Source organism: Intrasporangium mesophilum (assembly GCF_054783095.1).
On record NZ_BAAGRF010000004.1, the window covers coordinates 451,330 to 509,000 of the forward strand.

General features: G+C 68.7%; 50 protein-coding genes and 1 tRNA gene (2 of these 51 only partly in view). 29 read left to right on the top strand and 22 right to left on the bottom strand.

Features of this window, described 5'->3' with window-relative positions; genetic code table 11:
- Positions 1-663, top strand: partial view of an FAD-binding oxidoreductase gene (locus tag ACYVLP_RS05480; RefSeq protein ID WP_460626326.1) — the 3' end only. Its footprint begins 732 nt before the window's first position; only the last 663 of its 1,395 coding nucleotides appear in the window; its start codon lies off the left edge, out of view; its stop codon occupies positions 661-663.
- Positions 664-695: 32 nt separating this feature from the next.
- Here the strand turns inward: ACYVLP_RS05480 and ACYVLP_RS05485 are convergent, their stop codons facing one another.
- A complete protein-coding gene (locus tag ACYVLP_RS05485) occupies positions 696-2,090 on the bottom strand; it encodes an adenylate/guanylate cyclase domain-containing protein (RefSeq protein ID WP_460626327.1) in 1,395 nt (464 codons plus the stop codon).
- Between the two features lie 2 nt (positions 2,091-2,092).
- Entirely contained in the window at positions 2,093-3,829 is a 1,737-nt protein-coding gene (locus ACYVLP_RS05490; protein WP_460626328.1) for an NAD(P)/FAD-dependent oxidoreductase, read from the bottom strand.
- A 145-nt stretch (positions 3,830-3,974) separates the two neighbouring features.
- Between ACYVLP_RS05490 and ACYVLP_RS05495 the strand changes: the two genes are divergently transcribed.
- The 4 genes from ACYVLP_RS05495 to ACYVLP_RS05510 all read left to right on the top strand — a co-directional run bounded on the left by ACYVLP_RS05495 (position 3,975) and on the right by ACYVLP_RS05510 (position 8,556).
- Complete coding sequence (locus ACYVLP_RS05495; protein WP_460626329.1) at positions 3,975-5,195, top strand: cysteine desulfurase-like protein; 1,221 nt, start codon at positions 3,975-3,977, stop codon at positions 5,193-5,195.
- 27 nt (positions 5,196-5,222) lie between these two features.
- Positions 5,223-6,161: a 2-dehydropantoate 2-reductase gene (locus tag ACYVLP_RS05500; protein ID WP_460626330.1), complete on the top strand. Its 939-nt coding sequence runs from the start codon at positions 5,223-5,225 to the stop codon at positions 6,159-6,161.
- Between the two features lie 51 nt (positions 6,162-6,212).
- Complete coding sequence (locus ACYVLP_RS05505; RefSeq protein WP_460626331.1) at positions 6,213-6,920, top strand: M50 family metallopeptidase; 708 nt, start codon at positions 6,213-6,215, stop codon at positions 6,918-6,920.
- A gap of 100 nt (positions 6,921-7,020) precedes the next feature.
- A complete protein-coding gene (locus ACYVLP_RS05510; RefSeq protein ID WP_460626332.1) occupies positions 7,021-8,556 on the top strand; it encodes a hypothetical protein in 1,536 nt (511 codons plus the stop codon).
- Here ACYVLP_RS05510 and ACYVLP_RS05515 read toward each other — a convergent pair.
- Both ACYVLP_RS05515 and ACYVLP_RS05520 read right to left on the bottom strand, forming a co-directional pair.
- Entirely contained in the window at positions 8,549-9,199 is a 651-nt protein-coding gene (locus tag ACYVLP_RS05515; RefSeq protein WP_460626333.1) for an LON peptidase substrate-binding domain-containing protein, read from the bottom strand. The genes ACYVLP_RS05510 and ACYVLP_RS05515 overlap by 8 nt on opposite strands.
- 162 nt (positions 9,200-9,361) lie before the next feature.
- Positions 9,362-13,771 carry a carboxypeptidase regulatory-like domain-containing protein gene (locus ACYVLP_RS05520; protein WP_460626334.1) on the bottom strand — a complete coding sequence of 1,470 codons (4,410 nt, stop codon included), beginning with the start codon at positions 13,769-13,771 and terminating at the stop codon, positions 9,362-9,364.
- A gap of 273 nt (positions 13,772-14,044) precedes the next feature.
- On the opposite strand from ACYVLP_RS05520, the gene ACYVLP_RS05525 reads away from it, so the two are divergent.
- Positions 14,045-14,611, top strand: coding sequence for a winged helix-turn-helix domain-containing protein (locus tag ACYVLP_RS05525; protein ID WP_460626335.1), 567 nt, complete (start codon positions 14,045-14,047; stop codon positions 14,609-14,611).
- 27 nt (positions 14,612-14,638) lie between these two features.
- On the opposite strand, the gene ACYVLP_RS05530 is transcribed toward ACYVLP_RS05525, so the two are convergent.
- Together ACYVLP_RS05530 and ACYVLP_RS05535 are read right to left on the bottom strand one after the other, a co-directional pair.
- Positions 14,639-15,598 carry a serine/threonine-protein kinase gene (locus ACYVLP_RS05530; protein ID WP_460626336.1) on the bottom strand — a complete coding sequence of 320 codons (960 nt, stop codon included), beginning with the start codon at positions 15,596-15,598 and terminating at the stop codon, positions 14,639-14,641.
- A 198-nt stretch (positions 15,599-15,796) separates the two neighbouring features.
- Complete coding sequence (locus tag ACYVLP_RS05535; RefSeq protein WP_460626337.1) at positions 15,797-16,078, bottom strand: helix-turn-helix domain-containing protein; 282 nt, start codon at positions 16,076-16,078, stop codon at positions 15,797-15,799.
- A gap of 202 nt (positions 16,079-16,280) precedes the next feature.
- On the opposite strand from ACYVLP_RS05535, the gene ACYVLP_RS05540 reads away from it, so the two are divergent.
- The 4 genes from ACYVLP_RS05540 to ACYVLP_RS05555 all read left to right on the top strand — a co-directional run bounded on the left by ACYVLP_RS05540 (position 16,281) and on the right by ACYVLP_RS05555 (position 18,763).
- Entirely contained in the window at positions 16,281-16,724 is a 444-nt protein-coding gene (locus ACYVLP_RS05540; RefSeq protein ID WP_460626338.1) for a helix-turn-helix domain-containing protein, read from the top strand.
- Between the two features lie 217 nt (positions 16,725-16,941).
- Entirely contained in the window at positions 16,942-17,310 is a 369-nt protein-coding gene (locus ACYVLP_RS05545) for a helix-turn-helix domain-containing protein (protein ID WP_460626339.1), read from the top strand.
- A gap of 10 nt (positions 17,311-17,320) precedes the next feature.
- Positions 17,321-18,076 carry an ImmA/IrrE family metallo-endopeptidase gene (locus ACYVLP_RS05550; protein ID WP_460626340.1) on the top strand — a complete coding sequence of 252 codons (756 nt, stop codon included), beginning with the start codon at positions 17,321-17,323 and terminating at the stop codon, positions 18,074-18,076.
- Between the two features lie 195 nt (positions 18,077-18,271).
- Positions 18,272-18,763 carry a hypothetical protein gene (locus ACYVLP_RS05555; RefSeq protein WP_460626341.1) on the top strand — a complete coding sequence of 164 codons (492 nt, stop codon included), beginning with the start codon at positions 18,272-18,274 and terminating at the stop codon, positions 18,761-18,763.
- Between the two features lie 383 nt (positions 18,764-19,146).
- Here the strand turns inward: ACYVLP_RS05555 and ACYVLP_RS05560 are convergent.
- From ACYVLP_RS05560 to ACYVLP_RS05570, 3 genes are all read right to left on the bottom strand, one after another.
- Positions 19,147-19,229 (bottom strand) — tRNA-Leu (locus tag ACYVLP_RS05560).
- A 65-nt stretch (positions 19,230-19,294) separates the two neighbouring features.
- Positions 19,295-20,104: an NAD-dependent epimerase/dehydratase family protein gene (locus ACYVLP_RS05565; protein ID WP_460626342.1), complete on the bottom strand. Its 810-nt coding sequence runs from the start codon at positions 20,102-20,104 to the stop codon at positions 19,295-19,297.
- Positions 20,105-20,125: 21 nt separating this feature from the next.
- A complete protein-coding gene (locus ACYVLP_RS05570) occupies positions 20,126-21,823 on the bottom strand; it encodes a MinD/ParA family ATP-binding protein (RefSeq protein ID WP_460626343.1) in 1,698 nt (565 codons plus the stop codon).
- Positions 21,824-22,050: 227 nt separating this feature from the next.
- Here ACYVLP_RS05570 and ACYVLP_RS05575 point away from each other — a divergent pair, with 227 nt between their 5' ends.
- From ACYVLP_RS05575 to pknB, 7 genes are read left to right on the top strand one after another with little or no spacing between them, the layout of a single operon-like run.
- Complete coding sequence (locus ACYVLP_RS05575; protein ID WP_460626344.1) at positions 22,051-22,821, top strand: FhaA domain-containing protein; 771 nt, start codon at positions 22,051-22,053, stop codon at positions 22,819-22,821.
- A gap of 4 nt (positions 22,822-22,825) precedes the next feature.
- Positions 22,826-23,398: an FHA domain-containing protein FhaB/FipA gene (locus ACYVLP_RS05580; protein ID WP_460626345.1), complete on the top strand. Its 573-nt coding sequence runs from the start codon at positions 22,826-22,828 to the stop codon at positions 23,396-23,398.
- Positions 23,399-23,402: 4 nt separating this feature from the next.
- Complete coding sequence (locus ACYVLP_RS05585; RefSeq protein ID WP_460626346.1) at positions 23,403-24,857, top strand: PP2C family protein-serine/threonine phosphatase; 1,455 nt, start codon at positions 23,403-23,405, stop codon at positions 24,855-24,857.
- Complete coding sequence (locus ACYVLP_RS05590; RefSeq protein ID WP_460626347.1) at positions 24,854-26,251, top strand: FtsW/RodA/SpoVE family cell cycle protein; 1,398 nt, start codon at positions 24,854-24,856, stop codon at positions 26,249-26,251. Before ACYVLP_RS05585 ends, ACYVLP_RS05590 begins: the two co-directional genes overlap by 4 nt.
- Complete coding sequence (locus ACYVLP_RS05595; RefSeq protein WP_460626348.1) at positions 26,248-27,711, top strand: peptidoglycan D,D-transpeptidase FtsI family protein; 1,464 nt, start codon at positions 26,248-26,250, stop codon at positions 27,709-27,711. Before ACYVLP_RS05590 ends, ACYVLP_RS05595 begins: the two co-directional genes overlap by 4 nt.
- Entirely contained in the window at positions 27,708-28,967 is a 1,260-nt protein-coding gene (locus ACYVLP_RS05600; RefSeq protein ID WP_460626349.1) for a serine/threonine-protein kinase, read from the top strand. The genes ACYVLP_RS05595 and ACYVLP_RS05600 overlap by 4 nt, the downstream gene beginning before the upstream one ends.
- Position 28,968: 1 nt before the next feature.
- The gene (pknB, locus tag ACYVLP_RS05605) at positions 28,969-30,912 is read left to right on the top strand and encodes a Stk1 family PASTA domain-containing Ser/Thr kinase (protein ID WP_460626350.1); all 1,944 of its coding nucleotides are present in this window, start codon (positions 28,969-28,971) and stop codon (positions 30,910-30,912) included.
- Positions 30,913-30,966: 54 nt separating this feature from the next.
- On the opposite strand, the gene ACYVLP_RS05610 is transcribed toward pknB, so the two are convergent.
- Positions 30,967-31,599, bottom strand: coding sequence for an aminodeoxychorismate/anthranilate synthase component II (locus ACYVLP_RS05610; RefSeq protein WP_460626351.1), 633 nt, complete (start codon positions 31,597-31,599; stop codon positions 30,967-30,969).
- Positions 31,600-31,656: 57 nt separating this feature from the next.
- Positions 31,657-32,526 (bottom strand): DUF881 domain-containing protein, encoded by an 870-nt coding sequence (locus ACYVLP_RS05615; protein WP_460626352.1) that lies wholly within the window; start codon positions 32,524-32,526, stop codon positions 31,657-31,659.
- Between the two features lie 168 nt (positions 32,527-32,694).
- Between ACYVLP_RS05615 and ACYVLP_RS05620 the strand changes: the two genes are divergently transcribed.
- Entirely contained in the window at positions 32,695-32,946 is a 252-nt protein-coding gene (locus ACYVLP_RS05620) for a cell division protein CrgA (RefSeq protein ID WP_452268408.1), read from the top strand.
- A gap of 218 nt (positions 32,947-33,164) precedes the next feature.
- Here ACYVLP_RS05620 and ACYVLP_RS05625 read toward each other — a convergent pair whose 3' ends face one another.
- The 3 genes from ACYVLP_RS05625 to ACYVLP_RS05635 all read right to left on the bottom strand — a co-directional run bounded on the left by ACYVLP_RS05625 (position 33,165) and on the right by ACYVLP_RS05635 (position 35,316).
- Positions 33,165-33,752: a DEAD/DEAH box helicase family protein gene (locus tag ACYVLP_RS05625; RefSeq protein WP_460626353.1), complete on the bottom strand. Its 588-nt coding sequence runs from the start codon at positions 33,750-33,752 to the stop codon at positions 33,165-33,167.
- A gap of 51 nt (positions 33,753-33,803) precedes the next feature.
- The gene (locus ACYVLP_RS05630) at positions 33,804-34,724 is read right to left on the bottom strand and encodes a rhomboid family intramembrane serine protease (RefSeq protein WP_460626354.1); all 921 of its coding nucleotides are present in this window, start codon (positions 34,722-34,724) and stop codon (positions 33,804-33,806) included.
- 73 nt (positions 34,725-34,797) lie between these two features.
- Positions 34,798-35,316, bottom strand: coding sequence for a peptidylprolyl isomerase (locus ACYVLP_RS05635; protein ID WP_460626355.1), 519 nt, complete (start codon positions 35,314-35,316; stop codon positions 34,798-34,800).
- A gap of 140 nt (positions 35,317-35,456) precedes the next feature.
- Here ACYVLP_RS05635 and ACYVLP_RS05640 point away from each other — a divergent pair, with 140 nt between their 5' ends.
- The 6 genes from ACYVLP_RS05640 (at position 35,457) to ACYVLP_RS05665 (ending at position 43,390) form a co-directional block, all read left to right on the top strand.
- Positions 35,457-35,999 carry an antitoxin gene (locus tag ACYVLP_RS05640; protein ID WP_460626356.1) on the top strand — a complete coding sequence of 181 codons (543 nt, stop codon included), beginning with the start codon at positions 35,457-35,459 and terminating at the stop codon, positions 35,997-35,999.
- Between the two features lie 136 nt (positions 36,000-36,135).
- Positions 36,136-37,347 carry a hypothetical protein gene (locus tag ACYVLP_RS05645; RefSeq protein WP_460626357.1) on the top strand — a complete coding sequence of 404 codons (1,212 nt, stop codon included), beginning with the start codon at positions 36,136-36,138 and terminating at the stop codon, positions 37,345-37,347.
- Positions 37,348-37,984: 637 nt separating this feature from the next.
- A complete protein-coding gene (locus tag ACYVLP_RS05650; RefSeq protein ID WP_460626358.1) occupies positions 37,985-41,560 on the top strand; it encodes an RICIN domain-containing protein in 3,576 nt (1,191 codons plus the stop codon).
- A 115-nt stretch (positions 41,561-41,675) separates the two neighbouring features.
- A complete protein-coding gene (locus ACYVLP_RS05655; protein WP_460626359.1) occupies positions 41,676-42,272 on the top strand; it encodes a sulfite oxidase-like oxidoreductase in 597 nt (198 codons plus the stop codon).
- A gap of 52 nt (positions 42,273-42,324) precedes the next feature.
- Complete coding sequence (locus ACYVLP_RS05660; protein WP_460626360.1) at positions 42,325-43,059, top strand: ferredoxin reductase; 735 nt, start codon at positions 42,325-42,327, stop codon at positions 43,057-43,059.
- Between the two features lies 1 nt (position 43,060).
- The gene (locus ACYVLP_RS05665; RefSeq protein WP_460626361.1) at positions 43,061-43,390 is read left to right on the top strand and encodes a DUF6510 family protein; all 330 of its coding nucleotides are present in this window, start codon (positions 43,061-43,063) and stop codon (positions 43,388-43,390) included.
- Between the two features lie 93 nt (positions 43,391-43,483).
- Here the strand turns inward: ACYVLP_RS05665 and ACYVLP_RS05670 are convergent, their stop codons facing one another.
- A complete protein-coding gene (locus tag ACYVLP_RS05670; protein WP_460626362.1) occupies positions 43,484-44,089 on the bottom strand; it encodes a hypothetical protein in 606 nt (201 codons plus the stop codon).
- Between the two features lie 243 nt (positions 44,090-44,332).
- On the opposite strand from ACYVLP_RS05670, the gene ACYVLP_RS05675 reads away from it, so the two are divergent.
- Entirely contained in the window at positions 44,333-45,364 is a 1,032-nt protein-coding gene (locus ACYVLP_RS05675) for an NHL repeat-containing protein (RefSeq protein ID WP_460626363.1), read from the top strand.
- Positions 45,365-45,469: 105 nt separating this feature from the next.
- On the top strand, positions 45,470-46,465 hold the full coding sequence (locus tag ACYVLP_RS05680) for a class I SAM-dependent methyltransferase (protein WP_460626364.1): 996 nt from the start codon (positions 45,470-45,472) through the stop codon (positions 46,463-46,465).
- A 167-nt stretch (positions 46,466-46,632) separates the two neighbouring features.
- Here ACYVLP_RS05680 and ACYVLP_RS05685 read toward each other — a convergent pair whose 3' ends face one another.
- From ACYVLP_RS05685 to ACYVLP_RS05695, 3 genes are all read right to left on the bottom strand, one after another.
- The gene (locus ACYVLP_RS05685) at positions 46,633-47,205 is read right to left on the bottom strand and encodes a hypothetical protein (protein WP_460626365.1); all 573 of its coding nucleotides are present in this window, start codon (positions 47,203-47,205) and stop codon (positions 46,633-46,635) included.
- A gap of 57 nt (positions 47,206-47,262) precedes the next feature.
- The gene (locus ACYVLP_RS05690; RefSeq protein WP_460626366.1) at positions 47,263-47,748 is read right to left on the bottom strand and encodes a hypothetical protein; all 486 of its coding nucleotides are present in this window, start codon (positions 47,746-47,748) and stop codon (positions 47,263-47,265) included.
- Positions 47,749-47,919: 171 nt separating this feature from the next.
- Positions 47,920-48,102, bottom strand: coding sequence for a hypothetical protein (locus ACYVLP_RS05695; protein ID WP_460626367.1), 183 nt, complete (start codon positions 48,100-48,102; stop codon positions 47,920-47,922).
- 435 nt (positions 48,103-48,537) lie between these two features.
- On the opposite strand from ACYVLP_RS05695, the gene ACYVLP_RS05700 reads away from it, so the two are divergent.
- Complete coding sequence (locus tag ACYVLP_RS05700; RefSeq protein ID WP_460626368.1) at positions 48,538-48,945, top strand: very short patch repair endonuclease; 408 nt, start codon at positions 48,538-48,540, stop codon at positions 48,943-48,945.
- A gap of 126 nt (positions 48,946-49,071) precedes the next feature.
- Positions 49,072-50,571, top strand: coding sequence for a DNA (cytosine-5-)-methyltransferase (gene dcm, locus ACYVLP_RS05705; protein ID WP_460626369.1), 1,500 nt, complete (start codon positions 49,072-49,074; stop codon positions 50,569-50,571).
- 40 nt (positions 50,572-50,611) lie between these two features.
- Here dcm and ACYVLP_RS05710 read toward each other — a convergent pair whose 3' ends face one another.
- From ACYVLP_RS05710 to ACYVLP_RS05725, 4 genes are read right to left on the bottom strand one after another with little or no spacing between them, the layout of a single operon-like run.
- Positions 50,612-50,899, bottom strand: coding sequence for a hypothetical protein (locus ACYVLP_RS05710; protein ID WP_460626370.1), 288 nt, complete (start codon positions 50,897-50,899; stop codon positions 50,612-50,614).
- Positions 50,896-51,765, bottom strand: coding sequence for a hypothetical protein (locus ACYVLP_RS05715; protein ID WP_460626371.1), 870 nt, complete (start codon positions 51,763-51,765; stop codon positions 50,896-50,898). Before ACYVLP_RS05715 ends, ACYVLP_RS05710 begins: the two co-directional genes overlap by 4 nt.
- Positions 51,762-52,868 carry a hypothetical protein gene (locus ACYVLP_RS05720; protein WP_460626372.1) on the bottom strand — a complete coding sequence of 369 codons (1,107 nt, stop codon included), beginning with the start codon at positions 52,866-52,868 and terminating at the stop codon, positions 51,762-51,764. Before ACYVLP_RS05720 ends, ACYVLP_RS05715 begins: the two co-directional genes overlap by 4 nt.
- Positions 52,865-55,648: a Z1 domain-containing protein gene (locus ACYVLP_RS05725; protein ID WP_460626373.1), complete on the bottom strand. Its 2,784-nt coding sequence runs from the start codon at positions 55,646-55,648 to the stop codon at positions 52,865-52,867. The genes ACYVLP_RS05720 and ACYVLP_RS05725 overlap by 4 nt, the downstream gene beginning before the upstream one ends.
- Before the next feature lie 1,409 nt (positions 55,649-57,057).
- Between ACYVLP_RS05725 and ACYVLP_RS05730 the strand changes: the two genes are divergently transcribed.
- Positions 57,058-57,671 carry the start of a hypothetical protein gene (locus ACYVLP_RS05730; protein ID WP_460626374.1) on the top strand. It continues 985 nt past the right edge of the window, so the window shows 614 of its 1,599 coding nt (coding positions 1-614); its start codon is at positions 57,058-57,060; the stop codon falls past the right edge of the window.

The window sequence follows — 57,671 nt, forward strand, 5'->3', positions numbered from 1 at the left end:
ATCGCCGCGGTCATGCCTGCGCCGCCGATGCCGTTCATCCCGCAGGAGGCGCGCGGCCAGGTCATCATCCTCGCGCAGCTGGCGTATGCCGGACCCACCGAGGATGCCGACCACGTGCTGGCGCCGTTCCGAGCAGTCGCGGCCCCGATCGCCGACCTGCTCGCTCCGATGCCGTATGCCGGCCTGTTCCCACCGGACGAGGGGGGCTTCCGCCCGATCGCGACCTCGGTGACCGGCTTCGCCGGCAGCATCGACACCGACCTCGCGCAGACCGTGATCGACACCCTCTGCGCGGCGACCTCTCGACCCGGGCTTGCGATGGCCGCCGTCCAGCTGCGTCCGCTGGGCGGCGCGATCTCCCGGGTGCCGGCGGACGCCACCGCCTATGCGCACCGCGAACAGCCGATCATGTTCAACGTCGCCGCCATGGTCGGGGACGTCGCCGACCTCGAAACGCAGCACGACTGGGTGACTGAGCTGGCGTCGACGATCGCCGACGGCACGCCGGGCGCCTACGTCGGCTTCTCCGTCGCTGACGACCCCGAGCAGGTGCGCGCGATCTACCCCGGTGCGACCTATGACCGCCTGGCCGCCGTGAAGCGCACGTACGACCCGGACAACGTCTTCCACCGCAACCACAACGTGCCTCCCGCCGCCGGCTGAGAAGTGGCAGCGGCATACGAGCGTGCTTGGGGCTAGGGCGTGTCGAGCGAGGTGAGCACGAACGCCTCGATCGGCTCGTCCTTGCCTTTGAGCTCGAGCGGGCCGAGCGGCTCGGTCCTCGCTCCCGGGAGCAGCGCGAGCGTGTCGGCCGTGACCGCTACCCCTCCGACGGGGGCCTGCCCCTCGATCCGGGAGGCCACGTTGACGGCATCGCCGATGACCGTGCTCGTCCGGCCGCCCTCGCTGCCGAGCACGCTGACGAGCACCTCGCCGCTGTTGATCCCGACGCGGAACCGGGGCCAGCCCGGGTGCTCCGCGGCGATCCGGCCGGTCTCGGCCTGAAGGTCGAGCCCGGCCTTCGCCGCCCGCAGCGCATGGTCCGGCTGGTCGCCGAGCCGGTTGAAGGTGGCCATGAGCGCGTCGCCGATGATGCGGTCGATCGTGCCGCCATGGCGCTTGACCACCGCCGGGATGGCGACGGTGAAGAACGCGTTGAGCATCGCCGTGACCTCTGCGGGCTCGTGCGCCTCGGAGAAGCTGGTGAACCCATGGAGGTCGGCGAAGAGGACAGACATGTCGCGGTAACCCGCGAGGGTGTCGGCCGTGTAGATGTCGGCGTAGCGCTCCTCGTGCCACGACCTCTGGGCGCCCCAGGCGACGAGGACGAACGCAGCCAGCATGAGCAGGTGCCACTCCCACCAGGAGTAGAACCAGTTCGGCGCCACCGTGATCGCGACCATCGCCTCGGCGAGCAGGACGAAGGCGGAAGCCATCGCCGCCGCAAGCACACCTCCGCGGCGCACCCACAGGCGCACGTAGGCGACGGCCGAGATGGCGAACAGCACGACCGCGAGCACCGCCGAAGCCAGCATCGGCCACGACGTGTGGTCGAGCCCCGCCCCCGCGAAGGGACCGAGGCGCAGCAGTGACGCAACGCCCCACAGGACCATGAGCAGGATCAGCGCGACGCGAAGCGACCTGGCGCGCCGCATCTCCGCGGCGGCGTTCGACGCGTCGACCTCACGGATGGAGGCGACGGCGAAGAGCGAGCCGATCGCGATCCCGACCGGGGTCGAGATGTTGAAGCCGGCGGCTGCAGCCGGGAGCAGCATGTGCGGCGTCGCCAGGGCGTGCAGCCCGAGGAACCCTGCCGACGACAGGAACGCCAGCGACACATACATGACGCGCACGTCGCCGCGACGCACGGCCGCCGTGCCGGTGCCGTATGCCGTGATCGCGCTGAGCAGGGCCGCCAGGAACACGATCCAGAAGTGGGTCGTGTCGTGCTGGAACTTCTGGTCGTAGTGCGAGCCGAACCGGAGCAGAGCCAGGCCCCCCAGAGGGATCGCGAGGACGACCGCGCCGACGAGCAGCTGTGTGCGAGAACGGGTCCCGGGCTGCGAGGTCGGCGCGGTCTGCTGCGACATGACTACCTCCGGGGAGTCGGCGCGAGCGCGAGGTACTGGTGCACCTCGGACACGACGACGGAGCCCTCGCCCACAGCGGAGGCCACGCGCTTGACCGACCCGGCGCGGACGTCGCCCACGGCGAACAGCCCGGGCACGGACGTCTCATGCGCTGTCGCAGGCCGGTCCAGCGGCCAGGTCGTGACGGCTCGCATGTCCTCGCCGGTGAGCACGAAGCCCCACCGGTCCCGCGCGACCTCGTCCGGCAGCCAGTCGGTGTGCGGCTCCGCGCCGATCATGACGAACAGCCCGTCGGTCGGGAGGGACCGCTGCTCGCCGGTCGTGCGGTCCGCGACGACGACGTCCTTGAGCCAGCCGTCGCCCCCGCCGCCCACGACCTCGGCGTTGGGCACGACGGTGATCGTCGGGGCGGCGTCGATCTCGTCGATGAGGTACTGCGACATGCTCGAGGAGAGGTCGGGGGTGCGGATCACGATCGCGACGTCCGCGGCATAGCGGTGCAGGTGCAGTGCCGCCTGGCCCGCCGAGTTGCCGCCTCCGATGATGACGGCGTGCGCGCCCGTGAGCCCGTGGGCCTCTGACACGTTGGCGCCGTAGTAGACGCCCGAGCCGGTGAGCGCCTCGAGGCTCGCCACTCCCAGGCGCCGGTAGGCCACACCGGTGGACAGCACGACGGCGCGCGCACGCACCTGACCCACGTCGGACACGGTCGCGAGGAAGCCGCCGCCGTCCGCCTCCGGCACCAGCTCGGTGACGCGGCGCGTCAGCACGAAGCGGGCACCGAAGACCCAGGCCTGCTGGAACCCGCGCTGTGCGAGCTCGGCCCCGCTGAGCCCGCGGGAGAAGCCGAGGTAGTTGCGGATCAGCGAGCTCGTGCCCGCCTGCCCACCGAGCGCCTGCTCCTCGACGATGAGGACGGACAGACCCTCGGACGACGCATAGACCGCGGACGCCAGACCGGCCGGGCCGGCGCCCACGATGAGCAGGTCGACCTCACGTATGCCGTCATGCGGGTTCGGTGGGCCGTCGAAACCGCTCAGGTCGGTGCGGATGCCCCAGGCCTCGCAGATCTCCGCGTCGGTCGGGTCGACCAGCACGCGGCCGCCGATCGCCGCCAGCCACAGGATGAGCGGGCCGTCCGCGTCCTCGGGGCGGTCGGCTCCGATGGAGGTCAGCACCTCGGTCGCAGCCGCCGTCCCGCGGTCGAGGTAGGCGTGCGGGATCCCGTTGCGCGCCAGCAGGCTTCGCACGGAGTGGCCACGCGGGTCACGGACGGCGCCGACCACGACGACCTCGCGCGCGGCGCTGGCAACGGTCCGGGACCACGCCTGGACGAACTCGGAGACCGTGCGGCAGAAGAGCTCGTCGGGGGACGTCCACGGCTTGAGGACGTAGTAGTCGATATCGCCCAGCGACATCGCGCGCAGGATCGCGTCGGCGGTCTCCCGTTCGGCCCAGGATCCCCAGGGCACGAGCAGCGCCCGGCCGGCATCCGGGTGGAGCGACCGCACCGAGCGGAGCAGATCGGCTCCGCCGACACCGGGCAGCCACGGGTCGGCGAGGACGAGCGCCACCGGGTCTCCGCGCTCGGCGGCCACCTCGAGCTGGCCCATGGCGGCGGCGCTGTCGGACTCACTTCTGACCCGGAAGTCGGCGCCGAACCGGCGGGCCAGCTCGCCCTCGGTCCGGGCAAGGCTGTCCAGGTCGGGGTCCACAACGAGCAGCAGAGGTCGGGTCACGGCAGGCTCCGTCGGCGAGCAGGGATAGTGGGTTGGCGACCACCCCACGCCAAGAACGTACGCCGGGCAGGGCCGGTCTCGCTGCGGAATCGAGATCGTCGCGCCGCCCCCTCGGGGCTCGCTCGCGTCGGCGAGGATGGGGCGCATGGCTTACGACGTCGAGCGAATCCGATCGCACTTTCCCGCGCTGGCCGAGGGCGCCGCGCACTTCGACGGCCCCGGCGGCTCGCAGACGCCGGATGTCGTCGGCGAGGCGGTCGCGGCGACCCTGACGTCGGCGATCGCCAACCGCGGCACGGTGACGCCCGCCGAGCGGCGCGCCGAGTCGGTCGTCGCCGAGGCCCGCGCCGCGATGGCCGACCTCCTCGCCCTCGACCCCGCGGGCATCGTCTTCGGGCGCTCGGCGACCGAGCTGACCTTCCACCTGTCCCGCACGATCTCGGGAAGCTGGAGGCCCGGAGACGAGGTCGTGGTCTCACGGCTCGACCACGACGCGAACGTCCGCCCATGGGTGATCGCCGCGGAGTCTGCCGGGGCAACCGTCCGCTGGGCCGAGTTCGACCCGGCCACAGGCGAGCTCACGCCTGACGACATCGAGCGAGTCGTCTCCGACCGCACCCGGCTCGTGGCGGTGACCGCGGCGTCGAACCTCATCGGCACCCGTCCAGACCTGCCGGCGATCGCCGAGGTCGCTCACCGGGCGGGTGCCCTGCTCTACGTCGACGGCGTGCACGCCACGGCACACGTGTCGAGCGACGTCCCGGCGAGCGGGGCCGACTTCTGGGTCTGCTCGCCCTACAAGTTCCTCGGCCCTCATCTCGGCGTGCTCGGAGCCGCGCCCGACCTGCTCGGTTCCCTCCGGCCGGCCAAGCTCGTGCCGTCGACCGACGACGTGCCAGAACGCTTCGAGCTCGGCACGCTGCCCTACGAGCTGCTCGCGGGCACGACCGCCGCGGTCGACTTCCTCGCCGACCTGGTCCCGGCAGACGGGTCGCGCCGAGACCGGCTCGTCGCGTCGTTCGCGGCGCTCGAGGACCACGAGGACGGGCTCCTCGCCACGCTGGAACCGCGGCTGCGCGCGATCCCAGGGCTGACGGCATACAGCAACGCGAAGCGTCGGACGCCCACGCTGCTCGTCAACGTCGCGGGCAGGGACGCCCAGGAGCTTCGGGTCGGCCTTGCCGAGCGTGGCGTCAACGCGCCGGCGGGCAGCTTCTACGCATGGGAGTGCAGCCACCACCTCGGTCTCGGGGCGGCCGGCGGCCTGAGGGTGGGGCTTGCGCCGTACACGAACGCCGACGACATCGATCGTCTCGCCCGAGGTCTCGAGGAGATCTGCGATACGGCGCCCGGCGCGCGACGATAGACCCAGGACCTACGGGAGGAGCGACAGATGCGGATTGCGGTCATCGGCGCCGGTGGGATCGGCGGCTACTTCGGCGGGCGGCTCGCGGCGTCCGGCCACGACGTGACGTTCGTGGCCCGTGGTGACCACCTGAGAGCCCTTCGGGAGAACGGCCTTCGGGTAGCAAGCGTCGCCGGCGACTTCACGGTCGCCCCCGCGTCGGTCACCGACGACGCAGCGTCCATCGGCCCTGTCGACGTCGTGCTGGTCGCGGTCAAGACGTGGCAGCTCGACCCGGTGCTCGCCGCCCTCCCGTCGCTGGTGGGCAGCGGCACGGCCGTGGTGACCACGCAGAACGGTGTCGAGGCTCCGGGGCATGTGGCGGCAGTCGTCGGGCAGCGTGCGGTGCTGCCCGGCATCGCCAAGATCTTCGCGTTCATCGAGGAGGCGGGCGTGATCCGGCACGCGGGCGGGCCGGCATCCTTGGCCTTCGCGGAGTGGGACAACACCTCGTCCGAGCGGGTCCGACTGCTCCGTGAGGCCATCACCGACGCAGGCGCCGTGGCTCCCGTGCCGGAGGACATCTGGGCCGAGCTGTGGTCCAAGATGCTCTTCGTCGTGCCTTTCGGGGGCCTGGGCGCGGCCCTCGACGCGACGGTCGGCGAGCTGCGGAGCAGGCCGTCCTGGCGTGCTCTGCTCGAGGACGCGATGGGCGAGGTGGAGGCGCTGGCCAAGGCTCGTGGTGTGCGGCTACCGGCATCGGTCGTGAGCGGGACGATGGCCTTCGTCGATGACCAGCCAGACGGAGCGACGACATCTCTGCAGCGCGATGTGCTCGCGGACAAGCCGTCCGAGCTCGACGCGTGGACCGGCGCCGTCGTGCGGCTCGCCGCCGAGTCGGGAGTTCCGGTGCCCGTCCACCGGCTGCTGCTGGAGATCCTCATCCGACAGCACCCCGAGGCACTGCCGGGGCGCAGCGACACCTGAGGCGGACCGGCGGCCCCACCGCACATGAACGTCGGCTAGGTTCTGCTGTCCGTGGAGTGGTTCGAGGCGGTTCGTGACCGGTCGGTGCCGGCGGCCGGCGAGGTGGCGCTGACGACGCCAAGTCTCGTCGTGGTCCTGGCGATCGCGTGCGCCCTCGTCGTCGTCGGGCCGATCTGGAAGGTCGTGCGGCTCGCCGTCACCCTCGTCCATGAGCTCGGCCATGCCGTGGTCGGGGTGCTTGTCGGTCGGCAGTTCACCGGGTTCGTCCTGCGCGGCGACATGTCGGGGCACGCCGTCACGCGGGGCCCGGTGCGCGGCGCCGGACGGGTCGCGTCGACCTGGGCCGGCTACCCCGTCCCCGCGCTCCTCGGCGCCACCATGGTCTGGGCTGCGGTCCGCGGCTGGGCGGCCCCGGTGCTCACGGTGGTGCTCGCGGTGCTGCTCTTCGCGCTGATCCGGGTGCGGTCGATGCTGACCGTCGTCGTCATGGTGGTGGCGATCGCCGGCGCCGGGGCTCTGTGGTGGTGGCGCGACGACGTCCTGCAGGCACAGGTCCTCGTCGGTCTCGGTGTCGTGCTCGTGGTCGGTGCCTGGCGGCACCTGTCGGCCGTGCTGCGCGACCGCACGAGCGGCAGCGACCCCGGCGTCCTCGCGGGGCTCACCCCGCTGCCCAAGCTCTTCTGGAACCTGACCTTCGTGGTCGTGTGCGCGGCGTCGACGTGGCTCGTCGGCACCGAGGTGTGGGCGACGCTGCGCTGATCCGTTCGCCCCGTATGCCGTATGCCGCCAACCCGATCGAGCGAATGTTCACCTCGGGCGGGTGACGACACCCCTGGTGGCGCACCGCGACGCTGAGCGCATGTCCGAGCAAGGGTCCACGCCGGCGCCCGAGGCGAAGGAGCCCGCGCCGGAGCCGATCGACGCGGCCCCCGCGGCCGCAGCACCCGCGGCCACTGCACCCGCTGCCGCTGCAACGCCGACGGCCACGCCTGTCGCCGACTCCACGCCCGATGCCGAGCCAGCGGCGCCCGTGGCCGCGCCTCCCGCACCGCCTGACGAGACGGCGACCCAGCCGGTGCCCGTGGCGGCGCCGGCCGCGCCCACCCCGCCTGCACCGGTTGCTGTGGCGCCGCATCCCAGCCGGTGGCGGGCCGCCGCCGCGGCGGTGCTGATCGTGCTCGGCATCATCCTGGTGCCGCTCACGGCCGTCTCCTGGTGGGTGCGCGGCACGGTGACCGACACCGACAAGTGGGTCGCCGCCGTGGGTCCTCTCGCCTCGGATCCCAAGGTGCAGGCGGCCGTCACCGACCAGGTGACGGACCGGGTCATGGCCCGGATCCAGAGCCTGAACCTGTCCCAGCAGGCCACTGACGCGCTCGTCGCCCGGGGCATCCCGCCACAGATAGCCTCGGCCCTGAGCCTCATCGCCTCACCGATCCAGGACCGCACGCAGGCGCTCGTCCACCGGGTCGTCGGTGACGTGGTCGCGAGCGAGGCTTTCGCGCAGGTGTGGACCGGTGCGAACGAGACCGTGCACGCGCAGCTGATCAAGCTGCTGAACGGCGACCCCGGCGCGCTGACCCAGGCCGACAACGGCCAGCTCATGCTCAACCTGTCTGCCATCTCCGGACCACTGCGCACCGCGCTGGTCAACGCGGGAGTGCCGTTCGCCGACAAGATCCCCGACATCAACACCCAGGTCGTGGTCGGGGACGGCACACGGATCACGCAGGCCAAAGACGTCTACCGCCTGGTCAAGGGCATCCCGGTGCTCCTGCTGATCCTGACCATCCTTCTCCTGGCAGCCGGAATCTTCTTCTCGCACAGGCGAATGCGAGCCACGCTCTTCACCTTGGCCGGCATCGTCGTCGCCGTCCTCATCACCCTCGCGGCCGTGAAGGTCGGGCGGGAGTATGCCATCGACAACCTCCGGGCGGACGTGCGCGATGCCGCACAGTCCATGATCGAGATCGTCACCGACCGGCTCCGAACGGTCCTGCGGGTCGTCGGGTGGGTCGCCCTCATCGCCCTCGCCGTCGCCCTCGTCTCGGGCAACGGCCCCCGCGCCACGGCACTGCGGCGCTCGGTCCGGAGTTCCAGCGAGAGCATCTGGAACAAGGCGATGGCCTGGCAGCACACGTTCGTCGTCGCCGTCGCCGTGACCGTCGTCGCCATCATCGTCCTGTTCGTCACCGACCTTCCGACCTTCTGGAACCTGTTGCTGGTCCTGATCGCCGTCGGCGCAGGGGTGACGGCGTGGTTCAGCTCGCGGCCGGACGAGGCGGCCGACGACACGGCCTCCCCGGGCCCACCGGGTGTATCAGGAGCATCGGGAGCATCGGGGGCGTCGGGAGCATCGGGGGCACCCGAGGTCCCGGCGGCGCCGGCTAGTTGAGGTTCATCGGCGGCGGCAGCTGCGTCCCCACCGCGCCGAGCGCTGACGCGATCTCGAGCTCGCGTCGGACCAGCGCAAGGCCGAGCCGGAGCCGCGACTCCGTGTCGGCGCTCTCGAGGAGGCGCTGGCGGTCGGCCACGCCGAGGCTCACCGCCAGCGGGACGGCATACGACAGGGCCCGGTCGCTCTCGGGAAGGTCGAGCTCGTCTCCGGTGGCGGCGGCGAAGCCGGTGAGCTCCTCGCGCAGTCGTGCCGCCAGGCCGAAGACGCGCTCGTCGTCGCCGTCCGGCTCATCCAGCCAGGTCACCTCGCCGGTGGTGTACGGCGTGCCGGCATGCGGGTCGATGGCATCGAGGTGGAACCTCACGGTGCCGTGCGACACGATGAGGAAGCGCTCGTCCTCGAGCACGGCTGCCTGCGTCAGCAGCGCACCGCAGCCGACCGGGTGCAGCGCTTTGACCCCGTCCTCTCCGACCTCGTAGCCCTCGCGGATCGCGATCACTCCGAATACTGGCGAGCGCGACTCCTGCCCGTCGAGCAGGTCGTGGAGCAGGGCCACATAGCGTGTCTCGAAGATCTGCAGCGGCAGCCGCGCGCCCGGCATCAGCACGGTCGCGAGCGGGAACAGCGGCAGAGTCGCCACCCCTCCAGCGTAAGCGGGTTCGGCGCGCGTCACGCCGGGACCGACGAGCGGAGCGAGCGCCAGCGAGCCCATGTCATGGTCGGCCGCCGCCGGAGCCGGTGCTCCGACGACGGCCGACCGTCATGTTCGGTGGTGCTCGTCAGCTGTCACGCTCACCGAGGGTCACAGATCACCCCGCTCCTGCACCTTGAGGGTGTTGATGACCGGGCTCCCCAGGCCCTTGCGCGGAACCAGCTCGACCGTGAGGTTGCCGCCTCTGTGCTCGACGACCAACCGGTCGATGTCCGCCTTGAGAGATCCGACCTCGGACGCGATGTCCTTGGCCACGATGACGTACTGGCCGTTGACCTTCACGTCGAAGACGTGCGATCCGACCTTCGTGTAGTCGAACTCCGCGAAGCCGAGCTCGATCTGGTACGTCCCCGCCGGAGCGTTGTCGAAGGTGTAGGTGAGGGCACCTGACCTGCGGGTCTGGAAGAGCGACGGGTCCGGGGTGCCGGAGATCGCCTTCTTGGTGCTCTCTGCCTTCGTGCCCGTGCCGGTGTAGCCCCAGCCTCCGGCGACGTGGGCCTGGTCGGCCTTCCACTTGAACAGGTCGGTCGCGTTGAGCGCGTTGCCACCCGCGTTGACCCCGACCTGGTAGGCGGAGATCACGAGCGACATCGGGACGCTGACGGCACGAGTCCGTCCGGCGCCCGTGCTGAGCGTCAGCGCGGCCTGCCACACCCCTGGGTCACCGAGCGAGGCATCGACCCGGACCGTGAAGGTCTTGGTCTCGCCGACCGCGATCGTCGCGCTGGTCGGGTCGACCGACAGCCACGGCAGGTCAGTGTTCTCGGGGTCCCCCACGTCGACGAGGTACGCCCGGCCGTTGACCTGGTCAGCGGTCCAGAGGTTGCCTGCATCGTCGGACTCGAGGCCGGCACCCGGGAAGTCCTCGTTCGTCGGGTACGCGACCGTCTTCAGGGTCGAGCAGTCGTCCGGCGACAGCTGGTAGAACACCGTCGTCGCCGCGCTCGGCACCATCCAGATCGTGTCCGAGGTGTTGTTGTAGGCCAGTCCGGCGATGCCCGGCTCGGCCGGCTCGCAGGACGAGAGGGTGGCACCCGGGCTGGCGTGCGTGGTGCCCGCGACCGTGTAGATGATGCCCTCGTTCCAGCCACCGATGTAGAACACGTCATCGGCGGCGTTGTAGGCCAGGCCGCGCTGCGAGATCCCGGTCCACGGCGAGCCCGAGATGCGTCGCTTCTCGGTGCCGTCGGACGGGTCGAAGCACACGATGGCGTTGTCGCCACCGACGTTGACCTGGCAGACCTCGCCGGTCCGGCTGTCGTAGGCCATGTCACCGTTCCACGACCCACCCCAGCGACCGGCATACGACGCCTGGAGGGCGCCGGCCGTGCTGAACCGGTTGTTCGTCGTGGCGTCCGGGTCCGAGATCCAGACGTCGCGGGTCATCCCGACGCCCCACGCGACGGACAGGCCCGTCGCCCAGGAAGCGAGCACGTCGCCGGCGTCGGTCGGGCCGGCCAGCTGCTTCTGCGCGGCCAGCTGGCTCTTGGAGTAGAGCCCCTTGGCCGAGGTGGCCTCGCGGTCGCTCTTCGTAGCCGCCTTGACGGCCGCACCGCTCAGCACGGCTGGGCGGTCTGCCGACGACGAGGTCTTGCGACCCCCCTCGGCCACGGAGAACTCCAGCGGAGCCGAGCCCGTGTTCTTGACCGTGAACGTCGCTTCGCGGGTGTCACCCGCTCCGAGAACGCCCCAGTCGTAGCTGCTCGCCCCGGTGATCTCGGCGATGCCGGTCTTCAGCGCAGGGCTGAAGTCGGCCGTGTCGCCGTCGGAGTCGAACGTCACGCTGCTGCTCTCGGAGACGTAGTTCGTGGCCGTGGCGGTCACGTCGTACGTGCCGAGGAACAGCACCTTGCTGAACGTGCCGTCAGCGCCCGTGGTCAGGGTCTGCGGCGCGCCCGAGCTCGGCGTGATGGTCACCTTCGCGCCCGCCACCGGCTGGTGGTCGTTGAAGTCGGTCACCGTCCCGCTCAGGGTGCCCGAGGGCGGCGGCGTGAAGGTGATCGACTGCTGCGGCGCGACCGCGGCCTGGTTGAAGGAGTACTGCCACGCGATGGTGCCGGTGGCGTTCTCGAGCCCGACGGTGGCCGACGTTCCGCCCAGGACGGGCTTGGCGTCGGTCTGCGGGCCGTAGCCGAAGATGACCGACCCGGTCCGAAGCAGCGTCACGGAGAAGTTGGTCCGTGCCGCGGAGTCGGAGAAGGGCCGCACGTTGCGCCACTCGATGACGAAGGCGTCCACGCCGCCCACGGTCGTGGTGCCGGTGTAGACCCCGGCGGAGGCGTCGACGATGAGGTCGTCCCAGAACGGGTAGATCGCCGCGTTCGGCGTCGCCGTGTTGGGGATGGCGGTGTTGGAGAACGCCGAGACAGCGCCCAGGAAGTTCAGGTGGCCGTTGGTCGACAGGTATGCCTTCGAGTAGGCCTCGCCGTAGTACCGGAAGGTCCACGGCAGGTCGATCGCGAGGGTCGAGTCGTCACCGCTGAGCGTCGACTTCGTGGTGCCCTGGCGGTAGTCGCCCGTGCCGACGGCACAGGTGTAGCCGTAGCCGTCCGCGCGCCCGGCGAGCGCCACCGGCACGGTCTCGTCGCCGTCGACGACGAGCTCGGCCGAGTAGGTCGCCGTGCAGCCGCCCGCGTTCGCGGTCAGCGTGTACGTGCCCTCCGGCACGTCGGCGATCGAGAACGAGCCATCCGCCGCGGAGGTCGCCGAGGGCAGCTGGCTGGCGATGCTCACCGTCGCCCCCGCCACCGGTGCTCCGGTCGACTGGAGGGTCACAGTGCCCGAGACCGTATGCCGCGGGGCCGCTGCCAGCGCGACGTCGACTGTCGCGGTGGACCCTGCCGCCACGGTCGCGGTACGGGTCGCGGTGACGTAGCCGAAGGCGCTCACGCGCACGGTGTAGTCACCCGCGGAGACCGCGATGTCGTACGTGCCGTTCGCGGCGGTCGTCACCGTCCGGGACGTTGGGCCGCTGACCTGCACCTGGGCACCCGCGACGGGCGAGCCGCCCGAGGTGACCGTGCCGGCGAGGTGGCCGACGTCGCCGACCGGAGCGGCCGCGACCAACGCTTGGGCGTCGAGCTTGCCCTGTCCCCAGACGTTGTTGTTGGCGGCGGTGCCGCCACAGGTCAGGTCGCTGGTGTCGACGGCGGTCTCGTCGAGGAGCGCACGCGTGCCGGCGATGTCACCGACGAGCGAAGGAGCCGCGCTCCAGGCGAGGGCGATGGCGCCGGCGACGTGCGGAGATGCCATCGAGGTGCCGTTGGCCGTTCCGTAGGTGCCGCCTGGCAGCGACGAGCGCACGTTGACACCCGGTGCGGCGATGTTGGGCTTGGTCATGCCGTCCTGCCCGGGGCCTCGGGCCGAGAAGCTCGCGATCGCACCGTTGATGTCGAACGCGCCGGCCGAGTAGTTGATGATCCGTGAGCCGGGGGATCCGCTGCTGTTGCACGACGGGCCGCTGTTGCCGTTGGACCACTGGCCCCAGATGCCGGCCGCCGCCCAGGCGTTCTCGATGTCTTCCATGAAGGGGTCGGTCGACGGGTTCCGCGAGCCCCACGAGTTGTTGATGATGTTGGGCCGCTTCGACGGGTCCGGAGCGGTGCCGTCGAGGCGGGTCGGGGCGATCATCCACTGGCCGGCCTCGATGAGGTCTGCATCGGCACAGGTGTTGCAGCCGTTGGCCTCGATCCACTTCGCACCAGGTGCGACGCCGATCTGGTTGCCACCGTCCGAGCCGAGCATCGTGCCCATGGTGTGCGTGCCGTGACCGTCGGTGTCACACGGGTCGCCGGCGGCGTTGCAGTTCCCCGAGGTGTCGAAGAAGTTGTAGTTGTTGTCGAGTGTGCCGTCCGGCTGAAGGCCGCGGTACTTGGACCGCAGGGCCGGGTGGTTCACGTCGACGCCGCTGTCGATGCTGGCCACGGTGATGCCCTGGCCGGTGACCCCTTGGGCCCACACGTCGTCGGCGTTGATCGCGGCGATGCCCCATTCCACTGCATGGGGACCCATCGGGCTGGAGTCCGGCTTCTGGGCGACCGGCTCGATGAGCTCCATGACGGAGGTCTCGACGATCTGCTGGACCTCGGCGTTCGAGGCCAGCGAGGTGGCCAGTCCCAACGTGCCGCCCCGGACGAGCACGGCGTTGGTGATCCAGTACGGCGTGTAGTCGGCGTTCGCGGCCTTGAGCTGGGCCACGACCCGAGCCTGGGACGTCTGGGCGTTTGCCCGCAGGGCGTCATAGACCGCGACGCCTCGCTTGTTCCAGTCCTTGACCGTGCTGGCGGCCGACAGGTCCGCCTTGTCCGCGAGCCGCACCCAGAAGTCGGCGGTCTTGTGTTGGGTGAGCTGCTGCTCGGCGGCGTTGGTGAACTTCGCTGTCGGATCGGTGGCTGCTGCTGATGCGCTCGGTGCGCCGAACCCTGCGGCGGTGAGCAGGGTGGCGACCGCTGCCAGGACGGCCAGTATCAGCCGTCTGGCCCGTGAAGAGGTCTCTCTCATCGGTCCTCCGTGATCGAGGTGCCCGGCGATGGCCGAACACACGGGAGCCCCATGGGATTGAGGGGCGTCCCCCACGCTCGCAATCCTTTGGGAGCGCTAACAAGGACGGCCGAAGGGCAGTGTTTGGGCGGAAATGGGTCAGAAGATGGTCAAATCTCCTAATTTGAGGTGGACAGGGGCTAGTGAGGCTCTGGTAGGGAGGTATGTAGAACCTGAGCAGCGAAGGGGGTCGCCGTGTTTCACAGCCCTGCAGGTGCGGGTTTTGTTCTCTGCGTGGGACTCCCGCTGCAGGAGGTCACCCGGATCGCCCGGATGGTGCATGACAGTGCGGTGGTGCTCGCCACCAACGACGTCGCCGCGGCGCGTGCGCTGTTGGCGCCGGTGGAAGACGTCGAGCAGGACGAGGCCGTCGGCTCCGTCGGCACGGTCGGCATCTCCCGTTCGGTGCCGGTCGGAGCTGAGTCCGTTCCCGCATCCGCGCCGGCTTCGGCAGGTTCAGCCCACAGTGTCCATCTGGCGATCGCCCCGATTCGGCCGCAGGTCGTGTCGGCGGGTCCGCTGGCGATCGATCTGGCGGGGCGTGAGGTGACCGCGGACGGCAAGACGCTGCACCTGTCGGCGCGGGAGTTCGACCTGCTTGCCCTGCTCGCGTCGGACGTGGGCCGGGTCTGGTCGTTCGCGGCGTTGACCGAGGGCGTCTGGGGCACTGACTATCTCGGCGACCGGGAGCAGCTCACCTCCACGGTCAAGCGGCTACGCAGGCGCCTCGGCGTGGGCAGCGGATGCGAGGTCCGGTCGGTGCACGGCGTCGGGTACCGCCTCCGGGTGCCCGGAGGCTGACTCGGATCGTCGAGCCGTGGCGGGCACTCAGCTCGCGTACGGGTTGGCCGCCGGGGACGGCATACCCCGCGTCGGGGTCAGCTCGTCGACGGCGTGACTGAGCTCCGGCGGCAGCTCGTCGTACTGCCCGTTCAGGGCCGTCGCGAGGCCCAGGGCGAGACCGATCAGGTCCTGGTCGCCGAGCCCGAGGCGCGTGGCGACCGCCGCTGCGTTCGGCGGGCGGTTCTCCGGCTCCTTCTCGAGGCAGTCGGTGATGAGCCGTGCGAGCTCTTCCGGGACGTCGTCGGGAAGGGGAGGCGGCCGCTCGTTCACGTGGCTCAGCGCGGTGGCGATCGGAGTGCCACGGTCGAACGGGCGCTTGCCGGTGAGCATCTCGTGGCCGACAACCCCGAGGGCATACAGGTCGCTGGACCCCGTGGCCGGCTGGCCCATGGCCTGCTCGGGGCTGATGTAGTTGGGGGTGCCGAGCATCTCGCCGTGCTGGGTGTGACCCGAGGCGTCGAGAGCGCGAGCGATGCCGAAGTCGGTGAGCTTCACGAGGCCGTCCTCGCGGATCATGATGTTGGCCGGCTTGACGTCGCGGTGGACCACGCGGGCCTCATGGGCGACCCCAAGGGCGAGCGCCGCCTGCCCGAGGATCGAGCGCACCTCAGAGGGCGGCAAGGCGCCGCGCTCGGTGAGGATGGTCGACAGGGGCAGGCCGGCGACGAGCTCCATGACGAGAAACGCCAGGCCGTCGTCCTCGCCGTAGTCGAATACGGTCGCGATGTTGGTGTGGATCAGCGCGGCGGAGTGGACTCCCTCGTCGCGAAACCGCAGGGCGAAGAGCTCCTCGTGCTCCGTGTCGGGCCTCATGATCTTGACGGCAACGTTGCGTCGGAGCACCTGGTCGGTGCCGGCCCAGACATCGGCCATGCCACCCGAGGCGATGCGGTAGTCGAGTTCGTATCTATCGCCGAGGACAAAGCCCTCATGAAGACGGTTCATGGCACGAGCACCTGGGGCCTTTCGGACGGAAGGTGCGCGTCAGGTGACATGTCAAGGAGCCTTCGTCAGCGATCATGGTACGGGACCCGATCCGGCCGATAAGCCTTGTCGCGGAGCGATCTCCCGGCCGCCAAACTCCCCCGCGGCGACTCCCAGGACCATACCCATTTGGCCTCGCTGCCGAACCCGCGCAGGGGGTCAGTCGGTGTCGTCCAGTGTCCGGTCCTCGCGGCTCTGCAGGCGCGAGGAGCCCGAGCCGGCAAGGCCTCCGGACGTGGTCAGCTCAGGCAGCGCATCGACGCCGAGCTCGAGCAAGGCGCGCACGATCGCGTCGAGCGTTGCCAGCGACACATGCCGCTTCCCTCGCTCGAAGCGGCTCAGGTGGCTGGGCGAGATTCCGACGCGCTCGGCCAAGTGGTCCTGTCGGATGCCAGCCTCGACACGCCGACGACGAACCGACGCGCCGATCCCCTCTGACATATTTGTCACCTGCAACCGCACCATTGGCCAACCCTGTCCCCTGAACCACAAACAAGTCAATGCTATCGCGTGGAAACGCCATCGGCGTGTCGCGCGCCATCGTCGCCAGCGCAACCAACTTGCGTCGCTGCTTGATAGATCTGCCAGAATTACGGATGCTTGGTGCTGCGATAAGGAAACCGGCAGATCGAGGAGGCTTGGGATGGACGAAGCGACGAAGGACGAGAAGGCCCGGCTGGGCGCTGAGATCAGGCGTGTGCGCGAGCGGCGCCCCAAGATCAGCCGACAGCGCGTTGCGGACGAGGCCCAGGTCGCGGAGGGCACCGTGCGAGCCGTGGAGCGCGGCGCATCGATCGACCACAGCACCCGACGAGTCATGGAAGCGCTCGCCCGGCTTGGTCGTCCGGTCGAGCCCACACCGGCCGACGACACCGCCGCCAATGGCGCCGGCGAGGGGCCTGACCACGCGCGACGTGTGTCGACGGAAGGCCTGAACGAGGTCGAGCTCACCGTCCGCCTGGTCGAGAGCACGCTGAATGCCTCGCCGCCGGAGGAGCGCAATGTGCTGGAAAGCAACATCTGGCTGTTGATCCGCGGACGCAACGCCGAGCTGATCGAGCGCCTGTCGGCCTCCGCTCCGGAGTAGGCCTCCATCACTGCCGAGCTCAGCCCCCGATATCTGCCCACCCGTCCCTACCCCGTCCCCTGATCGCATGCCACTGTCGGACCCGCCTGATAGAAAGAACCACTGCCCGCCTGTTGCACTTCTGCAACGGTGTGCCACTTTCACAATACGTGGCAGTGTTGCTCATGTCAAACACTGATCCGATCACACAACATCGGCTTTGGGGATGGGAGGTGCGATGAGCCCGGCTCGCCTCGACGTGAACGCGCTGTATCTCACGCTCGACTCGCAGAGACAGCATCGTGGGATCTCCTGGCGACAGGTCGCGCACGAGTCCGGTGTCGGGCCGTCGACGTTGAGCCGCATGGCCAACGGCAACCGGCCCGACGTGGACAGCTTCGCCTCCCTGGTCCACTGGCTCGGCATCCCGGCCGAGGAGTTCCTCCGCTTCGAGGACGACACCGCCCGACCGTCACCCGACGCCGTCACCCAGGCCGTTGCCAGCCTGCTGCGCGCCGACAAGGACCTCGACCCAGAGACCGCGGCCGCGATCGACGACATCCTCCAGGCGGCGATGCGCCTGGCCACCCGCCGGCCAAAGGACTGACGGGACCCGCATGCGGGATGGGTTCGTCACCGAGGCCGAGGCACTGGCTCTTGCCGTGCGATCGGAGATCGGCCTCGAGGCCGACGACCACCTCGACTGCGAAGCGCTCGCCGCCGCATGGGGTGTACCGGTCGTCCCTCTCGATGCGCTCCTGGCGGCGGGGGCGCGGCCGTCGTCCATCCACCACCTCACCGTGGCCAGCCCGGAGAGCTTCTCGGCAGGGACGGTGGTCAACGGAACCTCCCGTCTGATCGTGGTCAACCCAGCCCATCCACCCGGGCGCCGGTCCAACTCGCTCGCCCATGAGCTCGCCCATCTGCTGCTCGAGCACAAGCCGAGCGCTGCGACCGGCCCCGGCGGATGCCGCGTGTGGGACGGCGACATGGAGCAGGAGGCCGATCGACTCGCCGGCGTCCTGCTGGTCCCCCGCGACGCCGCCACAGCATGCGCCCGGGTCGGCTTGCCTCTTCGGGTGGGCGCAGCCCGGTTCGGAGTCAGCGTCTCGCTGATGCGCCAGCGCACCCATCAGAGTGGGGCCGCTCGACAGGCCTACCCGAGCGCGCCTGACCGGGACTGGAGGCAGGCGATGCTCAACGGCTTGCGGGCCACGAGGTTGCTCGACGAGAGAGACCTGACCCCGCTGGCCGGGCTCGGTGCCAAGGAGTGGCGCGAGCTTCTCGAGCGGTGCCGCGGCCCGATCCGGCGTGGCGACCTCCGCATGCTCATCGAGGTCCTGGTCAACGAGGCAGGCGTCCCGGCCTTCTAGCCGTGCGGGCGGCCTCGCTGCGGGACGGACCTGCGCGACCGGATAGGCCCTGAGGTGCGCCGATATCGCGATTGTCGGTTTCTGCGGTTCTGCTGTGTACATTGTGTGTTCACCCCGTCCATCTGTCAGACTCGGGGACGTCAAACCTGCAACAAGAGCGATAACGGCGAGGAGGACATGGTGGACGAGGCGTCAATGGACAGGAGGGTGCGGCTCGGCGCCGAGATCCGGCGTGTGCGCGAACTGCGACCGAAGATCAGCCGACATCGGGTCGCGGACGAGGCCAACATCGCGGAGGGGACCGTCCGGGCGGCGGAACGTGGCTCCTCGACCGACCACAGCAGGCGACAGGTCATGGACGCACTGGCCCGGCTCGGTCGTCCGGTCGACGCGGAGGCGTTCGGCGAGCCGGCATCCGTGCCAGGGCGCCGAGCGCAGCCCGTCAGCCGGGACGAGGGCGCGCGGGGCGGGACCAGTGAGGGTCTGAGCCAGGTGGACCTCACCGTTCGCCTGGTCGAAAGCACGTTGAACGCCTCGCCCCCGGACGAGCGACTCGCACTGTCGGGCAACATCTGGCTGCTGGTCCGCGGACGCGACGCAGAGCTTGTCAGGCGCCTCAGCGCGACCTCGGATGGGCCGGATGCTGCTGGGGACGCGGAGTCGGATGGCCCGACTCCACCCGCCTGAGCCCGCGGGGAGATCGCAGAACCGCCCGGCACCTGGTCAGGTCGTCGTTCAGGTCGTCCGTCAGATCGTCCTTGGTGTCGTCATGGCAGCATCAACGACGACCTGACCAGCGACGTGAGGCATGACGCGGCGCGGGTGGCTTGCGCCATGTCGCGCTTGCGCCATGTCGCGCTTGCGCCATGTCGCGCTTGCGCCTAAGCCGGGCATGCGCTTCGGCCGGGCTTGCGCCTCAGCCGGGCCTGCGCGAGGGGGGAACCGTCCTCGGTCGCTAGCGCTCCCTCGTCCTCCCAAATCCCGCCTGCCTTCAGATACTCGAAGAACGTGGGCCCCTGAAACGCACGAAGGCCCCGACCTCATGAAGGTCGGGGCCCACGTTCTTCGAGTGCGCGAGGGGGGATTTGAACCCCCACGCCCGTAAGGACACTGCCACCTGAAGACAGCGCGTCTGCCGTTCCGCCACTCGCGCGTGACAAGGACACAGTGTGCTGTATGCGGCGCCAGATCACCAAACCGGGCCGCGCGTCACCGCCGTCAGCGGCCGCCGTGCGGCTCGCCGAGGCGGTACGAGTCCGACGCGAAGGCCCCGCCGAGCAGGTGAGCCGTGTCCGACGGCGGGCTCGCGTCAGCGGTGGCGACCGCTGCGGCATACGTCTCAGCGTCGTCCACGGGCTCGTACCCGATGACCCGCCCGGGCGCGAGGTCGACCACCCTGCGCGTGTTGGCGGAGACTCCCCAGACGACGTGGTGGCCGACGGCGTCGGTCCTCAATGCTGCGAGGACCAGCCGGGTCATGTCGCTGGGTGAGAGCCACGACTGAAGTGAGGCCGCCCCGTCAGGCCGGTGCAGGAAGGTCATGATCCGGGCGCTGACGACCGTCATCCCGAAGCGGGCGGCATACAGAGCGCCGATCGCCTCGACCGCGGCCTTGCTGACGCCGTAGTACGTGTCGGGGGCGGGCAGCGGCATACCGTCGCGGGCGGCGGGGGAGTCGACCGGGACGAAGCCGGCGGCGTGGACCGAGCTGGCAAGCACCATGCGCACGACCCTCGCGAGCCGCGCTGCCTCGCACACGGCGCGAGTGCCGTCGATGTTCACCGCGAGCAGCTCGGGCCAGGGCCGCTCGTCGGACAACGCGCCGAGGTGCAGGACGAGGTCGGCGCCGGCGAAGGCCTGGGCGTGCGCCTCGACGTCGCGCAGGTCAGCCACGAGGACCCGCGCGCCACCGGCATCCGGCACGTCGACCGAGTCACAGAGCACCAGCTCGTGCCCGGCGCCGGTCAACAGCGGGCGGACGGCCGTGCCGATCCGCCCGCTCGCTCCAGTGAGCGCGATGACGGCCACGTCGACGGCAGCCGGACGGGATCAGAGGCCGTCGACGACGACGGCTGCCATCTCCATGCAGGAGTCGTGGGTCTTGCGGCTGATCTTCAGCGGGTCGAGGTGCAGCCCGGGCGCGAGCGCCGGGTCGTAAGGGATGTCGACGACGGCGCGGACCCACTGCTCGAAGTGCTCGCGCGTGTGCACCCCCGCGCCGACGTCGTTGCCCTTGGCCGACGTGTGCGAGATCACGCAGACGGCGTTACGGACGAGGTCGCCACGACCCATTGCGACGAGCGCGTCGAGGTTCTTCGCTGCGACCACGGACGTGTCGTCCTTGAGCGAGGTCGCGAACACGAGCATGTCGGCGCGCGCGGCGGCGGAGAGCCAGTTCGGTGAGAGCCGGTTGTTGCCGGTGTCGATCACGATCATGCGGTAGAAGCGCGACAGCTGGGTGTGCAGGTCCTCGAACTCCTGCTCACCGATGATCCGCATCGCCTCGTCGTCGTCGGCCGACGCGAGCACGTCGAACGACAGCCCGCGCTGCTCACGCACCCAGTGCTCGAGCTCGGACGTGCCGGCATTCGGGTCCATCGCGATCGAGGGCAGCGCTCCGAGCAGGTCGACGACCGTGCGGTGGTGGCTCGACGAGGGTGCACGCATGCCGAGCGTGCCCTCGGTCTCGTTGTTGTCCCAGGCGAGCGTCGAGCCGGAGCGGTATCGACCCAGGTAGGTCGCGAGCATCAGCGTGACGAGCGTCTTGCCGCCGCCGCCCTTGGTGTTGATGACCATGATCGTCTTGCGGCCGTTGAGCGGACGGGCGATGCGGTCGATGCGGTCGCGCTCGATGAGCTCCTTGACGCCCGGCCCGAGCCCGAACGCGCGACGCAGCCCCGAGGACGCCTTGGTCTTGTTCCGCTCGCCCTTCTGACGTGCGGTGATGAGGTCGTCGGCGCTCGGGCGCTCCGGGCTGACGCTGCGCGCAGCCGGAGAGACGTATGCCGTCTCCTCCAGGTCGTAGCCACCCTCGGCCGCCGCTTCGGCCACGTCGGGGTCGATCGTCGGCGTCGCGGCATACGCCTGCTGGGCGGCGCTGTGGTCGGTCGAGTAGTGGTCCGTGTCGGTGTCCGTGCTGGCGTCGTAGCCGGCGGGGGTCCAGCCCGTGTACTCCTGCTCGGCACTGTCCGTCTCGCTCCGGATCGACCAGCGGTCCGTGTCGGTCGAGGTGTAGGGGTCGGTGGAGGTGGCGGAGTACGAGCCCGAGTAGGAGCTCGAGTAGGAGCCGGTGTCGTACGGGTCGGAGGAGTCGGAGGCCGAGACGCTGGTGAAGCGGCTCGTGTCGAAGGGGTCAGCCTCGCCGGTGGCGTACGGGTCGGTCGTCGTCCCCTGCCCCGTCCGGGAGCCGCTCGGCTCCCACGGGGACCGGCCGTTCTGGCCCTGGTGGGAGTGACCGTTGTTGTAGGCGCTTTCGTACTCCGCGGTGTACTCACCGCCGTACTCGTCGGAGTCGGACCAGTCGTTGAGGCCCGTCTCTACGCTTCGGTCGGCGCCGTTCTGGCCCGGCTGCCACGAACGGTCGTCCCAGGTGGAGGACCAGGGGTCGGCGCTCGCAGGGGTCTCGTCCACGTGTCCCCCGGTCGACCCTGAGGGGATCGGAAGGGCGAAACCTCCCGGAATGGAGTTGTTTGCGGAGTAGCCAGGGAGTCCCTGGCTATCGTTGTTGCCGGTCTCGTCCTTGCTCATCGAGCGCTCCTTGCTACCTACCACATGCTGGGCCCGCCGGAGGCCCCGTGAGATCGTCCCATGCTTCCGCGTGACATCAAACCGGCTGACCACGGACCGTGAGGCACGAATCGCCCTTTCCGGCCGGATTCAGCATGGGTGCAGGGGGCTGTCGGTTGAAGGTCGACGGGGTCTTCCCGGTTACGATGAAGCCCCCGGTCGGCGCGCGAGGACGAGGAGGAGATGGCGTGGGAATCATCAACCGTGTCGAGCACGGTCTCGCCAAAGCTGTCCACGGCGCCTTCGCGAAGGCCTTCAAGTCCGAGGTGCAGCCGGTCGAGATCGCCTCGGCGATCCGGCGCGCGATGGACGACCGCGCCGCCCTGCTCGGCCATGGGCGGGCGATGGTTCCGAATCTTTATACGATCGAGCTGAGCCAGACCGACTACGACCGGCTCGCCGACTACGAGGACGACCTGTCCGACGACCTCGTCGCCGCAGCGCAGGAGCACGCCGACTCCCAGGGTTACCAGCCGGGCGGCCCCCTCGAGGTCGAGCTCGTGCTCGGCGAAGGGCTGGAGACTGGTGTGTTCCGGGTCCGGCCTGCCACGGCCAAGCGCCCTGGCCACGAGCCGGTGGCCCCGGTTCCGCAGCGGCAGCACGCTCCGAGCGGGACCGCGGTCCAGCAGCCGCCGGTCAACCACCCTCCGCGTGCCAACCCGTCCGCAAGGCCGTGGCTCGACATCGGCGGCGACCGCTACCCGCTGCTCGGCAGCCTGACGACCCTCGGCCGCGACGACACCGCCGATGTGGTCGTCGACGACCCCGGAGTCTCGCGACGGCACAGTGAGATCCGGGTCACCACCGACGGCCCGCACCTGGTCACCTCGATCCGGGACCTCAACTCCACCAACGGCACTTTCGTCAACGGCGAGCGCATCACGAGCCAGCGACTGCACGACGGCGACCGGTTGACCCTGGGCCGCACCACCGCGATCTTCCGAGTCGGGCGCCGGTGAATGCATGAGTGAACTCACGCTGACCCTGCTTCGGCTGGGTCTGCTGGCGCTGCTGTGGATCTTCATCTTCAGCGTGGTCGGCGTGCTCCGGACCGACATCTACGGCACGTCGGTGAGCCGACGCACCCAGCGCAAGGCCATGAAGCGGCAGGAGAAGGAGCAGCAGCGCGCCTCCCGGCAGGCCCCGGCGCCGGTCCCGGCGCCCGTCGTCCCTGCCGGAGCGGTCACCTCGCCCGTGCCGGACTCGGCGCCGGCCCGTCGCGGGCGCGGGCGCAAGGGAGTGCCGACGCTCCTCGTGGTCACCGAGGGCCCGCTGGCGGGGACGTCGCTGCCGCTGCGCAGTGGCGGCGTGCTGATCGGGCGCAACCCAGAGTGCGCACTCGTCCTCGACGACGACTACGCGTCGGGGCGGCACTGCCGCATCTACCCCGACCCTGCGGGCCAGGGCTGGCTCGTCGAGGACCTCGGCTCGACCAACGGCACGTTCATCGGCCGCGACCGCCTGACCGGTGCGCGGCCCGTCGAGATCGGCACCACCCTGCGTATCGGCAAGACCGTCCTCGAACTGCGAGGCTGAGCGGATGGCCATCGCCCTGCGCTATGCCGCGCGCTCCGACCTGGGCCTGGGGCCCAAGTCGCGCAACGAGGACTCCGGGTATGCCGGCCCCAACCTGCTGGTCCTCGCCGACGGCATGGGTGGTCACGCCGCGGGCGACGTCGCGAGCTCGATGATCGTGGGAGAGCTGGCCCCGCTCGACGAGGAGGACGTGACCGCCGACCAGGCGATCCCGCTGCTCGAGGAGACCCTGCACGGCGCGAACGCCAAGCTCACCAACGCCATGCGCGAGAACTCCGACCTCGCCGGGATGGGCTCGACGACGATCGTCATGCTCCGCACGGGCAACAAGCTCGCCATGGCCCACATCGGCGACTCGCGGGCGTTCATGCTCCGAGGCGACTCGTTCTCGCAGATCACCAAGGACCACTCCTTCGTCCAGCAGCTCATCGACGAGGGCCGGATCTCCAGGGAAGAGGCCGGCACCCACCCGCAGCGGTCCGTCGTGACCCGGGTCATGACCGGCCAGCCCGACGACGAGCCAGACACCTCCCTGCGCGAGGCGAAGGTGGGTGACCGCTTCCTCCTGTGCAGCGACGGCCTGTCCGACTTCGTGGGCGCGGACGTCATCGAAGAGATCCTGCGCGAGGCCAGGACGCCCGACGAGGCGGCCGACCGATGCATCGAGGTCGCCCTCAAGGCGAGCACACGTGACAACGTGACCGTGATCATCGCCGACGTCGTGGACGCCAACGGCGACGACCTGCCCACGACAGTCCCGCAGGTCGTCGGAGCCGCCGCCAAGCGGCTGCGGAACAACACGCGGGCCATCCCGACGAGTCCTGCCGAGAAGGCGGCGGCGCTGTCGCGCGAGGCCACCGGCCGGGCTCGCTCCGACGAGGCCGACGACGGGGTCGAGCTCGCCGAGGACCGCGCCCGTTCGCGCCGCGGCCGGAGGATCCGCCGCACGATCGGCATCATCGTCGTCGCCGCCATCCTCGGCGCGGGTGGGTATGCCGCGTACGCCTGGTCGCAGAAGCAGTTCTTCGTTGCCGCCGAGGACGGGCACGTGGCGATCTTCCGCGGCGTCTCGCAGAATCTCGGCCCGATCGTCCTGAGCCACGTCGAGTCGCAGTCCGACGTCCTCGTCTCCGACCTGCCCTCCGACATCCAGGGCGCGGTCACCAACACGATCCCGGTGCGCGACCTCGCCGATGCGCAGGGCAAGGTCGACAAGCTGCGGGTCGAGGCACAGCGATGCCAGCTCCTTGCCGCAACCGGGACGCCCTGCGGCACGACGCCGACGCCGAGCCAGTCGGTCGTGCCGACGCTCCCGGCCACGACCACGCCGGTGTCCCCGACCGTATCTGTCCGGAGCACGGCTCGGCCGCGCCCGAACACCTCGATCACCACGCCGCCGCCGGTGGGCGCGGGTGCCCCGCACGTCACCGCCGACGGTGCAGACCTGGTGGCAGCATGACCACGACCGTCGAGCCGCTCCACCCGCCCACCCGGCGCAACGCCGAGCTCGGGCTGCTCGTCCTCGCCATCGGCATCGTGCTCCTCGCGTGGATCACGACCGATCTCAACCGCAACGGCACGGTGCCGGCCAACATCATCCCCGTCGCGGGCGGCTTCACCGTGCTCGCGCTCTCGGTGCACATCGTGCTGAGGTGGAAGGCGTCGTACGCGGACCCGGTGCTCCTGCCGGTGGTCACGGTGCTCAACGGTCTCGGGCTCGTCATGATCCACCGGCTCGACCTCGCTCGAGGCAAGCTCGGCGCTGACGGGGACGCCTACCGCCAGATCATCTGGACGACGCTCGCCGTGGTCCTCGCCATCGCGGTCATCCTCGTGCTGCGCGACCACCGCCTGCTGCGTCGCTACACCTACGTGTCGATGGTGGTCGGTTTCGGGCTGCTCATCCTGCCTCTCGTGCCGGGGCTCGGGCAGACGATCAACGGCTCGCAGATCTGGATCTCCGTGGGCCCGATGAGCTTCCAGCCGGGGGAGTTCGCCAAGATCGCCCTGGCGATCTTCTTCGCCGGCTACCTCGTGCAGACCCGTGACGTGCTGTCGCTCGCAGGCAGGAAGGTGCTGGGCTTCACGTTCCCGCGCGGGCGCGACCTCGGCCCGATCCTCGTCGCATGGCTGCTCGCCGTGCTCATCCTCGTCTTCGAGAAGGACCTCGGCACCGCCCTGCTGTTCTTCGGCCTGTTCGTCGCGATGCTCTACGTCGCCACCGAGCGGGTCTCGTGGATCGCGATCGGCCTGCTGCTGTTCGGGCTGGCGGTCGTCTTCGCCTTCTCCGCGTTCGCCCACTTCCAGAAGCGCGTCGACCTGTGGCTCGACCCGTTCTCGGCGGGCAACCTCGAGCTGTCCAACCAGCTGGCCAACGGCCTCTGGGGCATGGCTGCCGGCGGCCTGACCGGCACCGGGCTCGGCGCGGGCCGCCCCTGGCTCACGTCCTTCGCCGAGAGCGACTTCATCTTCCCGAGCATGGCCGAGGAGCTCGGCCTGTTCGGGGCGGTCGCGATCCTCATGCTCTACCTCATCTTCTGCGAGCGCGGCGTCCGCACCGCGCTCGGGGTGCGTGACGGGTTCGGCAAGCTGCTCGCCATCGGCCTGACGTTCTCCGTCGCGTTCCAGCTCTTCATCGTCATCGGGGGTGTCACCCGGGTCATCCCTCTGACGGGTCTCACCACGCCGTTCCTCTCGCTCGGCGGCTCGTCGCTGCTCGCGAACTGGGTCATCACCGCGCTGCTGTTGCGCATCTCCGATCAGGCCCGCCGCCCGATGCCCGAGATCCCGGTCGGCGTCGCGGCCGACGAGCCCGCGCCCGCCGACGTCACGCAGGTGGTGAAGCTGTCGTGAACACCCCGATCCGCCGCCTGTCGGTCGTCATCGCCGCGCTCTTCACGGCGCTGCTCGTGGCATCGACGCTGGTGCAGTTCGCGCAGGCGAAGTCGCTCAACGCGATGGCCGCCAACAAGCGCACCATCCTCGACAACTACAGCCGTGAGCGTGGGGCGATCATCGTCGCCGGCCAGCCCATCGCCAAGTCGGTCTCGGTCCAGGACCAGTACCGCTTCCTGCGCACCTACCCCCAGGCTGAGCTCTACTCGCAGACCACGGGCTTCTACTCGTATGCCGTCGGCGCGCCGTACGGCCTCGAGCATGCCTCCGACGACCTTCTGTCGGGTGACTCCGACGCCCTGTTCGTGCGACGCATGACCGACCTGCTGACCGGCCGCCGGACCTCCGGCGCGACCCTCGAGCTGACGATCGATCCCAAGGCGCAGCAGGCGGCCGACCAGGCGCTGGGCAAGAGCCACGGCGCGGTCGTCGCGCTCGACCCGACGACAGGCGCGATCCTGGCAATGGTGAGCCACCCGCAGTACGACCCGAACCCGATCTCCAGCCACGATCTCAACAAGGCCGCCAACGCGTGGAAGTCGCTGTCCAACGACCCTGACAAGCCGTTCCTCAACCGCACCATCAACGAGCTCTACCCGCCCGGTTCGACGTTCAAGGTCGTCACGGCCGCGGCCGCGCTCGAGAACGGCCTCGTCACCGACGAGAACTCCGTGGTGCCCGGCCCGGCCACGCTCGACCTGCCGCTGACGACCACCAACCTGCCCAACGAGAACGGCCGTCCCTGCGGCCCGAACAACAAGACCACCCTCATCCACGCGCTCGAGATCTCGTGCAACACGGCGTTCGGGTCGCTGGGGCTGGAGCTCGGGGGCGAGAAGATCCGGGCGCAGGCCGAGAAGTTCGGGTTCGGCAACTTCACGCTGCAGATCCCGATGCGGGTCACGCCGAGCTCGGTGCCGGCCGACCTCAACGCGCCGCAGTCGGCGCAGTCCGCGATCGGGCAGTACGACGTGCGCACGACGCCGCTGCAGATGGCGATGGTGGCGGCGGGGATCGCCAACCAGGGCAAGGTCATGACGCCGTACCTCATCGACACGATCCGCAGTGCCAACCTCGACCTGATCCAGTCGACGCCGGACCCGGTCGAGATGTCCCAGGCCGTGTCACCGCAGACCGCGGAGATCCTCACCAAGATGATGGTCTCGGTCGTCGACCACGGCAGCGGTGCCCGCGCTCAGATCAATGGCGTCGAGGTGGCGGGCAAGACGGGCACGGCGCAGCACGACCCGGGCAAGCCGCCGCACGCGTGGTTCATCTCGTTCGCCCCGGCCCACGACCCGAAGGTGGCCGTGGCGGTCGTCGTCGAGGACGGCGGTGTCACCGGCAGCGAGATCGGTGGCGGCCGGGTGGCCGCGCCGATCGCGCGAGCTGTCATGGAGGCGGTGTTGAACAAGTGACCATCGCCTCCGGCTCGACCCTCGGTGGCCGCTACCTCGTGGGCACGCTCGTCGCCTCGGGCGGCATGGGCGACGTCTGGGAGGCGACCGACGAGGTGCTGCAGCGCCAGGTCGCCGTCAAGGTGATGCGCCCGCAGGGTCCCGACGAGTCGTTCCTCGAGCGGTTCCGCGACGAGGCTCGCAGCAGCGCTGTCCTGCAGCACCCGAACATCGCGTCGGTGTTCGACTACGGCGAGCAGGACGGCACGGCATACCTCGTCATGGAGCTCGTCCCGGGCCACACCCTGGGCGAGCTGATCCGCGAGGCGCCGGGCGGCATGTCACCCGACGACGTGCGCTCGGTGGTCGGCCAGGCAGCTCTGGCGCTCGCCGCCGCGCACGATTCCGGTGTCGTCCACCGCGACGTGAAGCCGGCGAACATCATCGTCACGCCGCAGGGCCAGGTGAAGCTCACGGACTTCGGCATCGCCCGCCTCGGCGACGGCTCGGGTCACACGGCGACGGGCGAGGTCCTCGGCACTCCGCACTACATCAGCCCTGAGCAGGCGCTCGGCCAGCCGGCGACGTCGGCCAGCGACGTGTATGCCCTTGGCATCGTCGCGCACGAGATGCTCACGGGCACAAGGCCGTTCGACCAAGGTATGCCGGTGGCGACCGCCCTCGCGCAGGTGCACGACGCGCCACCTCCACTGCCGCCAACGGTCCCCGCGGACCTGCGCGCCGTCGTCGAGTCATGCCTGGCGAAGGCGCCGGCCGAACGGCCGGCCGACGCGCGGACCGTCGCCGCCGCTCTGGGCTTCGGCGATGCCACCGCCGCCACGGTCCCTGTGGGAGCGACGGAGCGGGTCGAGGCGGTCGCGCCTGTCGAGACCGTCGGCGCAACCCGAGCGATGCCGCTCGTGACCAGACGCGCGGACCTGCGGGCCGCGCAGGCTCCTGCCCCGAAGGAGCACTCCGTCTCGCGGCGGTGGGCGTGGCTCGCCATCCCGCTCGTCGCCCTGGTCGCGTGGGGAGCCTTCGCGCTCGGCGGCCTCGTCAACGGCGGCGTACCACCGACCTCCACCGGCGGGTCCGGAAGCAGCCATCCTGCTGCGACGACCGCCACCAAGCCGACACAGCGGACGACGACCTCCGCGTCGACGACGGCAGCCACGACCACGACGAAGACAGAGCCGACGACGACCTCGGCGACGCCGTCGACCAGCCAGGAGCCCACCCACCCCGGCAAGGGCAAGGGAAGGGGCAGGGGGAATTGACATGACAGACCAGCTCGATCCGCGCGACCCAGGAGTCCGACGAGTGGACCAGCAGCAGCCCATGGCACCCGGCCGACCGCCCGAGCCGACGGAGGCGAACGAGGTGATCCCCACACCCCGTGTCCTCGGCGGTCGCTACGAGGTCGGCGAGCTCATCGGTCGCGGTGGCATGGCCGACGTGCACCTCGGTCATGACACGCGGCTCGGTCGCAAGGTCGCGATCAAGATGCTGCGCTCCGACCTGGCGCGCGACGCGAACTTCCTCATGCGCTTCCGCCGCGAGGCCCAGTCTGCCGCCGGTCTCAACCACCCTTCGATCGTCGCCATCTTCGACTCCGGCGAGGACGACACGCTCATCGATGGCCCCAACGGCACGCAGACCAAGCTCCCGTACATGGTCATGGAGTACGTCGACGGGCAGACGCTGCGCCAGAAGCTGTCCGAGCACACCCAGCTCGACCCGGCCGAGGCGATCCGCCTGACCGAGGGCATCCTCGACGCCCTCGCATACAGCCACCGGATGGGCATCGTCCACCGTGACATCAAGCCGGCGAACGTCATGATCACGGAGACCGGCACGGTCAAGGTGATGGACTTCGGCATCGCCCGCGCGATCGCTGACACGGCGGCGACCATGACGCAGACCCAGTCGGTCGTCGGCACGGCGCAGTACCTCTCCCCGGAGCAGGCCCAGGGCCAGACCGTCGACGCGCGCTCGGACCTCTACTCCACGGGGTGTCTGCTGTTCGAGCTGCTCGCCGGCCGTCCCCCGTTCCTGGGCGACTCGCCGGTCGCGATCGCCTACCAGCACGTCGGCGAGCTGCCGCAGCCGCCGAGCGTGTGGAACGACGCGGTGGGCGGCGACCTCGACGCGGTCACGCTGCACTCGCTCGAGAAGGACCGCGAGGCTCGCTACCAGGACGCCACGTCGTTCCGGAAGGACCTCGAGAACGTCCGCTACGGACGCCCGATCAGCGCCGCGGCGCTCGGCACCGGGGCGGCCATCGGGGCGGCAGCCACTCAGACCCTGCCCCAGTCGTATGCCGCTGCGGGCACCCCGACCGCGGTCCAGCCGAGCGTCGCCTCGCGCAGCGACCGCTACCGCAATACCGCAGGCATGCCCGCTGTCGGGCACGACGAGTCCGATGGGCGCGAGCGACATCGGGGCCGCGCTGTGCTGTTCACGGTCCTCGCGCTGATCCTGCTCGGCCTCGTCGGCTGGGGTGCCGTGACATGGTTCGGCAACCAGACCCCTCCGGTGCAGACGGTCGCGGTGCCGCAGCTCGAGGGCAAGAACGAGGCGACGGCACTACAGGCGCTGGAGAACGCGAACCTCAAGGGCGAGAAGAGCACCGCCCCGAGTGCTGACGTGACGGAGGGCCTGATCATCAGCCAGGACCCGAAGTCCGGCACCCAGCTCGCCGTGCAGTCAACGGTGAAGTATGTCGTGTCGACCGGTCCCGACCAGGCCACCGTGCCCGACGTGACCGGGCTCGACAAGGACAAGGCGCGCACCGAGCTCGAGAGCCAGGGCTTCAACGTGGCCGAGTTCCGCCAGGAGAACACGACGGCGCAGACCAAGGACAAGGTCACCAAGACCAGTCCCGCGGCCAATGCGACGGTGGCCAAGGGCGCCTCGATCGTCATCTACTACGCGACGGGCAACGTCGTTGTGCCCGACAACCTCGTCGGCCAGGACTGGGCCCTCGCCGCGCCCGCGCTGCAGACTGCCGGGCTGGACCCGGTCAAGGAGGCCGTCGAATCCACCAAGACCGAGGGCCAGGTCCTCGACGTCGCGAAGGCCGGCGAGGTGGTCCCGCGCGGCACCAAGATCACAGTCAAGGTCGCCAAGGCGCCGACTCAGACGATCACGGTGCCCCCGCCGACGACGCCACCGACGACGGCGACGACGACGGCGACGACCCCGCCACCGACCCAGCCGTAGCAGACGTGACCAAGGGCCTCAGCCGACCGGCTGGGGCCCTTGGTCATGAACGAGCTAGATGGCGGCGGTGACGAGCGGGCTGAGCCCCACCGACCGGGCGACCGCCTCGGAGTCGCCGCACATCGCGAGGAAGTTGGCGAGCATCCGGTGGCCGCCCTCGGTGAGGACACTCTCGGGGTGGAACTGCACTCCGTGCAGAGGCAGCTCGCGGTGCCGGACCGCCATGATCAGCCCGCTGTCGGTGTGCCCGGTCGCGACGAGCTCCTCCGGCAGCGTCGCTGGGTCGATGGTCAGCGAGTGGTAGCGCGTCGCGGTGAAGGGCGATGGCAGGCCCTCCAGCACGCCGGTGCCATCGTGGTGCACGAGCGAGGTCTTGCCATGCAGCAGCTCAGGCGCGCGGTCGACGGTCGCGCCGGCGACGACCCCGAGCGCCTGGTGCCCGAGGCACACCCCGAACATCGGCTTGGCCAGCCGCGCACACTCGCGGATGATCGCCATCGAGACGCCGGCATCCTCCGGGGTCCCAGGCCCCGGCGACACCAGAACCCCGTCGTAGGCCGCCGCCTCCTCGGGTGCCACGGCGTCGTTGCGCACAACGGTGCACTCGGCGCCGAGCTGCTCGAGGTAGCCGACGATCGTGTAGACGAAGCTGTCGTAGTTGTCGACGACGAGGATTCGGGTGCTCATCACGGCCTCACGTGGGACGGTGCTTCGGTTCTGGTGGCGCGAGCCGGGTCGGGACGCTCAGCGGATCGGCTGGGCGTACTGGAAGTCGACCGACCCCGAGTATGCCGGGAAGTCCCGTGAGGCGTGCGTCTGCACGTTCCAGCCGAGACCGACGGCGTCGACATACTCCTTGTAGATCGCGATCGACCCGTCGGCGTCGAGGCCCTGCTGCATCCGGCCGATGTCGCCGATCGCGGTGATGCGGTAGGGCGGGGAGTAGACCCGGCCCTGCAGGATCAGGGTGTTGCCGACACACCGGACCGCGCTGGTGGAGATGACGCGCTGGTCCTGGATCATCATCGCCTCGGCACCGGAGGACCAGAGGGCGTTGACGACCGCCTGGACGTCCTGCTGGTGCACGACGATGTCATCGGCGGTGAAGCCGTCCGGCAGCGACTCGGCGGTGCGGTGCGCGTCGTCGAGCGACACCTCGATGGCCGGCCCGGACACCTTCGTCGTGGCGGCGTCGCGCGAGAGCGTCTCGCCCGTCTTGGTCAGCGCGCTGAGCCGGGCGTCGCTCGGGGCGTTGGCCTTGGACAGCGCGTCGACCTCCTTCTGGAGCTCGTCGAGCTGGGCGGCCTTCTCGGCGACCCGGTCGTCGCCGGCCATGATGAGCTGTGGAAGGTCGCGGTCGGCCCGAAGGTCGCTGCCCTGCGCCGCCTTGAAGCTCATCGCGAACATGATCCCCGCGGCCGCCGTCACGACCGGCACGAGAACGCCCCACGTGAACCGCCGAGAGGACCGCTTCGACCCCGCCTTCGACTCTGGCTTCTGCTCAGGCTTCTGCTCGGGGCCACCGTCGGTCGGGTCCGCCGCGGACTCGGGGGACACCCCAGCAACCGACTCGGCGGTCGGCTCGTCGACCGGCTGGACCGGGTCGGCGTTCATGCGGGGGCACCTCGTGTCTGCGGACGGCACACTTCGTCCGCTTATTGTGCCTGTCGAGTGGCCGCGTCGTCACACCCAGTCCGTCAGGGTGACCTTCGACGGGCTACCTGTGACGACGCGGCCACTCGACGCATTAGGCTGTGCACAACTCAGACCAAGGAGAGAGCAGTGCCCGAGTCCCGAGGCCGCGACCACAAGGCCGCCGCGTTCACACCGCCGGCCAAGAGCAAGGCCACCGAGCCGAACCCCACCTGGTGGGCACCTGTCTTCATCACGCTTCTCGTGGTCGGACTGCTGTGGATCGTCGTGTACTACGTGTCCGCCTACAAGTATCCGATCGGTGCGATCGGCGTCTGGAACCTCGCGATCGGCTTCGTGCTGCTCATGGGCGGCTTCATCATGACGATGCGGTGGCGCTGACCGCCCTTGCGCGGCGGTTCTACACAGGCGTCCCCACCCGGTGGACAGGTTGTCCACAGGCTTATCCCCAGTTGGGGATGAATGACAGGGGTGTAACTACATCCACAGGGTTGTCCACAGCGGTGGACAACCCTGTTTGGCGAACGCTCGACGGATCCCATCGTCGACGCGGTTCAGCCCGACGCGCCACGGGTGAGGCGCGGTCAGCGCCCGCCCGGTCAGCAGCGGGGCAGCCCGAGCTCGTCGATGATCTGCTCGGCCGTCACGCGCGGCGATGCGTGGCTGTTGTCGAGCCGCACGAGCCGGTGCTGCGGTAGCGGCCAGTCGGCAGGGTCCGCAGTCGGGTCGGTGTTGAAGCGGGCCCGCTGGTCGAGCTCGACGACGTGCGCGCGAGCCCACTCGACGTCGCGCTTGCTGCGCTTGTGATCCATCCGGTCGGCGCCTCCCTCACGGGCCAGCCGGATGGGCTGAGCGGCATACAGCTCGACGAAGTCGACCGGGCACCCGGCCCGGACGACGGGCTCGATGAGGTGCTCGACCCGCTGGAGCTCACGGGGGTCGTCGAAGTCCCACGCGTAGGTGAAGACGAGTCCGGGAAGGTCCGCGGCGACTGCCTCCGTCATCACCTCTCGCCGGATCATCGAGTTGAGGCGAGTGAACGAGGGCGTGCCGAAGTCGAACACCCCGAGCAGGGGCTCGATCGACATGTGGTTGTGGAAAAGCCTGAAGCCGGTCAGCTCACAGAGCTCCCGGCCGACGGTCATCTTGCCCGCCGCCGGCGGGCCGATGACGTTCACGAGGTGCACGTGCGGCTCCGTCCGTTCGGCGGGCGTCCGGGGCGGTCAGCGAACGGACGGCTAGCGGAAGTAGGCGGGGACGGAGAGGTACTTGAGCACCGTCACCACGGCGAGCACACCGAGGACCCCGGCCAGGCCCAGCCACACGAGGAGACGGGAGCTCTGCCGTCGGAAGAGCACGATGACGCCGGCGCAGGCAAGGCCGGTCAGGAAGCCACCGAGGTGCGCCTGCCAGGAGATCCCCGGGTAGAGGAAACCGAACGCGGCGTTGATGGCGATCGTCGCGTACATCGCCGCGGACGAGCGGCCGAGGTGACGGTTGAGCACGAGCAGAGCCCCGAAGAGGCCGAAGATCGCGCCGGAGGCGCCGAGGACGAGCCCGATCCATGGGTCCTCATTGCGCTGGATGCCCTCGATGGTCGGGTTGCCCGCGAACAGCGTGACCGCGACCTGGCCGCCTATGCCGCTGATGAGATAGACCGCGAGGAACCGCGCCCGGCCGAGCATCGGCTCGAGGTACTGCCCCATCATCCACAGCGCGAACATGTTGAGCACGATGTGGAAGATGGTGTCGGGCGAGTGCAGGAACGCCGCGGTGAGGAACCGCCAGGGCTCGCTCCAGCCCAGAGCGGGGGCAAAGGCGTAGTTGATCGTGACGGAGGGGTCGACCCGCTGGAGCAGGTAGACGACCGCGCAGATCCCGATCAGCGTGTAGGTGGCGATCGGCCGGCCGTCGGTGGCTCGACCGCCGAAGACGGTGCGGGCGGACGGCGAGGTGCGAGCGGCCTCGCGGACGCAGTCGACGCACTGGATGCCGACCGCGGCGGGTCGCTGGCACTCCGGACACGCGGGCCGGCCGCACCGCTGGCAGCGGACATAGGCCTCGCGGTCCGGGTGGCGGGGGCAGACGGACGGACCGGCGGGGGGCTGCGGCGGCCGCTGCGTCATCGGTGGCTGGCCGCCGGTGCCGTTGTCGGACAATGGGATCCCTTCGCCGGTCTCGTCCGTCGTGCGTCGAGTGTGGTGCGAGTGTGTGGTGCGAGTGTGTGGCTGGTCAGTCTTCGATCGTCACCGAGCTGATGACGACGTCCTCGACCGGCTTGTCGTTCGGGCCGGTCGCGACGGCGCCGATCTTGTCGACGACGGCGCGCGAGGGAGCGTCGGCCACCTCGCCGAAGATCGTGTGCTTGCCCTGGAGCCAGGTCGTCGCCGCAGTGGTGATGAAGAACTGGGAACCGTTGGTGCCGCGGCCCATTCGCTTGCCCGCGTTGGCCATGGCGAGGACGTACGGCTGGTTGAAGTTCTTGTCCGGGCTGATCTCGTCGTCGAACGCATAGCCCGGGCCACCGAAGCCCTGACCGATGGGGCAGCCGCCCTGGATCATGAAGTTGGGGATGATCCGGTGGAAGATGAGCCCGTCGTAGAAGGGCGTCGGGTTGGTGCGGCCGGCGTCGTCCTTGTACTCCTTCTCACCCTTGGCAAGACCGACGAAGTTCTCGACCGTCTTGGGCGCCTGGTGCGGGAAGAGATCGAGGACGATGTCCCCGTAGTTCGTGTGCAGGGTTGCCTTCATGGGCCCAATCCTCGCATGGCCGCCGAGGTATGCCGTTCTGCGCAGGTCTGGACCCACCGGTGCCCGAGGGGAAGGATCGAGGTGAACCGGGCGATCGACGCATCACCACCCATCGAGCGGGACCCAGGACGGAGTGCCGGATGTCGTTCAAGGACAACATGAAGAGGAAGGTCGAGGACCTCGACCTCGAGGGCATGGCCAAGCAGCTGCAGGATGCCGCCGCCAAGGCTGCGAAGCAGGCGCGCGAGAAGGCGGGCGACTTCGCGACCCAGAACCGCGAGAAGATCGGCGGCTACGTCGAGCAGGCTGGAGCCAAGTTCGACGAGAAGACGCACGACAAGTACTCCGACACCGTCGCGAAGGTCAAGGAGCAGGTGCACCGGGGCGTCGACAAGGTCGCCGAGGGCGGGCGCGCGTCGGACGATGTCACCGGGCCGGCCGATGACGTGCCTGTCGCGGGCGCGGCCGGTGCCGCGACCGAGGACTCGCCGGGCAGCCGCGACGAGTCCGGTTTCGACGCCGCGTCCGGCGACCTGCCTGCCCCGGCGCACGAGGCGCTGCACGACACGGCGCTCGAGGACGTCGTGACCAGCCACGAGACCACGGCGGATGCCCCCACTCTGAGCGAGCCGCCCGCGGCCGAGGACGCCGGTCCACACCCCGACCGGACCGCGACGACGTGAGCGGATCGGGCCCGACGGCCTATGCCGTGACGCGACGAGCGGGGCTCGTGCATTCGCGACGCGCCTGTGGGGGACCTCGCGGCACGTAGCCGGATGTTGACAGGATGGGTAAGGACGAGAGGACTTAGGAGGACGCATGTTCCAGAAGCAGTCCAGCGCCGATAATGCCGTCGACGAGGTGCGCTCTACCGCAGCGGACCTGGGAGCGCGGGTTGGCGAACAGCTCGACACGGTCACCGAGAGCGCCCGTGATGCGGCAGGCAGCGCCGCCGCGAGCGCCAAGGAGCACGTGGCACAGGCCCGCGGGAGTGTCGGCCCCGCCGTCGGCGACGCGGCAGGTGCCGCTCGCGAGCGCCTGGGCGACGCGAAGGAGGCGGCCATGCCGGCGCTCCAGGAGGCCGCCGAGACCGCGAAGGTGAAGTTGCACGAGGCGGCCGAGCGCGCGAAGCCGAAGGTCGAGGCCGCCCAGGCGACGTTCGTCGACACGGTCCTGCCCAAAGTCGGCGCAGCGCTCGCGACGGCTGCCGCGGCGGTCGCGGCGGGTGCCGAGCAGGCGAAGGAGGCGGCCGCGCCGCATCTGGAGCAGGCCGCCGCACAGGCCCGCGAGTCCGCCGCGTTCAGCGGCGACCGCGCCAAGGACGCGTACCTCGTCCTCAAGGGTGACGCCGTGGCGAAGAAGAAGGGCGGCAAGGCCAAGTGGCTCATCGTCATCGGGCTCGCGGCCGCGGCCGTGGCAGCCATCGCCGCGTTCCGCCGGCAGAAGCAGGCTGACGACCCCTGGGCCACGCCGCTCGACAGCGCGGGGGACTCCTCGACGCCGAGCGCCGCATCGATCAAGGACAAGGCGGCGGGACAGGTCGAGCACGCCAAGGAGGCGGTGGCCGACGCTGCCGCCAAGGCCAAGGAGAAGAGCGCCGAGCTCGCCGACGCCGCCAAGCACAAGGCAAGTGACCTCGCGGCCAGGGGCCAGGCCGCCATCGCCGACGCCAAGGACCGCTCGTCCGACGCGGTCGACGAGGCCGGCGCGGGAGCGGCCGACGCCGCCGCGGCAGCTGCGGACGAGGCGGCCGACCTCGCCGGCGAGGCGAGTGACGAGCTGGGCCACACCGCCGAGGACGTGACCAGCGCTGTGGAGTCCAAGATCGACGACCCGCAGGCCGAGCTCGACGAGGCGACGGCAGCAGCCGAGGGTCAGGTCACCGCTGTGGACGGGCACCCTGGCGCCGACGCGGTCGAGGGTGAGGCCGCCGGCGGCAGCAGCACGCCCAACGGGACAACGCGCAAGCGCACGTCCGGGCGCAGCACCGCCCGGTCCAAGCCTGCGCCCAACGGAGACGGCCCCGCCTGAGCCCGAACTGCGCCTGCCGGAGCCCGGCTGAGCCCTGAGGCGCACTCGTCCTGCCGACACAAAGAGACGGACCCGGATGCTTGAAGCAATCCGGGTCCGTCTCTGCTTGAGCTGGCTCGCACCGACAGGGGGACAGCGCGAGCCAGCACATGCAGAAGGGCTGGGCGCGGTTCGTGCGGGCCCAACCCTTCGCTGCCTCCAGTCTAAACGGCGACCGGGTGCTAACGCGAGAGGCTAGGTGAAGATTGCATCACATTGAGCGCGTCAGATTAGACCTTTCTGCGCAAAACGCCCACGAGTATCGGGTCCCTTACGGGCTCGATAGATGTTGCTCCACTGAGCATGGCACCACGGGGGCCGTTTCGCCATAGGTACGAGCGGTGGATTCCTTGTGCGTCAAGCGAATTCTCGTCCAGGCCGTGAGGTGAACGCTCACCTGTCCTGAATGCTCCGATCGGGATTTCGATCGTCTTTCGGTCGGGTTTCGGTGGGCCGTGGCGGTCGAGCTCACCGGCTTGGGGCGAATTGCCCCTTGACGCCCGCTCTGCACCACCCGTACGGTCTCTGACCACGGAGGATGACTGATTGTGAGCGAAAGGATGCTTAAGTGAGCAGTTTCAAACACACAGTCCGGAGGGTGGCGGTGGTAGCCGGTGTCGCAGCGTTGGCCCTCACGGGTCTCGTCGCGGTCTCGGCGCCGGCGCAGGCCGCCGACGGGCAGCTGGGCGACGTGACGGCATACAGCCGCGACGGCGACACGTACACGTTCGGCTCGGGTGCGGCGAAGCTGCGCGTCGAGTTCGACGACACCGATCTCTTCCGGGTGCAGCTCGCGCCGAACGGCACGTTCTCGGACCCGGCGAACGACGACCCTGCCGACCCCAAGGCGCCCGATGCGGACATCGTCGTCAAGCGCGACTTCGCCGGGGGCGGCTCGAGCGTCACGGACACGGGGACGGCATACGTCATCTCGACGAGCAAGGCGCGTCTGACGGTGACGAAGTCGCCGCTCACGCTCCGGCTGCAGAACGCGGCCGGTGCCGACCTGTGGCGCGAGACCGCGCCGCTGTCCTGGACCGGCAGCGGGACGACCCAGACGCTCGCGCGGGGCCCTCAGGAGCAGTTCTTCGGCGGCGGCATGCAGAACGGCCGCTTCAGCCACCGCGACACCTCGATCACCATCAGCCGCGACTACAACTGGGACGACGGCGGCAACCCGAACGCTGCGCCCTTCTACGTCTCGAGCGCGGGGTACGGCGTCCTGCGCAACACGTTCGCGCCCGGCACGTACGACTTCCACGCGCCGGTGCGCACCACCCACCAGGAGCAGCGCTTCGACGCCTACTACTTCGTCGGCGACACGCGACAGGTCCTCGACGGCTACACCGAGCTGACCGGTCGGCCGCTCATGCTGCCGATGTACGCGCTCGAGGTCGGCGACGCCGACTGCTACCTGCACAACGCGAACCGCGGCGAGCGCAAGACGCTGCGTGACTCGACGGCGATCGCCCAGGGGTACACGGCCAACGACATGCCGCTCGGCTGGATGCTCGTCAACGACGGCTATGGCTGCGGCTACGAGCAGCTCCCCGAGACGCACCAGATGCTCGGCGAGCACGGCTCCGAGCTGGGCCTGTGGACGCAGTCGGACCTGACCAACCAGCCGTACGAGGTCAGCAGCGGCGTCCGCGTCCGCAAGACGGACGTGGCCTGGGTCGGCCCCGGCTACCGTTTCGCCCTCGACGCGTGCGAACAGGCCCGCGACGGCATCGAGTCCAACAGCAGCGACCGCGCGACGGTCCTGACCATCGAGGGCTGGGCCGGCACGCAGCGCTGCGGTGCGATGTGGAGCGGCGACCAGTCGGGCTCGTGGGACTACATCAAGTGGCAGATCCCGACCTATGCCGGTTCGACCCTGTCCGGACAGCCCGTGACCACAGGCGACATCGACGGCATCTTCGGGGGAAGCGCCGACACGTACACGCGTGACCTGCAGTGGAAGATGTTCCTGCCCATGACGTACGCGATGAGCGGGTGGGCCGGCAAGGACAAGCAGCCGTACCGCTACGGCGAGCCGTACACCTCGATCAACCGCGACTACCTCCAGCTCCATGAGCGGCTGCTGCCGTACTTCTACACGCACACCGCCAACGCCTCCAAGAACGGCCTCGGCCCGACGCGCCCGCTGTACGTCAACTACCCGACGGACCCGGCGACGTGGGGCGACCAGGCGAAGTACGAGTTCCTCGCCGGCGACGACTTCCTCGTGGCGCCGGTCTACAGCGACACGACGGTGCGCAACGGCATCTACCTGCCGCAGGGCACCTGGGTCGACTACTGGACCGGCCGCCTCTACTCCGGCCAGCAGACGCTGAACGGCTACAAGGCCCCGCTCGACCGGCTGCCGCTGTTCGTCCGCGCCGGCGCAGTCGTGCCGATGTTCCCGGAGGGCACGAAGGACTGGAAGTCCGGCAAGGACTCGGGCCGCCTCGACCTCGACGTCTACCCCTCGGGCACGTCGTCGTTCACCAGCTACGAGGACGACGGCCGGTCGCAGGCGTATGCCGCCGGGCAGAGCGCGACGCAGCAGCTCGGCGTGGTCGCACCGACCGCCGGCAAGGGTCCGGTGACGGTGTCGATCGGGGCCCTCGACGGCGCCTATGCCGGAAAGCCCGGCACGCGTGCCTACGGGCTGTCCGTGCACACGAACACCAAACCGTCGGAGGTGTCGGTCGACGGCACGGTGATCGGCCCGGTCGACAGCGCGGCCGCCCTCGACGGCGCATCGTCGGGATGGTTCTACGACGCCGCCACCGGCGTCATCCAGGCCAAGACCGCGTCCCTGCCGACCTCCGCCGCCCATTCGGTCCGGATCACGGGCGCGGGGGCAATCGGTGGCGCACAGCCGGGCGAGCTCGACGCGGCACTCGACGTCAAGGCACCGGTCATCTCGGTGCCCGACGAAGCTCGGCCCGTCACCGCGACGTTCACCAACTCGACGGGCAAGCCCGTGCAGGTGACCGCGACCTCACTCGGCCTCCCCGCTGGATGGCAGTCGGTGGCGTCTGGCCCGACCACCGCGACGGACCTCAAGGACGGCGCCTCGTTCACGGCACGCTTCGACGTGACGCCCCCGGCAGGCGCAAAGCCCGGGGTATACCCGATCACGGCGTCCGCGGCATACACGGTCCGTGACGTGGGCAGGACACTCACGGACTCGACGAAGACGACGCTGGCGCACCCGTCGCTCGCGAGCGCCTTCAGCAACGTCGCGATCACCGCGCAGGCGAACCCGACACCGGGCAACATCGACGGCGGCGGGTCGAGCTTCATCGCGGAGCGGCTCGCAGCCCAGGGGGTGACGCCTGGCGCCAAGGTCTCGGCGAACGGCTTCGACTTCACGTGGCCGTCGTCCCAGCCGGGCACGAAGGACAACGTCGCCTCGGCCGGCGAGACGATCCAGCTGTCGGGGCAGGGCAACGCGCTGGCGCTGCTGGGCACCGGCACGAGCGGGTCTGCGGGTGGTGCAGCGACGGTGCACTACACCGACGGGTCGTCGACGACGGCGACCATCGGCTTCCCGAACTGGTGCTGCCTCGCGACCGACACCTACGGCGCGAAGATCGCGGTGACGACCATGGGCAAGAACACGCCGACCGGGCCCGCGTACCCGACGGTCGCCTATCGGATCTACACCAAGACCGTGCGGATCGACCCTGCCAAACAGGTGGCTGCGGTGACCCTGCCGGCGAACTCCGCGGCACACGTCTTCGCGATGACCGTCGGCAACGAGGACGTCGTGCCGCCGCCGATCGCCGACGGGCAGTACTCGCTCGGCAACGTCGGCACGGGCCTCGCGCTCGAGGCGCCAGGCTCGTCGTCAGACCAGCTCGGCACGGCGCCAGCCTCGTCGTCGGCGTCGCAGAAGTGGATCCTCACCCTGCAGGACTCCGGTGCCTACCAGGTGAAGAACGCCGCGAGCGGGCAGTGCATGGACGTGTTCTACAGCTCGCAGTCCAGTGGCGCGCTCGTCGGGCAGTACACCTGCACGGGCACGACGAACCAGCAGTGGACGGTGACGCGCTCAGGCAGCCAGCTCAAGCTCGTCGCCAAGCACAGCGGGCTGACGCTCGCGGTCGATGCGAGCGGCAAGGCGGTCCAGGTCACCGATAGCGGGGCTGCGACCCAGCGCTGGGCGGCAACCGCCAGCTAGCGCCTGCTCGTGGATCGAGACGGTTGAGGAGGGTCCGGGCGGGAAGTCACCGCTCGGGCCCTCTTCTCGCGTGGTGCGCGGCATAATCAGGCATCACCCAATCTGGGGAGGGCGCATGGGAATCGTGACCCCTGGCTTCCGGGGCCGGCAGCGAGACGCGGTGCAGCTGCCGCCAGGGCAGTACCTCACGCACGACTTTCCGGTGCTGTCGGCCGGGCCCACGCCGCGCGTCGACCTGGCCGACTGGTCTCTGACCGTGACGACGGAGTCGCGGGAACGGCACGTGTGGCTGTGGGACGAGCTCATGGCGCTGCCGCAGGAGGAGCCGACCGTCGACATCCACTGCGTGACCAAGTGGTCGAAGCTCGGCACCTCGTGGCGTGGAGTGTCCCTGGACGTCCTCCTCGAGGACATCGACACCGAAGCCGACTTCGCCCTCGTGCATTCCTACGGCGACTACACGACCAACCTCCCGCTCGAGGATCTGCTCGACGGCAAGGCCTGGATCGTCCACGAGTACGACGGCGAGCCGCTGGAGCCGTGGCACGGAGGTCCCGCGCGACTGCTCGTGCCGCACCTCTACTTCTGGAAGTCGGCCAAGTGGGTCACCGGCATCGAGCTGCTCGTCGATGAAGAGCTGGGATTCTGGGAGCAGCTCGGCTACCACGAGTACGGCGACCCGTGGCGCGAGCAGCGCTACTCGGGCGACTGATGAGACCGGTTCGGCCGGTTGTTACGGTCACTGAGCTCCCTTGGGAGGCAACGTGGCCCGCGTGACGTGGCAGCCGGCATACCTCGTCTCTCGCAAGGATGAGACGGCCGAGGCGGTCACGCTCGTGTTCGGGGTGCCGGAGTGGCCCGGCCACGTGCCGGGGCAGCATGTGGACGTGCGGCTGACCGCGCCGGACGGCTACTCGACGCAGCGCAGCTACTCGATCGCCACTCCCGACCACGGGGCCGCACTGGACCTGACCGTGCAGGTCGTCGAGGACGGCGAGGTCTCGCCGTTCCTCGCGCGCGACCTGGCGATCGGCGATCCCGTCGAGATCCGCGGTCCGATCGGTGGCTGGTTCGTCTGGCGGCCCGCGCAGGTAGGCCCGGTGCTGCTCGTCGCCGGAGGCTCGGGCGTGGTGCCGCTCATGGCGATGGTGCGGGCCCGCCACGAGGCGGGCAACGCGTCGCCGATGCACCTCGTCTACTCCGTGCGCACGCCGGCCGACGTGCTGTATCCCGCCGAGCTGGAGCGGCGCGCGCGGCTCGACGACGGGTTGCGGGTCACGATGGTGTTCACGCGGTCGGCGCCGGACGGGAGTGCGCGGGCGGTCGGCCGCATACGGCCGGAGGAGCTGGCGGAGTGGGGTTTTCCCGTCGGGTCCGGGGCCGTGACGTTCGTGTGCGGACCCACCGGCTTCGTCGACGCGGTGGCCAACTCACTCGTCGACCTGGGGCACGACGAGCACTCGATCAGGACCGAGCGCTTTGGACCGAGCGGAGGCTGACATGAGTACGTATGCCGGAGACGACGTCGTGATGGACGGCAACGTCCTTGCCGGGGTGCTGGGCGAGGTGTTCGGCGTCGACGTGACAGCCGCGATCGTGACGTGTGTCGACTGCTCGCGGGAGCAGGCGGTCGCGGAGCTCGTCGTGTATGAGGCGGGCATGGGTGCCACGGCACGGTGTCGCGGGTGTGGCGCGGTGGTGTTGCGGGCGGCACAGATCCGGTCAGAGGTCGTGCTCGACCTGCGTGGGTCGCGGGTTGTGCGGATCCCGATCCCGCCCGCGAGCCAGCCGGACCAGGACAGCGACACACCCGACCCCCTGGTCGAGTGAGCGCGCCGTCCCACGGGCCCCACGCCGAGTAGGGCAGGAGTCGCCCGCGGCGAGCGTGGCTATGTTGCGTCGCCCAGTCGCCGGGGATGGCGACTATCGCAGGAGCGCTGACTTGTCCTTGCCGTCGAGGCCTTGGAGGGCTTCGATCCGGTGGCCGTCGAGCTTGGCCGTGAGCGGGACCTGGCCGTCGAGCTGGAGCTCGACTGCGCGCCCGTTCACGGACGTGAGGGTCTTGGCACCGCACTGCTCGAGGTGCTCGCGAAAGACGTGGACGGCCCCGGGATCGGTGACGTCCATCAGGGTCTGGCGCAGCGACGGCCGTGCGTCGACCAGGAAGTTGGCGGTCGTGAGGGTCCGAACGCCGAGCGCGTAAAGGAGGTTTGCCCGGACCGAACTCTCCGGAAGCCAGGGGAAGTCGGCAGGGTCGCAACTCGAGTCCAGGGTGGGCGCGGAGAGCGCCGGGTCGGCACAGCCCTCCGCGTCGAAGGTCACCGTGCTCGCGGACCGCCCGACCTCGGCTCCGGTCGGGGCGATCTTTGTCGGGTCCAGGAGGCCGCTGACGGCGGCTGTGTCCCGGCCGCATTGGGCGGAGTTCACGATCGTCATCGTCGGCGCCGTCGATCTGGTCGGCGACGGGTCGGGTTCCTGCGAGGTGCATCCAGCCATGACGACGAGCAGCGATGCAGACGCAACGCTCATGCGAACAGCTCGGCTTGCTGACGCCGCACGCCGAGGGCGGGGGGACTCGCTGGAGAAGCTGGGGGCAGGTGATACGGCCATGTGACTGGACCCTAGGAGCGCATCAGGCTCACCAGCAAGGACGGCACTCACGTTGCCTGAGATTTGACGAAAGCGACTGAAGCGCATGCCTGGTCGGACCGCTTCAGGAAGTCAGGCGGTTTGGCTCAGGTGGCTCCCGGCGTCTGCTCATAACGTGCTGCCGTGGCAGGAACGCAACCCTTTGCGCGACGCTCGACCACCCGGCATACGGCGGTGGCGGGGATCGCCGCTGTCGCTCTGGGACTGGCCTTGGGTGGATGCTCCTCGGCTTCGCCGACCGGTGCTGCGAGCACGGCCTCGCATCCTTCGTCGCCGAGAACCCGGGTCACTGGCACCTCGACGATCGATATCCCGCCCCCGCCGGGCACCAAGGCGAGCTCGACGGCCGGGCACACGACTGCGGGCACCACGAAGGCGCCGGCGCGGTACAAGACGACGGTGGTGTTTCGCGGGGTGCACCCGGACGACCTCGTGATCGACCCGTCCGGGCACCTCCTCTTCAGCGACTACACGGACGGGACGATCAGCCGCCTCGACCCGAACGGCAAGGCCACCATCCTTCACAAAGGGCTGGCCGGGCCGGAGGGGCTGGTGTTCCTGCGCAACGGGTCGCTCGTCGTGGCTGAGGAGAAGACGAACCGTATCCTCGAGTTCTGGCCCGGCTCGTCGCGTCCGATGGTGCTGAAGCAGCTGCCTGGCAAACCGACGCTTGTCGAGTGTCACCAGGGCGTCGACGGCATCGGGTGGGACCCCAGCACCAGCACTCTGATCGTGCCGGATGCGCCGACCGGCACGATCTACCGGCTGACGCCCGACGGGTCGACGCTGACGCGGGTGGCGGGTGGTTTCGTGCATCCGGTCGGGGCGACGGCTGACTCGGCGGGCGCCATCTATGTGGCCGACGAGTGCGGCGGCAACGTGTGGAAGGTGTCGAAGTCGGGAGCGAAGACCCGAGTGGCGCCGGCAGTGATGCCCGACGACGTCGTGCTCGACACGCATGGGAACCTGCTCGTGACGGACGTGCGGCACACGCAGCATTCGCTGCGCCGGTTCCCACTCGGTGGTGGGGCCGGGGTGCAGCTCGCCGGCGCCGGGTTGGTCGAGCCGCAGGGGCTCGTTGTCGACGCGCACGGCGACATCTACGTCTCCGACGACATCGTCGGCGTGATCCTCAAGCTGACGCCGGTGAAGTGAGGGGATCGGGCCTCTGTGTCGTCTGGGAGGGGTGGCCGCCGGAGGACGTGAGGATGCTGGCGAATCCGGGCGACCTGGGGCGGGCCGTGGCCATAGCCTCTGCGCATGGATGAGATGCCGGCAGTCCTGGAGGACCTCTTCGGCTTCTACGCGATCGTGTTGCTCGGGCTCGGCCGGCGGGCGGGGTTCACGGACGCCCTGCTGGCGGGGCCGGGCACGGCGTCGGACATCGCCGGGCGCGCGAGTGCCGACGAGCGGAGCTGCGAGGAGTGGCTCAGGGCGATGACCGCCAGGGGCTATGCCAGTCACGAGCGCGGGATGTTCTCGCCGACGGACAGCCTGCGGATGACGTTCGATCCGGGCTTTCCGGTTGACGCGGCGTCGGGCCTCGAGGGCTGCCTCGGGATGGCGGCCGCGTATGGGCCCATCGTCGACGCCTGGCGCGATGGGCGTGGCCTGGATGGGATTGCGCTGTCGGCGTTCTCGGCGTTCTCCGGTCTCAACACACCGCTCTATGGGCAGGTGCTCGTGGAGGACTGGATCGGTGGCACTCGTGGATTGGCTGACGCGCTCGAGCATGGGGGGCAGATCGCGGAGGTCGGGGCGGGCAACGGAGCTGCGGCGTCACTCGTGGCGCGTGCCTTTCCCGGGTGTCATGTGGTCGGTTATGACCTGCGGGCGGGATCGGCCTCTGACCTGCCGTCGAATGCCGAGCTCAGGTCAGGCGACGCTCGGTCGATGGCGGCGGACGGGCCGTTCGACCTGGTCTACACGCTGGACACGTTGCACCACATCGCGGATGCCGAGGTGCTGATTTCTGAGGTGCGGTCGGCTCTGGCACCTGGGGGTCTGCTCTTGGTGGCGGAGAACGACCTGAGTGGCGACGTGGACACCGATGTCGCCAACCCGTTCGGGTTCGTCAGCTATGCGAGCTCTGCTCTGTACTGCTTGCAGGAGCCGCTGGCTGCTGGCGCTGGGACGGTGCACACCGGCGCCGAGAACCCGCGATGGATCGCTGACGCGATGACTGCGGCTGGCTTTTCGGACGTGTCCGTGCGCTCGGGAGCGGGCGGCATGGCCATAGTGACCGGCCGTGCCTAGGGCGCGCCGTTCGTCGCCCAAACTCAGCGACTGTGGTCGAAAGCCTGGCAGGGCTTCCTCGGGGTCGTGTGCGTTCTGGCTGGGGGCGGGTAAACAAGGGTCAGGGCGGCGTCGGGTTGAACAGTCAGGCCGGCGTCGGTCTACAAGTGCACAGGAGCCTGCTCCATTCACTGCGCGGCTTCGTCGTCCGTGGGTACCTCGGCGGCCGGGTTGCGGCGTTCGCTTTCGCCGACCTCCATGTCGATGCTGGCCTGCTCCCGAATGGCACGGGATCTGCTTCGCATGATCGCGGCTTCGCTGCGATCGAGGCGGGCATGGCTGGACGTCAGTCGGTCGCGGGCACGGTCGATCGTGGTCTGTGCGAGCTCATCACTGGTGTTGGTGCGTTCGCCGAGATTGCGGGCGATCCGATCGAGGTACGCCTCCCGGGCGTCGAGCTCCTCCTCGCGTTCGTCGAGCTTGCGGTCGCGCTCGTCGGCGGCCCGGTCCCGCTCGTCCGAGATCCGCTCCCGCTCGTCGGCGTGGCGCTCGCGGGCGTTCGCGTTGAGCTCCCGGCCGTCCGCTCGCCGTTCGCGTTCGTCCGCAGACCGTTCTCGTGCATCTGCGGCGGCCTCACGTCTCACCGCGGCTTGGAGCCGTCCGTCGTTCGGTGCCGACTCAGCGCTGCTCACCAACCCAGCATGCACCCCTCTTCCCGCTAATGGCGATGCGCTGCGCTGGCGGCTGACCTCGACCGACAACCAAGCCATGTCGGGGTCGTTGGGCCTGTGGCCTGCGGACCCCGGCCTGCCAGGCGGCTAGGGCCCTGCCCGGCCGAACTTGGCGTCTTCCCAGCAGACCTGGCTGAGAACCTGACGGTCGTGATCGGACATCGACAACGCCCCGTTTACGTATCCGTCGAACTCGATGTACGAGGCCTCGCCGCCGTATTCGGCAAACGTAATCCACAGGTCGAGCACCGCGGCCGTCCCGGTCGCGACCGAGTCGATGAGCTCGGCAGCCAGTCCCGTGGTGACCGACTCGTGGTCGAGTCGGGGCGGCAGACTCGGCGCCGGTTCCGCAGGAGAGAGTCCCGCTTGGCGCCGCGCCTGGTTGTACTGGTGCATCTCGACGATGTCGGCGAGGCGCCGGTCGGCGATACGAGCCCGTTCGATGGCACGAGCGAGGTGCTGGTTGGCGCCCGCGGCAGGGTCGGGGCCGCTGACGTGCGCGCCGGCGCGCAACTCCGCGCTGCGACGACGACACTGGTCCGCGCGCTCTTTCGCGGCGGTGGCTGCCGTCACGTAGCTACCTGGGCGACCGTCCCGCGTGCCCATAGTTCCAGTATGCCAAGCGAGCCACCGGTTCGCAGTGCAGAGTCGGGCCTGCTGCTGGGCAGCGGTACGCCCTCATGCCCAAGCTCGGGTGCTCGGGGCCTGCGGCTTACGCGCAAGCTCGGCCCGGCCTGGCAGGCGTTATGCCTCGTCGTGGTCTGCTGCGGCCGCGTCCCGCGCCGACGCCGCGCGGTGGGCGACTGCTCGCACGTCGTCTCGCATCGAGTCGAACTTGGCGGCCGCGCGCTTGTGGACATGGGCCGCATCACGGTGCGATCGCTTGTCGTTGACATTGGCCCGCGCCTCAGCGCGCGCGGCAGTCACGCCCTCGCGCTAGGCGGCGACGAGGTCTGTCTTGGTGAGGAGTGAGCCAGAGCGCGGCCTCGACAGGAGGGTCGTAATGTGGTCCAGGCGCCCGGAGACCTGCGTGATGCGGTCGCGCGTTTCGTGTCGTCTTCGGCCGGCTCCGTCCTGGCGCGAATCGTTCTTGCCTGTCCCCGGGACCGCCTGTATATGCGTGGAGGGAGCCATCGACGATCACCAAAGGCACACCGCTCGCCGCTTGCGTTGCAGTACTTGGTAGCAGTACGCGACGTCGTCCACATCCCCGGTCACGGCGATGGACCATCCACAGACACGATGGAGGCGGCTAGGCACCTGGGGAGGTCCGCGCGAGTGTCACGTCATGACCAGGCAACTCGGGATTGATGACGATCACGGTCAGCATGGGGCTCGATCCGAATCTCGTACCGTTGAGGTATGCGTGAAGCGTGGGTATCGACCAAGGCTGGTGCCCATCTTGCCGGCCGGCGGAAGGAGAGCACAACGCCTGAGGTGCTCCTACGACGTGCGGTCCATGCAGCTGGCGGGCGGTTCCGCCTCCACCGGCGCCTTGCCAAGGGCTGCACCCCCGACTTCGTCCTTCCTGGGCGCCACCTGGCTGTGTTCGTGGATGGATGCTTCTGGCACGGTTGCCCGGAGCACGGCCGCAAGACGCCTTGGACCGGTCCGAACGCCGACCTTTGGACAGCCAAGATGCGCCGGAACGAGGAGCGAGACCAACGCGCGACGGCGCTTGCAGAGCAGCTTGGCTGGCAGGTCGTTCGGGTGTGGGAGTGCGACGTCCGCGATGACGCCCACGGGGTCGCAGCTCGCATCTTGCAGTGACGGCCATCTGGCATCGGATGTGCGGTGTCACCGGCGGCTGATGGTGCGTCCAGAGAGGCCAACAGTCACATTGCGCAGAGTGGGTCGACTCTTGCGGTGTACTCTGCCGGACGGACGGTCCGTTCCATGAACAAGCCTCTGCCAATTGACTTTTCCGTTGCGGCGCGTCAGCTTGACTTAGCTGACGAATCAGCTAAGCTGTCCGGTATGCTGAGGCGATCTGCACCCTTCACGTACGTGGATCTCTTCGCCGGCATCGGTGGCTTCCACGCCATGCTGGATCACGCGGGTGGTCGATGCGTGTATGTCTCGGAGATCGACCATGATGCGCGTGACACGTACACCCATAACTGGGTTGATCCGCTTCCGCAGGCAGAGCGGCCGATCATCAACACCGACATCACCCTTGCCACGCCGCCCGACGGTCCGGTGGATGTGCCTCCGCATGACGTGCTGGCGGCGGGGTTCCCGTGTCAACCGTTCTCCAAGTCGGGTTTCCAGCGAGGGATGGACGAGGCAAGGGGCACTCTGTTCTGGAACATCGCCCGCATTCTCGAGGAACGATCGCCTGCGGTGGTGCTGCTCGAGAACGTCCGAAACATCGCCGGCCCGCGGCACCAGCACGAGTGGGACGTCATCATCAAGACGCTCCGTCAGCTCGGCTACAGAGTCTCCTCCACCCCGTCCGTCTTTTCGCCCCACTTCCTGCCGCCCTCCTTGGGTGGGACGCCACAGGTACGCGACCGCGTCTTCATCCTGGGCACCTACGTCGGGCCAGACCGGGCACTCGCAGAGACCGACGTCCCGCCCACCCTCGTCCGCGGCCCCGTAGACGGATGGAACGTGCACGACTGGGATGTGGACTGGGTTCTCGACGACGACGCCGGCATCGAAGGTATCGAGAGGTACCGTCTGGGCGCTGACGAGACTGAGTGGATCAACGTCTGGGACGACCTAGTCCAGCGCATGTGGTCCGCTCGCGGCTACCGCCTTCCCGGCTTTCCCCTGTGGGCCGACGCCTGGGTCCCCGAGCGGGGCCTCGACCCGATCGAGCTTGACATGCTCCCACGTTGGAAGGCCGACTTCCTCATCAAGAACGCTCGCTTCTTCGACGACCACCGTGACGTCATCAAAGCATGGCGCAAGGCCAACCCATCGTTCGCGAACTTCCCAGCCTCCCGCCGCAAACTCGAATGGCAGGCCCAGGACTCAGCTTCTCTTTGGGACACGGTTATGCACTTCCGACCGTCCGGCATTCGCGCTAAGGCACCGACCTACCTGCCCGCCCTGGTCGCGATCACGCAGACGTCAATTGTCGGCAGCCGGCGACGACGACTTACGCCGCACGAAGCGGCGCGCCTTCAAGGTTTTGGCCCCGAGCTCTCGTTCGGAACCCAACGCGACCAGGCGTCCTACAAGCAGGTCGGGAACGGCGTAGCCGTGGGAGCGGCGTGGCACGTCTTCTCAAGGCATGTTGAATGCAACGCAGCTGATCTGCCCCGCGCGCTCGTTGAGACGGTTCGTGAGGCAACCAGCAGGAACCCATGCGAAGGCGCCTTGTCCAGGTCGGCCATCGAGTTTGAGGCGGGCATGACCGCCGACCCCAGTGTTGATCTGGCAGGGTAGCTGCGAGATGCTTACTGGCGCGCTGAGGATTTCCAGCAGACTACTCTCCGACGTAGAAACGAACCGCCTCACGCACGGCCTCCAGCCCCTTTAGGGTCACCGTCCCTCCGCGCGACTCGTAGTCCGGACCCCAAACCTGGCCGGTCGACTCGACGATCGCTCGGGCCATCTGTGGCTTTGTGAGGGTCGATTGAAGGCCTAGTGCGAGCTCCTCATTGACTAGATCGAAGATTGCGCGAGGCTCGGTCGACCCGGTGGACATCTTGGGAGCCGCGCGACCGATTGCCTTGGCGATCTCCGCGACGACGTCCTGCTTCTGAACCCTCATTGCTCAGCAATCTCTTCCATGTGCTCGTGCAGGTCATTGACAGTCTGGGCAACCCAGTCGACTGCGAGCTCGTCAGCGATCGTACGCTCGGCAAGACCCACGATCCGGTTGCGGTCCAGCACCATATACTTCAGTGCCAGCTCGCTCCAGATGATGCCGGGCGGGAGCGCCGTTGGTGTGGCCAGCGCCATCGTCGGATCCACGTCCATCGCCAGCCAAGAGCCCCAGAGCCGCGTGTCGACGTCCATGCCTTTGGCAAGCAAGTTCTCCTGGAGAGTGCACTGGACAAGCAGAACTGGGAATCCGGGTCGACCATCGGGGAACGGGCGCCAGGCAACAACGTCGACGCCACCGTCCTTTCGACGCGGTTGACGGTAGCCCTGCCCAACCTCCACCCCGAGCTTCTCCGCCAACCAGCGAATAGCGAGATCGAACTCCGGTGGGCGACCGACGTCGGACGGCCAACCGAAGCGGAGTGCAAGACCCGCTGCGCCCCAGAGTTTACCGGCAGCTTGCGCGACCACGTTCTCGAAGATCACCGCCATCGACTCATCGGGCGCCGCGCTCAGGTATTGTCGCACCGGGTTGCCGGGTGCCATCAGCGCGATCGTCGTGTAGGTGGACGAGGTCGCGGTTTGGGAGCATTGGACGGCGTACTCTCCGTGAAGCGTGAACGGGTAGCGGTCTCCGAGCAGGGCTGCCCTTCGTGCCATCTCACGGATTCCGGTATTGACAAGCTGGGACTCAAGCCCGATGGACGCCTCGAAATACTCGTAGAGCCGATCCAGCCCCAGCGGACGAGGTCCTCTGACCACCAGGGCTGTTTCTATCCAGTCCGCGATTCTGTCCCTGCCACGGATGGTCACAGTTGGGGTGCCTCGGCCGCCTGGTCGATGACGTTACGCATCGACTCAACGAGAGACTCGAGGTCCGACAAAAGACTGACGACCTGCTTGTCGGTCGCGTACTCGGCGAGGTCATTGCCTGCTGCACCAAGCGCGTTGGCCGCCGCAGTCATCCTCTTGACGAGACGCTCGCGCGGATCCATACCGGCGTTTTGAGCCTGCTGCTTCGCCTCTTCCAAGCTCTTGCCACCACGGAGCGCTGCAAGGCCGGCTTCGCTCGCGACGACGTTCCCGAGCGCACTCATCTGCCGGGAGTCGGTGATGACAGGCTCCGCGTCCTCGTCACCGAATACCCAGGAAATGACCTCCTTGAGCTCGGGGATCTTCCCCTCAGGCACGGGATTTTCACCTGGCTCGAGTCGAGAACCGAGCGGTGCGCCGATGTGGTCGCGAAGCTTAGTGTTGCTCATCGCGACTGTCAGCACGGAGAAGGCTCGCTCAACCTCACCGGTGCTCAGGCCTGCTGTCTCCGCCTGTGCAACGATCGCCTGGTCTCGGTAAAGGTCCGAGGCCTTGCTCTTCGTGATTCCAATCAGGTCGGCAACCTCCTTGATGGTTCGGCCCTCGGCGACACGGGCGGCGATGAAGCGAGCCTGCATGTATGGCCGCCATTGAAGTTTGCCGACCACGTGCGCGCGGGATACCTCGACGTGTGTCGCCTCGCGGTTCTGGTGGACGACGATCGGCACCACCACTTCGGGCGACATCGCTGCCTTCTCCGCAACAGACTCCCAGCGAGAAGGGTCAGCGAACTGCTCGCGGATCTCCGGGTGCGAGAGTCCAAGCAGCGCGGTCAACCGACGGTTTCCCTCGACGACGATGTACTCCGAGTTCTCATTGCCGTGGATGGCGATCAACGGCTCCGCGGCGAAGAATCCATTGTCAGCGATCGACTGCGCGACGGCGAAGGCGTCGAAACCCATCTCGAGCACGACTGCTAGATCGGCTTGCTCGCCCCCACGAAGGGACTCCGGAAGCCGCGGGTTGTACGGGTCGAGCAGCAGGGCCGAGATCGGCACCTGCATGGGGACGCCAGAACGGACTCCGGATTGGTTCGCGGTCATGCCGTAGTTCCCTTTCGAACGATCTTGCGGTCTCCGAGGTGGACCGCGACAACAAGAAGTTCGGTCGTCGGGTCGTCGCGACGAACGACCCTGTGTATCTGGACCACGACCGCGCCCGGGTCAGCATCAATGCCGCCGATGGACCTGTCACCGGGGTACGCGGGTCCGGCGCTAGACCGGACGTTGTCACGGCCCTGGAAGAGGTTGACGAACCCGGTTTCGATGTCCCACTTGCGAACTCTGGGCTGCCCTGCCTCTTCCATCAGGATGACGGGCACGGGGTGATCTTGATCGGGTTGGCGCTCCAGCGATTCCATGACATCACGAAGCCTCCAGGAAGGTCCATACTCATCGGCGGCCCAGCGCTCAACGATGAGTTCGCTGACCTCAGAAACCGGCATCTCATGTGTTCGGAAGGAGAGGCGGCCGTAGTCGACAAAGGGGGCGTCGAAGAGGCCTATCTCTTCGACGATCCTGCGGTTCTTCTCGATTGCGTCAGGGGTGATTCGCGGCAAGCGAACGGATGACCACCCCATGCCTTGGTAGTCGAGCTGGCTCACGACTGCGTCGCGCGTGGGCTTCATGCCGTCTGGAAGCAGCAGGCCAACTTGCCGGGCCCACGTGTGGACGGTGCCGCCAGCGTCGACGTGGTCATGGAGCTGAGCACGCAGGTCGTACTCGGTGAACACGATGTCGCGAAGTGACCGGATCGTGCGTCTCGTTGCGAAGAACTGGCAGTAGGGCAGCTGGTCACGTCGGTAGCCAAAGGCGCGCGCTCGTTGCTCAAGGGTGTCGACCTGTGGGCTCGGTGGCCGGTTCATATACGTGACCGTGAGTCCCTCCACCGTGAAGCCGCGGTCAAGCTTGTTACCGCCGATGAGAATGTGCACTGGGGTGACGTTCCAGGTGACTTTGTTAAGCGACGACGTGGAGTTGACCAGCCACAATGACGTCTCTCGGAGAACCCATCGGACCTTCTCGACGAACGCCACGTCATCGAGTTCGGGCGCGCCGCGCTCCGCGAGGACGGTCCGCTCCAGCCGGATAGCCTCGGGGAGATCGGTGACCGATCCCGCCTTGTCGACGACAGTCCGCCACTTCCGCAACTCGCGTTCGACGAGAAATCTATAGCGCTCCTGGACGTCATTCCGTTGTGTGGAGTGGATCAGCATGCTCACTGGCGCCGCGTCTGGTTGACGCGCGACCAGCATGGCGGCACCTGCAACGAACGAACCCAGAGCAGATGTCAGACTCCGTGGAAGTTCGAGAGGGAGTGTCTTGGCGGGTTGTTCGTCAAGCATCGGGACATCCCGGATGACCTGGGTCGCAAACTCGACGAAGAACTCTCGACCACCCGTGTATCCGTTACCTGGCTCAAGGAACTCGACGAAGTCAGGGCTAAGCAAGTCGTCAGCGTCGAGCATCAGCGGCGCATAGGGCGTGGCGGTGTATTGCACATACAGGTGCTTCGGAACCCGTGAGCGAAGGATTCGTATCGCCTCGTACGTCTTGCTCTCGGCAGTCGAGCCGGTGTTTAGTGACGCCTGGTCGGCCTCATCATCAATGATCAAGACTGGAACCTGCTCGATCCCTGGGACGTCGTCAAGAACGGACGCCAACGCGTTCAATCTGCCAGAGTGTTTGAGGACCGGAATCAGTACCGCCCGGTCACCCTCGATCCGAGCTCCGATGCGTTTTGCCGTTGCACGACCCGACGGGTTCACCTCGGTGACCCACCGATAGTCCTTCCGCGTTTGAGTGCCAAGCGCGGTCTCAAGCCTCTGCCTGTTCTGGTCCAGGAGAAGGTTGGTGCCGCCGAGGAGCGCCACGATCACTTGGTACCCCTGGTCTGCCGCCGCTGCGATTAACGCTGTGATAGACGTCGTCTTGCCAGACTGCACATACCCCAGCGCAAGACCCGTCCGACCTCCGGACGTTGACCGTTGCGGACCCTTGTCCAAGATGTTGAAGACCGACTTCCAGATTCGCACTCGACTTTCGTCGTCCATGCGCGAGACCAGCTGCTCGTCCACACGCAGTGCTTCGGGCCCCGCAAGAGCTTCTTGGCTCATACCCACTCCCTCGATCAGAACGCTCCGGCGGATCTGATTCCACTTGCCGAGCCGACCACGAAGCACGCCACTCGACGGCGCTCCACTCGCGTGCTCCGACCGCCAAGTGTCATACGCGTGAAAGGGGGCCGCGGGCCCCGCGTGCTCAATGTAACTACGCGCGTAGTGCCACAGGTCATCGTCAGTCCAGGTCGACTGGTAGTCCCGCCCCTCGCGGCGACGGTCTTCGACACCAGCCATCGCGCATGCGTCGGCCCAGCCGTACAGCTGCTCGATGCGGGCTGCGCTGGGTCCGGTGACCTCGCCTTTATCGACCAGTGCCTGGTAGCCACCCCGCGACAGCGGCCATTCATAAGTCGCGGCGGCCTGCAGAGCCGCGAGGACGTCTTCTTCAGACCACCGGATTGCAGCCCGCTTAGCCACACCTAGGTATGCGGAGAGTTCCTTGCCGCCTAAGCGGCGAATCAGCTCTTCGTTGGCACCAGTCAGGACTGCCACGTCGCGGTGCGACCTGGCAACGCCTGTGGCTACGAAAGCAAAGATCCGATCGCGGAGCTTGGCCTCGTTTGTCTTGCGTACTTGCCGACGTGCTTCTTGGACTGTGGCGCGGTCAACTCCACCCAACTTGCCGACGATCTGCCGAGCCCGCTCCCGCGTGATACCAAAGACCTTGCCGATTTCATCCAGCGTGGCGCCAAAAGCGCGCATCTCCCGGATCTGACGATCGCGATCCGCGGTACCCCCCTGTCGCTGCAACTCGTTCCCCCAAGAAATCGTTCATCGAGCATGTGTCATGCCGCCCTAACACCAGCATCGGCCCTGTGCAGCGTACCAAGGGTCCATTCACGGGCCGGCCAGCGCACGGCGCGGACGACGTGCATGACGAAGGGTCCCTTCCCGGTGGGTGGGAAGGGCCTTGTTGTGTGGTGGAGCCAAGGGTGCCTGAGGTCGGGGCATAGGAGACAGCTCATAGGCGACGCGTGAGCCGGGACATACGTGAGGTGCCGCGGCGTGTCCTGGGCCCGGGTTGCCATGTTGAAAGTCGTCGTCAACAACCTGCTGGTCACCACGGCTGCCGCTGACCGCAAGGGTATGGACACCGGCCCATCACTATCGTGGGGCACCAAGGCTCAGGACGGGGACTCGTACAACCTCGACCTCCACGATCGAACTGACCACCAGACAGAACCTCTCGACGCACACTGTCGAGCCCGACCAAGGCTACTGGCGCAGCCAACAAGGGAGCACCGGGCCGATGACCCGGGGCGTCCTGTCGCGTAAGAACCTGACTCAGGGTTTCACCTGTGTCTCGACGCATCACAGTGGGGAGCCAAGGGGACTCGAACCCATAACCCCTGCTTGCAAACTCCACGCCTGGCCCCCGCTGGCCCCGCCCGTGCGTGCAGCAGCCCGCCCAGGTCCGCCCTGCAACGCCTCTGGCGAAGCTCGTTGCAGTATTTCTGTGGCGTACTCCTTTGTCGCGCCTGTCGGACCACGACCAAGTCGGAGACCAAGCCCTAAGCTGCTCGGGCTGTCCTCTCATTCCGAACGTGCGGCGGCTGATCGCACGTTCCTTCGTCCCGGTCACGCGCTGGCGGTACGTCGCATGTGCGCGGCTCGCAGCGACCGCCTTCATTGCGAGGCCTGCCATTGGAGCTCTGGCCTGCACCAGCGTGCTCGCACGGACAGACGGTTTGTGAGATGCGGTCCCCGAGGTCGTTTGGGACTCCGGGTACCAAGTCGGTAGCGGCCAGCATCGAGTCGAGCTCGGACCTGGGCCGGTTCGTAGGACGCCTAACCACGCCCCGGCGTCAAGTCGCCGGGCGCCTCGTTGCGAAGGCCTCGGGGCGAGAGGTCCTAGCCTCGGTGGTGCTCGTGGTTGCACCGCGTCCATCGGATACCAGGCGTACGGCATCGACGCCAGCCCCGGGCAAACGCCATGACGGCCCACCACGCCGTTGACGGACACGTGTCAATGGACGGACGGGGGCTTGCCCGGGAATATTGTGGGCTGCACTCACGCGGCGTACCGAGCCCAACCCGGCAGGCATCCGTGCTTCGGGACGTCCAGGGCCCAACCGGTCCGGCGGCGCGAGCCTCAGGACGATAATGCGTGCGTGACGGACTACAAGCAGCGGTCCCTCTCCCAGCGTCTGGGAACGGCCGGCGAGAATCAGTTTCGCCTGATGGCAGAGCGACAGCATCTGATCGTTGCGGCGAAGGTTGCTGAGGACTTCGGAGTCGACTTCATGTGTCAAGCGGAGGAGTCTGCGGACACCGCGTCTGCGAATCCTGTGATTCCCGCGCACTTCGGGGTGTGCGTCCGCGCTACGAAACTGGCGGACGGACGAGTTAAGCTCAATCGCGCCGACGCGTCGAATATGCTTCGATACCGGCAACCGCTGGTTTTCGTCCTGGTGCATCTCGTTGACGGCCTTGAGGCATGCTACTACCGCGTAATGGATCCCGAGTTCGGTGGGATGCTTTCGCGGTTTCTGGACTCACGTAAGAAGACCAAGAGCTTGACTCCGGCCGATTGCCGACCAGAGCCCGGCTTCCGTTCGGACCTAATTCCGGCACTCAAGCCGAGTGCGACCCGTCGAACCCAGCTTGCTTTGGCGGAGATTCGTCTGAGATCTCTGGTTCCTGGCGCGACTGTTGAGATTAATATCGACAAAGACGGCGAGACGGCGATCATTGTTGCTGATGACTACTTCGATTTCTTCGAGAA

Excerpts from the sequence above, each read along its gene's own strand:
- ACYVLP_RS05710 (WP_460626370.1), bottom strand. The coding sequence starts at position 50,899 with ATGAGGGTTCAGAAGCAGGACGTCGTCGCGGAGATCGCCAAGGCAATC.
- dcm (WP_460626369.1), top strand. The coding sequence starts at position 49,072 with ATGAACAAGCCTCTGCCAATTGACTTTTCCGTTGCGGCGCGTCAGCTT.
- ACYVLP_RS05510 (WP_460626332.1), top strand. The coding sequence starts at position 7,021 with ATGTCCGAGCAAGGGTCCACGCCGGCGCCCGAGGCGAAGGAGCCCGCG.
- ACYVLP_RS05615 (WP_460626352.1), bottom strand. The coding sequence starts at position 32,526 with ATGAACGCCGACCCGGTCCAGCCGGTCGACGAGCCGACCGCCGAGTCG.
- ACYVLP_RS05500 (WP_460626330.1), top strand. The coding sequence starts at position 5,223 with ATGCGGATTGCGGTCATCGGCGCCGGTGGGATCGGCGGCTACTTCGGC.
- ACYVLP_RS05535 (WP_460626337.1), bottom strand. The coding sequence starts at position 16,078 with ATGTCAGAGGGGATCGGCGCGTCGGTTCGTCGTCGGCGTGTCGAGGCT.
- ACYVLP_RS05555 (WP_460626341.1), top strand. The coding sequence starts at position 18,272 with ATGGACAGGAGGGTGCGGCTCGGCGCCGAGATCCGGCGTGTGCGCGAA.
- ACYVLP_RS05700 (WP_460626368.1), top strand. The coding sequence starts at position 48,538 with ATGCGTGAAGCGTGGGTATCGACCAAGGCTGGTGCCCATCTTGCCGGC.
- ACYVLP_RS05655 (WP_460626359.1), top strand. The coding sequence starts at position 41,676 with ATGGGAATCGTGACCCCTGGCTTCCGGGGCCGGCAGCGAGACGCGGTG.
- ACYVLP_RS05720 (WP_460626372.1), bottom strand. The coding sequence starts at position 52,868 with ATGACCGCGAACCAATCCGGAGTCCGTTCTGGCGTCCCCATGCAGGTG.
- ACYVLP_RS05610 (WP_460626351.1), bottom strand. The coding sequence starts at position 31,599 with ATGAGCACCCGAATCCTCGTCGTCGACAACTACGACAGCTTCGTCTAC.
- ACYVLP_RS05580 (WP_460626345.1), top strand. The coding sequence starts at position 22,826 with ATGAGTGAACTCACGCTGACCCTGCTTCGGCTGGGTCTGCTGGCGCTG.
- ACYVLP_RS05725 (WP_460626373.1), bottom strand. The coding sequence starts at position 55,648 with ATGCGCGCTTTTGGCGCCACGCTGGATGAAATCGGCAAGGTCTTTGGT.
- pknB (WP_460626350.1), top strand. The coding sequence starts at position 28,969 with ATGACAGACCAGCTCGATCCGCGCGACCCAGGAGTCCGACGAGTGGAC.
- ACYVLP_RS05680 (WP_460626364.1), top strand. The coding sequence starts at position 45,470 with ATGGATGAGATGCCGGCAGTCCTGGAGGACCTCTTCGGCTTCTACGCG.
- ACYVLP_RS05485 (WP_460626327.1), bottom strand. The coding sequence starts at position 2,090 with ATGTCGCAGCAGACCGCGCCGACCTCGCAGCCCGGGACCCGTTCTCGC.
- ACYVLP_RS05640 (WP_460626356.1), top strand. The coding sequence starts at position 35,457 with ATGTCGTTCAAGGACAACATGAAGAGGAAGGTCGAGGACCTCGACCTC.
- ACYVLP_RS05670 (WP_460626362.1), bottom strand. The coding sequence starts at position 44,089 with ATGAGCGTTGCGTCTGCATCGCTGCTCGTCGTCATGGCTGGATGCACC.
- ACYVLP_RS05520 (WP_460626334.1), bottom strand. The coding sequence starts at position 13,771 with ATGAGAGAGACCTCTTCACGGGCCAGACGGCTGATACTGGCCGTCCTG.
- ACYVLP_RS05635 (WP_460626355.1), bottom strand. The coding sequence starts at position 35,316 with ATGAAGGCAACCCTGCACACGAACTACGGGGACATCGTCCTCGATCTC.
- ACYVLP_RS05530 (WP_460626336.1), bottom strand. The coding sequence starts at position 15,598 with ATGAACCGTCTTCATGAGGGCTTTGTCCTCGGCGATAGATACGAACTC.
- ACYVLP_RS05570 (WP_460626343.1), bottom strand. The coding sequence starts at position 21,823 with ATGAGCAAGGACGAGACCGGCAACAACGATAGCCAGGGACTCCCTGGC.
- ACYVLP_RS05590 (WP_460626347.1), top strand. The coding sequence starts at position 24,854 with ATGACCACGACCGTCGAGCCGCTCCACCCGCCCACCCGGCGCAACGCC.
- ACYVLP_RS05545 (WP_460626339.1), top strand. The coding sequence starts at position 16,942 with ATGAGCCCGGCTCGCCTCGACGTGAACGCGCTGTATCTCACGCTCGAC.
- ACYVLP_RS05540 (WP_460626338.1), top strand. The coding sequence starts at position 16,281 with ATGGACGAAGCGACGAAGGACGAGAAGGCCCGGCTGGGCGCTGAGATC.
- ACYVLP_RS05665 (WP_460626361.1), top strand. The coding sequence starts at position 43,061 with ATGAGTACGTATGCCGGAGACGACGTCGTGATGGACGGCAACGTCCTT.
- ACYVLP_RS05495 (WP_460626329.1), top strand. The coding sequence starts at position 3,975 with ATGGCTTACGACGTCGAGCGAATCCGATCGCACTTTCCCGCGCTGGCC.
- ACYVLP_RS05645 (WP_460626357.1), top strand. The coding sequence starts at position 36,136 with ATGTTCCAGAAGCAGTCCAGCGCCGATAATGCCGTCGACGAGGTGCGC.
- ACYVLP_RS05585 (WP_460626346.1), top strand. The coding sequence starts at position 23,403 with ATGGCCATCGCCCTGCGCTATGCCGCGCGCTCCGACCTGGGCCTGGGG.
- ACYVLP_RS05550 (WP_460626340.1), top strand. The coding sequence starts at position 17,321 with ATGCGGGATGGGTTCGTCACCGAGGCCGAGGCACTGGCTCTTGCCGTG.